The 57,671-nt window shown below is 60.2% G+C and carries 37 protein-coding genes and 1 tRNA gene; 25 read left to right on the top strand and 13 right to left on the bottom strand.

Going from position 1 to position 57,671, the window contains the following annotated elements; all coding sequences use genetic code 11:
• Window positions 1-310: 310 nt before the first annotated feature.
• Together AC5FXY_RS16220 and AC5FXY_RS16215 are read right to left on the bottom strand one after the other, a co-directional pair.
• Window positions 311-2,368: a M13 family metallopeptidase gene (locus AC5FXY_RS16220; protein ID WP_493557748.1), complete on the bottom strand. Its 2,058-nt coding sequence runs from the start codon at window positions 2,366-2,368 to the stop codon at window positions 311-313.
• A gap of 164 nt (window positions 2,369-2,532) precedes the next feature.
• On the bottom strand, window positions 2,533-2,781 hold the full coding sequence (locus tag AC5FXY_RS16215; protein ID WP_493557747.1) for a hypothetical protein: 249 nt from the start codon (window positions 2,779-2,781) through the stop codon (window positions 2,533-2,535).
• A gap of 336 nt (window positions 2,782-3,117) precedes the next feature.
• Between AC5FXY_RS16215 and AC5FXY_RS16210 the strand changes: the two genes are divergently transcribed.
• The 3 genes from AC5FXY_RS16210 (at window position 3,118) to AC5FXY_RS16200 (ending at window position 8,558) form a co-directional block, all read left to right on the top strand.
• Window positions 3,118-4,326, top strand: a complete 1,209-nt coding sequence (locus AC5FXY_RS16210) for a hypothetical protein (protein WP_493557746.1) — start codon at window positions 3,118-3,120, stop codon at window positions 4,324-4,326.
• Window positions 4,327-4,847: 521 nt separating this feature from the next.
• A complete protein-coding gene (locus tag AC5FXY_RS16205; protein ID WP_493557745.1) occupies window positions 4,848-6,509 on the top strand; it encodes a glycoside hydrolase family 28 protein in 1,662 nt (553 codons plus the stop codon).
• A 78-nt stretch (window positions 6,510-6,587) separates the two neighbouring features.
• Window positions 6,588-8,558: a glycoside hydrolase family 88 protein gene (locus AC5FXY_RS16200; protein WP_493557744.1), complete on the top strand. Its 1,971-nt coding sequence runs from the start codon at window positions 6,588-6,590 to the stop codon at window positions 8,556-8,558.
• A 153-nt stretch (window positions 8,559-8,711) separates the two neighbouring features.
• Here the strand turns inward: AC5FXY_RS16200 and AC5FXY_RS16195 are convergent, their stop codons facing one another.
• Both AC5FXY_RS16195 and AC5FXY_RS16190 read right to left on the bottom strand, forming a co-directional pair.
• Window positions 8,712-9,035 carry a hypothetical protein gene (locus AC5FXY_RS16195; protein ID WP_493557743.1) on the bottom strand — a complete coding sequence of 108 codons (324 nt, stop codon included), beginning with the start codon at window positions 9,033-9,035 and terminating at the stop codon, window positions 8,712-8,714.
• A gap of 212 nt (window positions 9,036-9,247) precedes the next feature.
• On the bottom strand, window positions 9,248-11,011 hold the full coding sequence (locus AC5FXY_RS16190; protein ID WP_493557742.1) for a T9SS type A sorting domain-containing protein: 1,764 nt from the start codon (window positions 11,009-11,011) through the stop codon (window positions 9,248-9,250).
• Window positions 11,012-11,404: 393 nt separating this feature from the next.
• On the opposite strand from AC5FXY_RS16190, the gene AC5FXY_RS16185 reads away from it, so the two are divergent.
• The 3 genes from AC5FXY_RS16185 (at window position 11,405) to AC5FXY_RS16175 (ending at window position 17,310) form a co-directional block, all read left to right on the top strand.
• The gene (locus AC5FXY_RS16185; protein ID WP_493557741.1) at window positions 11,405-14,041 is read left to right on the top strand and encodes a pectinesterase family protein; all 2,637 of its coding nucleotides are present in this window, start codon (window positions 11,405-11,407) and stop codon (window positions 14,039-14,041) included.
• Between the two features lie 160 nt (window positions 14,042-14,201).
• Window positions 14,202-15,797, top strand: coding sequence for a glycoside hydrolase family 43 protein (locus AC5FXY_RS16180; RefSeq protein WP_493557740.1), 1,596 nt, complete (start codon window positions 14,202-14,204; stop codon window positions 15,795-15,797).
• Window positions 15,798-16,230: 433 nt separating this feature from the next.
• Entirely contained in the window at window positions 16,231-17,310 is a 1,080-nt protein-coding gene (locus tag AC5FXY_RS16175) for a T9SS type A sorting domain-containing protein (protein WP_493557739.1), read from the top strand.
• Window positions 17,311-17,514: 204 nt separating this feature from the next.
• On the opposite strand, the gene AC5FXY_RS16170 is transcribed toward AC5FXY_RS16175, so the two are convergent.
• Complete coding sequence (locus tag AC5FXY_RS16170) at window positions 17,515-18,555, bottom strand: LacI family DNA-binding transcriptional regulator (protein ID WP_493557738.1); 1,041 nt, start codon at window positions 18,553-18,555, stop codon at window positions 17,515-17,517.
• A gap of 275 nt (window positions 18,556-18,830) precedes the next feature.
• On the opposite strand from AC5FXY_RS16170, the gene kduD reads away from it, so the two are divergent.
• From kduD to AC5FXY_RS16100, 14 genes are all read left to right on the top strand, one after another.
• Window positions 18,831-19,601, top strand: coding sequence for a 2-dehydro-3-deoxy-D-gluconate 5-dehydrogenase KduD (gene kduD / locus AC5FXY_RS16165; protein ID WP_493557737.1), 771 nt, complete (start codon window positions 18,831-18,833; stop codon window positions 19,599-19,601).
• Between the two features lie 94 nt (window positions 19,602-19,695).
• Complete coding sequence (gene kduI / locus AC5FXY_RS16160) at window positions 19,696-20,514, top strand: 5-dehydro-4-deoxy-D-glucuronate isomerase (RefSeq protein ID WP_493557736.1); 819 nt, start codon at window positions 19,696-19,698, stop codon at window positions 20,512-20,514.
• 37 nt (window positions 20,515-20,551) lie between these two features.
• On the top strand, window positions 20,552-23,830 hold the full coding sequence (locus tag AC5FXY_RS16155; RefSeq protein ID WP_493557735.1) for a SusC/RagA family TonB-linked outer membrane protein: 3,279 nt from the start codon (window positions 20,552-20,554) through the stop codon (window positions 23,828-23,830).
• A 27-nt stretch (window positions 23,831-23,857) separates the two neighbouring features.
• A complete protein-coding gene (locus AC5FXY_RS16150; protein WP_493557734.1) occupies window positions 23,858-25,729 on the top strand; it encodes a RagB/SusD family nutrient uptake outer membrane protein in 1,872 nt (623 codons plus the stop codon).
• Window positions 25,729-26,076 (top strand): cupin domain-containing protein, encoded by a 348-nt coding sequence (locus tag AC5FXY_RS16145; protein ID WP_493557733.1) that lies wholly within the window; start codon window positions 25,729-25,731, stop codon window positions 26,074-26,076. The genes AC5FXY_RS16150 and AC5FXY_RS16145 overlap by 1 nt, the downstream gene beginning before the upstream one ends.
• 36 nt (window positions 26,077-26,112) lie before the next feature.
• Window positions 26,113-28,158, top strand: a complete 2,046-nt coding sequence (gene pelA / locus AC5FXY_RS16140) for a pectate lyase (protein ID WP_493557732.1) — start codon at window positions 26,113-26,115, stop codon at window positions 28,156-28,158.
• A gap of 10 nt (window positions 28,159-28,168) precedes the next feature.
• Window positions 28,169-29,695: a tagaturonate reductase gene (locus AC5FXY_RS16135; RefSeq protein ID WP_493557731.1), complete on the top strand. Its 1,527-nt coding sequence runs from the start codon at window positions 28,169-28,171 to the stop codon at window positions 29,693-29,695.
• A gap of 23 nt (window positions 29,696-29,718) precedes the next feature.
• Window positions 29,719-31,371 carry a UxaA family hydrolase gene (locus AC5FXY_RS16130; RefSeq protein ID WP_493557730.1) on the top strand — a complete coding sequence of 551 codons (1,653 nt, stop codon included), beginning with the start codon at window positions 29,719-29,721 and terminating at the stop codon, window positions 31,369-31,371.
• 76 nt (window positions 31,372-31,447) lie between these two features.
• On the top strand, window positions 31,448-32,887 hold the full coding sequence (gene uxaC / locus AC5FXY_RS16125) for a glucuronate isomerase (protein WP_493557729.1): 1,440 nt from the start codon (window positions 31,448-31,450) through the stop codon (window positions 32,885-32,887).
• A gap of 155 nt (window positions 32,888-33,042) precedes the next feature.
• The gene (locus AC5FXY_RS16120; protein ID WP_493557728.1) at window positions 33,043-34,059 is read left to right on the top strand and encodes a PfkB family carbohydrate kinase; all 1,017 of its coding nucleotides are present in this window, start codon (window positions 33,043-33,045) and stop codon (window positions 34,057-34,059) included.
• A 25-nt stretch (window positions 34,060-34,084) separates the two neighbouring features.
• Window positions 34,085-34,762: a beta/alpha barrel domain-containing protein gene (locus AC5FXY_RS16115; protein ID WP_493557727.1), complete on the top strand. Its 678-nt coding sequence runs from the start codon at window positions 34,085-34,087 to the stop codon at window positions 34,760-34,762.
• 6 nt (window positions 34,763-34,768) lie between these two features.
• Window positions 34,769-36,142 carry an MFS transporter gene (locus AC5FXY_RS16110; RefSeq protein ID WP_493557726.1) on the top strand — a complete coding sequence of 458 codons (1,374 nt, stop codon included), beginning with the start codon at window positions 34,769-34,771 and terminating at the stop codon, window positions 36,140-36,142.
• 15 nt (window positions 36,143-36,157) lie between these two features.
• Complete coding sequence (locus AC5FXY_RS16105; protein ID WP_493557725.1) at window positions 36,158-36,655, top strand: nuclear transport factor 2 family protein; 498 nt, start codon at window positions 36,158-36,160, stop codon at window positions 36,653-36,655.
• A 202-nt stretch (window positions 36,656-36,857) separates the two neighbouring features.
• Window positions 36,858-37,790, top strand: a complete 933-nt coding sequence (locus tag AC5FXY_RS16100) for a bestrophin family protein (protein ID WP_493557724.1) — start codon at window positions 36,858-36,860, stop codon at window positions 37,788-37,790.
• A 696-nt stretch (window positions 37,791-38,486) separates the two neighbouring features.
• Here AC5FXY_RS16100 and AC5FXY_RS16095 read toward each other — a convergent pair.
• Window positions 38,487-38,558: transfer RNA gene (locus AC5FXY_RS16095), tRNA-Arg, on the bottom strand.
• 146 nt (window positions 38,559-38,704) lie between these two features.
• On the opposite strand from AC5FXY_RS16095, the gene AC5FXY_RS16090 reads away from it, so the two are divergent.
• The gene (locus AC5FXY_RS16090; RefSeq protein ID WP_493557723.1) at window positions 38,705-39,859 is read left to right on the top strand and encodes a DUF2652 domain-containing protein; all 1,155 of its coding nucleotides are present in this window, start codon (window positions 38,705-38,707) and stop codon (window positions 39,857-39,859) included.
• Window positions 39,860-39,969: 110 nt separating this feature from the next.
• Here the strand turns inward: AC5FXY_RS16090 and AC5FXY_RS16085 are convergent, their stop codons facing one another.
• On the bottom strand, window positions 39,970-41,193 hold the full coding sequence (locus AC5FXY_RS16085) for a Pycsar system effector family protein (RefSeq protein WP_493557722.1): 1,224 nt from the start codon (window positions 41,191-41,193) through the stop codon (window positions 39,970-39,972).
• Window positions 41,194-41,417: 224 nt separating this feature from the next.
• On the opposite strand from AC5FXY_RS16085, the gene AC5FXY_RS16080 reads away from it, so the two are divergent.
• Together AC5FXY_RS16080 and AC5FXY_RS16075 are read left to right on the top strand one after the other, a co-directional pair.
• A complete protein-coding gene (locus AC5FXY_RS16080; protein ID WP_493557721.1) occupies window positions 41,418-45,350 on the top strand; it encodes a metallophosphoesterase in 3,933 nt (1,310 codons plus the stop codon).
• 246 nt (window positions 45,351-45,596) lie between these two features.
• The gene (locus AC5FXY_RS16075; protein ID WP_493557720.1) at window positions 45,597-46,745 is read left to right on the top strand and encodes a DUF6268 family outer membrane beta-barrel protein; all 1,149 of its coding nucleotides are present in this window, start codon (window positions 45,597-45,599) and stop codon (window positions 46,743-46,745) included.
• Between the two features lie 121 nt (window positions 46,746-46,866).
• Here the strand turns inward: AC5FXY_RS16075 and ppk1 are convergent, their stop codons facing one another.
• From ppk1 to AC5FXY_RS16045, 6 genes are all read right to left on the bottom strand, one after another.
• Window positions 46,867-48,969 (bottom strand): polyphosphate kinase 1, encoded by a 2,103-nt coding sequence (ppk1, locus tag AC5FXY_RS16070; protein ID WP_493557719.1) that lies wholly within the window; start codon window positions 48,967-48,969, stop codon window positions 46,867-46,869.
• Window positions 48,970-49,049: 80 nt separating this feature from the next.
• Window positions 49,050-49,547 (bottom strand): SixA phosphatase family protein, encoded by a 498-nt coding sequence (locus AC5FXY_RS16065; protein ID WP_493557718.1) that lies wholly within the window; start codon window positions 49,545-49,547, stop codon window positions 49,050-49,052.
• Window positions 49,548-49,692: 145 nt separating this feature from the next.
• Complete coding sequence (locus tag AC5FXY_RS16060; protein WP_493557717.1) at window positions 49,693-51,396, bottom strand: GEVED domain-containing protein; 1,704 nt, start codon at window positions 51,394-51,396, stop codon at window positions 49,693-49,695.
• A gap of 339 nt (window positions 51,397-51,735) precedes the next feature.
• Entirely contained in the window at window positions 51,736-53,022 is a 1,287-nt protein-coding gene (locus AC5FXY_RS16055; protein ID WP_493557716.1) for a M43 family zinc metalloprotease, read from the bottom strand.
• A 283-nt stretch (window positions 53,023-53,305) separates the two neighbouring features.
• Window positions 53,306-54,667, bottom strand: coding sequence for a GTPase HflX (hflX, locus tag AC5FXY_RS16050; protein WP_493557715.1), 1,362 nt, complete (start codon window positions 54,665-54,667; stop codon window positions 53,306-53,308).
• 163 nt (window positions 54,668-54,830) lie between these two features.
• Window positions 54,831-55,715: a GNAT family N-acetyltransferase gene (locus tag AC5FXY_RS16045; RefSeq protein WP_493557714.1), complete on the bottom strand. Its 885-nt coding sequence runs from the start codon at window positions 55,713-55,715 to the stop codon at window positions 54,831-54,833.
• A 208-nt stretch (window positions 55,716-55,923) separates the two neighbouring features.
• On the opposite strand from AC5FXY_RS16045, the gene AC5FXY_RS16040 reads away from it, so the two are divergent.
• Together AC5FXY_RS16040 and rfbC are read left to right on the top strand one after the other, a co-directional pair.
• On the top strand, window positions 55,924-57,048 hold the full coding sequence (locus AC5FXY_RS16040) for a glycosyltransferase family 4 protein (RefSeq protein WP_493557713.1): 1,125 nt from the start codon (window positions 55,924-55,926) through the stop codon (window positions 57,046-57,048).
• Window positions 57,049-57,124: 76 nt separating this feature from the next.
• Window positions 57,125-57,670, top strand: a complete 546-nt coding sequence (rfbC, locus tag AC5FXY_RS16035) for a dTDP-4-dehydrorhamnose 3,5-epimerase (protein ID WP_493557712.1) — start codon at window positions 57,125-57,127, stop codon at window positions 57,668-57,670.
• Window position 57,671: the final 1 nt, after the last annotated feature.

The raw sequence follows: 57,671 nt of genomic DNA, 5'->3' as shown, positions 1-57,671 counted from the left end.
AGCTACGTTGCTACGAGCGGTCTGTTGCTGATTCCTGCAGCAGCTGGTTCTTGGTCGAATCAAAGACTGAGCAAGGCATAGGGGCTGGAGGTTGTTCAGCAGTTGTCATCCTGACGAAGGAAGGACCTTACCACCGCAGAACGAGTCGTTGTTACGGCTGCTGTTCCAGCGTGGTAAGGTCCTTCGCGTTGCTCAGGATGACAGACGGAGGGGCCAAAGGCAGAAAAACATTTACTGTAACAACAACCTAAGCAACAAAAAGCCCACCGACGGCGGTCGGTGGGCTTTAGGAATCAAGTGATAAGCAGCGCTACCAGATTTTCACCCGGGTGCTGTCGGGGCGCCAGAGCTTCTGTCCTGGTTTCACCTTAAAGGCTTCGTAGAAGGCGGGCACGTCGGCCATGGGGCCATTTACACGGTACTGGGCGGGGGAGTGCACATCAGTCATGATGCGCTGGGCCAGCTGCTCGTCGCGCTGGTGGCTTTGCCAGCCCAGGGCGTAGCCGAGGAAGTAGCGCTGATCAGGCGTGAGGCCGCCGATTTTTTCGCCCTTCTTGTACTGCTCGGTTTTCTTGAACGCGTCGTGGGCAATGACGATGCCGCCCAGATCGGCGATGTTCTCGCCGGCAGTGGCTTTGCCGTTGATGCGCAGCGAGTCGAGCACGGTGTAGCCGTTGAACTGCCGCACAATCTGGTTGACGCGCTTCTGAAACTCGGCCCGGTCCTGCTTGGTCCACCAGTTGCGCAGGTTGCCCTTCTCGTCGAACTGGCTGCCCTCGTCGTCGAAACCGTGGGTGAGTTCGTGGCCGATGGTGCTGGCGCCAGCGTAGCCGTACACGATGGCATCGTCGGCGTCTTCGTCCTTTAGCCCGGGAATGGCGAAGATGGCGGCCGGCAGCACAATCTCGTTGTTGGAGGGGTTGTAATACGCGTTGTAGGTCTGCGGCGTCATGTCCCACTCAGTGCGGTCCACGGGCTTGCCCAGCTTGTTGATGGCGTAGCGGTACTGCCATTGGTTGGCGCGCATCACGTTTTGGGCGTAGGAGCTGCGGTCGATCTGCAGGGAAGAGTAGTCCTTCCACTTAGCGGGGTAGCCCACCTTCTTGTTGATCTTGCTGAGCTTCACCAAAGCCTTCTGCTTGGTAGAGTCGCTCATCCAATCCAACTGCTGGATATGCTCGCGGAACGAGGCCGACACGTTGTCGACCATCTGCTCGTAGCGCTGCTTGGTGGCGGGCTTGAAGTACTCCTTCACGAAGAGCTGACCCAGGATTTCGCCCATGGCCTCTTCCTGCTCATCCAGCACGCGCTTCCAGCGCGGCCGCTGCTCCTTGCTGCCCTGCAGCACGGTGCCGTAAAAGCGAAAGTTCTCGTTGTCGAGGTCGCGGCTGAGGTTGGGGGCGTAGGTGTGCACCAAGTGCCACTGCAGGTAGGCCTTCCAGTCATCCACCGCGGCTGTTTTGAGCAGCTGGCCGGCCGTGCGGTAAAACTCGGGTTGGCCCACAATGACCGTATCGGCCTTCTGCAGCTCCATCTGGTTTAGCCAGGTGCGCCAGTCCACGCCGGGTGTGAGCTTGGCTAGGTCGGCTACGGCCATCTTGTTGTAGTTGGCGTACGGGTCGCGCAGGTCTTCCAGCTTGCGCGACGACTTGGCCAGCGCCGTCTCCAGCCGAACCACCCGGGCGCTGTTGGCCTTGGCCTGCACCGAGTCCTGTCCCATCAGCTGAAACATACGCTGCACATGGCGGCCGTACTGCGCCCGAATGCCGGCCGTACGCTTGTCGTTGTTGAAGTAATAGTCGCGGTTGGGCAGGCCCAGGCCGCCCTGGTACAGGTACAGCGCCATCTTTTCGCTGTTTTTGCTGTCCTGCGTCACGTACATACCTAGCAGCGCATTTACGCCCAGCGGCTGCAGACGGGCCACCACCGCCTGCACATCCTGCGGCGACTTTATGGCTGCGATGCGCGTCAGTTCCGCGTGCAGCGGTTGAATCCCCAGCTGATTGGCCTTGGCCGAGTCCATGCCCGTGGCGTAAAAGTCGCCGATCTTTTGTTGGTTGGTGCCAGCCGCAGCATTGGCCTTGGCAGCTTCCTCGCTCAGGGCGCGCAGCCGGGCGTACACCTCGTTCTGCACCTCACGGCCGATGCCCCAGGAGCTTTCTGAAGCCGGAATAGGGTGGCGCTTAAGCCAGCCACCGTTGGCGTAGGTGAAAAAATCGTCGCCGGGGCTGACGGTGGTATCCAGGCTGGCTTGCAGCACATCGGTGCGGGCAGCATCGGAGGAGCCGCCGGGCTGACAGCCGGTCAGGGCCAAGCCGAAAAGTGGCAAGGCCAGCAGCCACTTGGCAGCAGTAAAACGTTGGTTCATCGGGATGGAGAGAGAAGTGCAGGAGCGAAGCTATGGCATCCCGGCACTGACACCAAAGCTCCTGACGAGGTTGCGCTGTCGGCGGAGCGCTGCTGGGCTTCGATAAGCACAAAAAAACTCCCCAAGCCGAAGCAAAGGGAGTTCAGGTAAGCCCGCTTATGGCTTTAGTTGCGGTGCAGTAGTACGAACTGGCGCAACTGCTCGGCGCAGGTGAAGCGGCCGCGGCCGTATACGCGGGGGCGGCTGCCTGAGCCAACTACAATTTCGGCGAAGCTCTGATCGTCAGCAACAAACACACACATTGGTTCGCCGCGGCCCTTGTGTTCGTACTGCCGGCCCGGGGGCAAATTACCGCCTTTAGACATGCGCTTGGTGGGCACGAAGCCCAACGCGGAGAGTTGAGATGCAATCATAGACGGACCTGGGAAGATAGGGCGCCAACGCTAAGAGCAGCCAGAGAGGTTCCAGGGTAAGTACAAAAAAAGTCCCGTCGCAGCGCGACGGGACTTAGAACAATGGAGCTATGGTGAAGCGGAAGGGTAACCGCTTCGCATAAGCTGGTTCAACAACCATGCCGTTTTGAGGTCAAAATCTTCCTTTTCGGAGTACTTATCAAAGCTGCGGCGCTGAAAAATAGTTGTCCTGCTGGCTTGATTCGTGCTATTCACTGCTTTGTAGATGAGTAACTTGCACCGCCTGTGGTGTGCGCAGGGCTATTCACCTCTCTTTTCACTTGCCTTTACCTGCTTATGCGTGCAACTTCTACGCTGTTAGTTAGTGCCCTGCTGCTCTCCGGCTCCGCTGTCGGCCAGAGCATCGACCCCCAAAAAATCACGTTTGATTACGTGCGCCTGCCGCTGGTGCCACTACCCACGGGTGCCCGCACCTATACGCCGGAAGTAGTGCTGCGCTACGAAGACGCAGTAAAGCAGCAGAAGGCCGACCATGAGGCCGCTGTGGCCGATGCCAAGGCCAAAGCCGAAAAGGACAAACAGGAATATAAGGCGCAGTCGCTCGGGGCCAAGGCTTTCAACCGCATCGTGCTGGATGAGCGGAAGCCGGGCGAGGCCGTGATTCCGCCGGCCGAATACACCGCCCAGATTTACGATGGCAAAACGTTGGCCGCTACTTACGTAAGCCTCAGTGGCCTGCAGCGCGCCCAAAGCTCCGACGCCAGCGACGTGCGCGTGACCATCAGCCTGGAAGGCTTCGTGCAGGGCTCCATCACGCCGGTTGCTATTCAGGCAACGCAGGTGAAAGTGGGCGGCGCAGCCGTCAGCGACGGGGTAAAGCACGCCTACGAGGTGTCGCACAAGTCGCCGATGGCGGTGAAGGTGACCACCAAAGACGGCACCGTGCTACTCGATGAAGTAGTGGAAGTCACCAACGAGTACGAGAAAACCAAAACCCAGCAATTCGGCACCGAAGAGGGCTTGGCCAAGTACTGGAAGACCAACCAGACGGCTTTCATGCGGCAGTTGGACGAAAACCAGCTGAAGGCCAACATTAAGCTGGTGGTGGAATACCTGGACAACAAAATCGGGCAGCGCCCGGTTACCCGCAACACCGCCATCGTGGTGATTTCGGACAAGAAGGTAAACTACGATGAGTACCCGCAGGCCTACGAAAAGGCACTGATGGGCTACAAGATGCTGGCCGACCCCAACCGCGTAACGGAAGCGCAGCAGCAGATCGGCGAAGCACTGTCGCTGTGGACCAAAGCCCTGGCCGAATCAAACCCCAAGGACAAAAAGGCCCGCATCGATGAGAAGGTAACCGCCGCCACGCTGCTCAATGCCGCCGAGGCCAACCTATGGCTCAACAACTTCGACGAAGCCGAGCGCCTGCTGGCCCGCCTGAAGCTGCTGGATGTGTACCGTTACAAGGAAGCCGCCAAGGAGCTAAGCACCGTGGTGCAGGAGCAGCGCGTGCGCTTCAACGCCAACAAGAAAAGCTAACCCGCAACAAACGCAGCTGGCCTGATCAGCGGCAACGAGCACTTCAACTACCGCCCCGGAAGCAGCCGCTTTCGGGGCGGTGGTGTTTATAGAAACAAGCGGCCCCACGCAAGTATGGCCCCGCAGTCATCTCCATGGGGGCTGATACCATTGATTTGAAAATTTCCGCAGCCAGCGGCGCCCTCTCAACAACGCGCATCGAACGTGCCGCATACTGCCTGGTGCGCCCGGCACACGCAGGCTCATGGCAACGTTCCCGATAACGTTTGCATAAAAAAAGGCTCCGGAAAACGGTCAAACGGCCCATTTTAGACGGACCTTAATAAGGCTGAAGCCGCCCGGTAACTGGCTGGTCCGGCCCAGAAGCGCTTGGCTTACCGTCTACTTCCCGGCTAAGTAGCAAGGTTGTTGCTACCCTACCCATTTGATGCGGGAGCGGCTGGGTCTGCGGCGTTCTTGTTGGTTTTCTGCCCTCCGTCTGGCCAGCTGCCGGGCCGGGATTTGTTCTTTTCCCCCTTTCGATGAAAGCATTCCTTTCCCTGTTTCCCCTGACGCTGAGCGGCCTGCTGCTCACTGGTCCAGAAGCATCGGCCCAGGTTCCTAACCTGCCCGCCGTCAAGACCACTTCGTTTCGCGCCGATACCATTTCCATCGCCAAACTGGGGGCCGTAGCCGACGGCCGCACGGTGAATACCAACGCCTTTCAGAAAGCCATCGACGCCTGCAGCCAGGCTGGTGGCGGCGTAGTGCTGGTGCCCCGCGGCCACTGGCGCACCGGTCCCATCGAAATGCGCTCCAATGTGAACCTGCACCTCGCCCAAGGCGCCTTCGTGCAATTCACCGAGAATCGCGCCGACTACCACCTCATCAAAACCAGCTGGGAAGGGGTAGCCGCCGTGCGCAATCAAGCCCAGATTTACGGCCAGAACCTCGAAAACATTGCCATTACCGGCAAGGGCATTTTCGACGGCAACGGCCACACCTGGCGCATGGTGAAGAAGAGCAAGCTCACCGAAACCGAGTGGAAACGCCTAGTAGCCAGCGGCGGCGTGACCAACGATAAAAAAGACACCTGGTACCCGTCGGCTTCGTCGCTGAAAGGCTCCACTATTCCCGAGGCCTTTTACCTGAAGCCCGGCAAAGAGGTAAAGGACTACGAGGACATCAAGGATTTCCTGCGGCCCGACATGCTGGTATTTGCTAGCTCCAAGCGCATTCTGCTGGAGGGCGTGACTTTCCAGAACTCCCCGGCCTGGACCATTCACCCGTTGATGTCGGAAGACATTATTGTGCGCGGTGTAAAGGCCCTGAGCCCCGAGTACGGCCAGAACACCGATGCCCTGGACTTGGAGTCGTGCAAAAACGGTATCGTGGAAGACTGCACGTTTGACGTGGGCGACGACGCCATCTGCATCAAATCGGGTCGCGATGAGCAGGGCCGCGAGCGGAACATGCCCACCGAGAACTTCATCATCCGCAACACCACGGTGTACCACGCCCACGGCGGCTTCGTCATCGGCTCTGAGATGTCGGGCGGGGCGCGCAACATCTACGTGTCGAACCTGAACTTCATCGGCACCGACGTAGGCCTGCGCTTCAAAACCACGCGCGGCCGCGGCGGGGTGGTGGAGAACATCTTCATCGACAACGTGAGCATGAAGGACATTCCCGGTCAGGCCATCATCTTCGACATGTACTACATGGCCAAGGACCCCGTGCCGCTGGCCGGTGAGTCGACGGCGCCGCCCGTAATCGAGGCCAAGCCGCTGAACGAAGGCACGCCGCAGTTCCGCAACATCCAGATCAAGAACGTAACCTGCGACGGCGCCGAAACCGCCATTCTGGTGCGCGGCCTGCCCGAAATGGCCATCAAAAACATCAGCATCGAAAACGCGGTGCTGCAAAGCCAGAAAGGCCTTGTGTGCATCGAAGCCGACGGCATCAAGCTGAAAAACGTGACGCTGCTCACCTCGCAGACCATGCCCGTGATGGAGGTGCAGAACAGCAAGAACATCACCCTGGACGGCATCAAGTACGCCCCCGGCGCCGAACTGCTGATGCGCGTAACCGGCGACCGTTCCAAGGACGTGAAGCTGGTGAACACCGACACCAAGCAAGCCAAAAAGGGCATCGAGTTCGGCGACAAAGTGTCGAAGAAAACGGTGACCGTGTCGCAACGCTAGACCAACGCTCCGCTCCTCAACTGAGGAGCGGAGCTAGTCTGGATTCTAGCCTTTGCTCTCCCTGAAGCCCCGTACTACATGAAAAACCGCTTTCGTCTTCTTCCATTGCTGGGCCTGCTGGCGCTGAGCCCCGCGGCCGAGGCGCAGCAGGCGGCCGCGCCGGCCAAGCCGGCCGTGTCGCAGCGCATGGCCGATTCGTTTATCGGCTGGTTTCCGGATTCCATCGTCATCGGCAACCGCAAAACCACCCGCTGGGACTACGAGCAGGGCCTAATGCTGAAGGCGCTGGAACGCGTGTGGCAGCGCACCGGCGACGCCCGCTACTTCACCTACATTCAGAAGGACCTCGATCTGTTTGTGCAGCCCGATGGTTCCATCCGCACTTACAAGCTGCAGGACTACAACCTCGACAACCTGACCACCGGCCACGCCTTGCTGACGCTGAGCCAGATGTCGTTGGGTAGCTCGGCGGCGCAGCAGAAGTACATAAAGGCGGCGCAGCTCTTGCGCAAGCAGCTGGAAGAGCAGCCGCGCACCAAGGAAGGCGGCTTTTGGCACAAGAAGATCTACCCGAACCAGATGTGGCTCGACGGCCTGTACATGGCCGAGCCCTTCTACGCCGAGTACAGCAAGGTATTCAATCAGCCCGCTGGTTTCGATGACGTAGCGAAGCAGTTTGCGCTGATCGAGAAAAACCTCGTCGACCCGAAAACCGGCCTCATGTACCACGGCTACGACGAAAGCCGCGAGCAGCAGTGGGCCAACAAGAAAACCGGCCAGTCGCCGAACTTCTGGGACCGGGGCATGGGCTGGTACGCCATGGCCTTGGTCGACGTACTCGACTACTTCCCACAGAACCACCCGCAGCGCCAGAACCTGATCAAGTACACGCAGCGCCTCGCGCCGGTGCTGGCCAAGTACCAGGACGCCAAAACGGGCACCTGGTCGCTCGTAGTGGACCAGGGCAGCCGCAAGGGCAACTACGCGGAGGCTTCGGGCAGCAGCATGTTTGTGTACTTCCTACAGAAGGGCGTGCGCATGGGCTACCTCGACAAGAAGTACGCCGACGTGGCCCGCAAAGGCTACGACGGCATTCTGAAAACCTTCGTGGCCGAAGAAAATGGCGGCTTGGCCTTCAATGGCACCGTAAGTGTGGGCGGCCTCGGCGGCAAGCCTTACCGCGACGGCAGCTTCGAGTATTACCTCTCCGAGCCGCTGCGTAAAAACGACTTGAAAGGCGTGGGGCCATTTATCCTGGCCAGCGTGGAGATGGAAGTGGCAGCCGAGCAGGGCCTGGGCAAAGGCAAGACCATCGGCCTCGACAACCACTTCAACCGCGAGGTGCGCAAGAACGCCATCAGCGGGCAGGAAGAAACCTGGCACTACACTTGGGACGACCGCACGCACGGCGGCTTCTACTTCTGGGGGCAGCAGTTCCGCGACCTGGGCGCCCAAACGGTAACCATCCCGACGGCTCCCACCGCGGCCTCGCTCAAGGGCGTGGACGTGTACATCATCGTCGATCCGGACACGCGCAAGGAAACGGCCAAGCCCAACTTCGTGCAGGCTGCCGATGTAAAAGAGCTAACCGAATGGGTGAAGAAGGGCGGCGTGCTGATGCTGATGGCCAACGACACCTCCAACTGCGAAATTCCGCGCTTCAACGAGCTGGCCAAGGCCTTCGGCATGCGCTTCGAATCGGTGAACCTGAACATGGTGAAAGGCGACCAGTTTGAGCAGGGCTTGGTGGAGCTGCCCGCTGGCAACCCGGTGTTCCGCAATGCCCGCACCTCTTATATCAAGGAGCTGGCACCCATCAACATCAGCGGCCCGGCCAAGGCGGTGGTGTCGAAAGGCCAGCACGTCATCATGGCTTCGGCCAAGCTCGGCAAAGGCACCGTCTTCGCTGTGGGCGACCCATGGCTGTACAACGAATACAACGACGGCCGCAAGATTCCGGCAACTTTCCAGAACTTCCAGGCCGGTAAGGACTTGGCCGCGTGGCTGCTGGAGCAGGCCGGCGGAAAATCAGGCAATGTTGTTCCGTAGGTTGAGCAATGAATTGACTACAAAAAAGCCCCGCAACGCTCGTTGCGGGGCTTTTTTGTAGTAGTGTGTTTGGGAGCTTGTAACACCTGGTTCAATCATGCTCCATTTAGCGTCATGCTGAGCTTGTCGAAGCATCTCTACTGCTTCGTTGAATTAATTACGCTGACAAAGCTTAAGGAGCTCTTTCTCAAATATGGTCATATCTGTTGGCGACTTACCTCGGTCAATTCCATTTAACCAACGCTTCTCTGCTTTACGATACAGTTCGAAGCCTTTATCAGTCAGGTCTGAACGCATTAAGCAAGACTCGTCGCTGAGTACCGCACCCTTTTCTAAAACGGTGCGAGTGGTAAGACTATGAGTTTGCAGAAACTCTACAAGTGCACGGTGCTGAGCGTGGTACTGTTCGTTCGTGCCAATTCGACCAATTGTACTGGTAAACCAGCCGATTTTGGTAATGGTAAAGTCTTTGTTCATGCAGCCTACTTAGTTTTTATATGAAATGTGCTGGCAAGCTCAATTACTATTGAAAACACAAGAACGTCATGTCGAAGCCCGCAACGAAGCGGTAAAGATGCTTCGACAAGCTCAGCATGACGGCCTTTAACCAGAGCAAAAAAGCCCCGCAACGAACGTTGCGGGGCTTTTTTGCTTGGGCGGTGTAGCGTGGGCTGAAGCCTGCGGCGCTACTATTGCTTTACGATGCGGGTGCTGAGCTGCTGCTCGCCGTCGGTGTAGACCAGGAGGTAGTTGCCGTGCCCCAGCTTGTCCAACGACACGCGGGTTTCGGTGGTGCCGGGCGTGCTCGGCAGGGTAGCCACGAGGCGGCCTTCGAAACCGTACACGCGGACGTTGGCGCCGCGCTTGGCCACCGGGTGCACCACCGAGGCCAGGTCGCCGGCGGGGTTGGGGTAGGCCAGCAGGCTTGGTTCCACCTTGCCCGTGGCTTTGGAGCCCATTACCACGGCTACGATGCCGTTGAGGTAGTTTTCCAGCATGGTATAGCTATTGGAGGCGCGCACCATGCGGTCGGCGGGGTCGTTGGGGTTCAGGCCGTTCTGCAGCTCCCAGGTGTCGGGCATGCCGTCCTGGTCCGTGTCGGTGGGGGCGGGGCCGCAGGTGAGCACCGGCCAGGCGCTCTGCGAGGTAGTGAAGGGCGTGCCGTGTGGGTAGCCGCCCTGCACATCAATGATGCGGCCGGTGCGGTTGCGCACGTTGTTGATGATGCGCTGATCGAGCGTGTCGCGGGCCGGCAGCACGCAGCCCACGTTTTGCAGCACCGCGTTGTAAGCATCCACGGCGCTTTGGGTGGGCATGGGCATGATGTTGAACGGCGTCAGCACCTTCGATTGCGCCGTATCGGTGCGGAGGCCGCCAGCCATGGCCACGCCCAACCAGTTGCGGTTGGTGACGGCAGGATAGCCATCCACAAAGTTGCCGGTCATGAACACCTTGGGGTAGGGGAGGGAAGGTGTCGACGTAAGCCGGCTCGGGTTCATGATCATGCTGCGTACCGGCACGCCGCCCGAGGAGCCCGTGTTAGTGGACGGGCCGTACTTGTAGTAGTTGTTGACGACGTTGTAATTGCCGCCTTCGCCGCCGTTGGTGCTGTACGCAATCCAGTTGTAGATGACGTTGTTGCGGAAGTCGCCATTCTCTTGGCCGGCCGTGCCGGGCGGCAGGTTGCGGCTGCCGTCGAAGCGCGGATTGCGGCCGCGGGTGTGCGCAAACAAGTTGTGGTGAAACGACGCGTTGCGCCCGCCCCAGATGCCGCCGTAGCCATGGCGCTGGAAGTCGGTGCCGGGGGCTTCGAAATGGTAAGAGTAATCAAGCGGCTCGCTGATGAGGTTCCACTGCAGGGTCGTGCTGTCGCCGCGGTACACCGAGAAGGCCTCATCGGTGCTCCAGCTCATGGAGCAGTGGTCGATGATGAGCTTGCGGCGGCCAACTGCCCCGAGGGCGTCGTCGGAGCCAGCGCCATCTACCATGCCCTGATTCTGGTGTCGGTCGCCCATGCGGAACCGCACGAAGCGCACAATCACGTTATCGGCCCCGATGGTCACCGGATAATCGGCCAGGCATATTCCCTCGCCGGGGGCCGTCTGGCCCGCAATGGTGGTATTAGGCCGCGCAATGCTCAGCGGCGCCGTCAGCCGGATGGTACCGCACACGCGAAACACGATGGTGCGGTGCGCAGCGGCGCTGGTGGGCTGGGTCACTGCGTAGCGCAGCGTGCCGGGCGTGTTGGTATCGGCCAGCGAGGTTACCTCAAACACGGTGGTGGGCACGGCCGCCGTACCGCGGCCGCCGCTGGTGTACTTGCCGGCGCCTTCGGCTCCAGGAAATGCCAGCTGCTGGGCCTGCAGGGGAGCTATTGCCCCAGCCAGGAAGGCGGTGGCGAGCAAGCCACCGCGGGTGCGGTGGCGCAGCAAGGAAGTAACATTCAGGTGCATAGAGAACGGGTAGGGTGGGATGCCGAGGGCCTGCGCGTGGCGCAAAGTCGGTCGCGAACGTGGCGTCTTCGCCACTAACTCATTGATAATGTTAGCCAATAGTGAAGGCAGGCGTCCTACGTCGGGTCGTAATTATTTGCGCAAACGATGTCGGCAACGTTCCCGAAAACCCAATGCAGCCCAGGCCGCAGGTCGAAACGCCGTGCCTAGCCAAGTTGCCTCGACCTGCGGCCCGACCCTAGAGCCGGAGGTAACGGCCCGGCCGGGCGATGCGGTGGGAGCCGTTGGCAACGTTCCCGACATCGTTTGCGCAAATAAAGCCAGCAGGCAGCTCTGATTTGGCTGCTCGAACGCACTACTATTAAGTACGTTCCCATCCTTCTTAATCATTCGATGACCCCAACGTTTACCCCTAGCCACCGCTTCGGCGGGGCCCTTCGGCAGTGGTACGTGTGGTGCCTGCTGCTGCTGACTACAGCACTCGGCCACGCCGCCCAAGCCCAAACGTACGACGCCGTGGTGGCTGGCGACGGCACCGGCAACTTCCGCACCGTACAGGCCGCCGTCAACGCGGCGCCTACGGGCCGTACCACGCCTTACACCATCTTCATCAAAGACGGCAAGTACCGCGAGAAGATTACGGTGCCTTCCAATAAGCCCTTCCTGCAGTTCATTGGTCAGAGCGTGTCCAATACCATCCTGAGCTGGGACGACTACTCCGGCAAGCCCATGCCCGGCGGTGGCACCTACGGTACTGCCAACTCGGCTTCAGTGACCATCAACGCCACCGACTTTTCGGCTCTGAATATCACCTTCGAAAACACCACCGGGGACGCGCCGCAGGCCTTGGCCATTAACGTGAATGCTGACCGCGCCGCCTTCCGCAACTGCCGCTTTCTGGGCGGACAGGACACGGTGCTCACCAATGCTTCCGGCAACCGGCAGTTCTTCAAGGACTGCTACATCGACGGCACCGTGGACTTCATCTTCGGCGGTGCCATTGCCGTGTTCGAAGGCTGCGTGATTTACCCCAAAGCCCGCCAGGACGGCACCGGCCTGGGTTACATTACGGCCGCCAATACCGCGGCTGGCCAGACCTACGGCTACGTGTTTCGCAAGTGCATCATTGCGCCGAACCGCGGCACCACCACCTACTTGCTCGGCCGCCCTTGGCAGAACTCCACCGGCAGCAGCCCCGTGGCTCACAACAAGACCGTGTTTCTGAACACCACCATGGCTACGGGCGTGGTACGCTCCGTAGGCTGGGCTACTTGGGACGCGGGCACCAACACCAGCCTGATTACCTACGCCGAGTTCCGCAGCCGTCGCTTCGATGGAGCGCTCGTCAATACCAGCCAGCGTGTGGCCTGGTCGCAGCAACTGGCCGTGGCCGATACGGCCGCTTACACCCGCGCCGCCGTGTTTGGTACCTGGGACCCCTGCACGCAGTTTCCCGCCATTTGCCCCTCCACGGCCCGCGAAATTGCGGCCACCAACTTCCGCGCCGTCCGCGGTGCCAGCACCAGCACTTTCACTTGGAATGCCAGCTGGGCCATTCAGCAGGTGAAGTACGAGCTGTTCCGCTCGGCTACGCGCAACGGTACCTACACCAAGCTGAGCGAAGTGGTAGCGGCCAACGATACTACCTACAACTTCCAGCTGACTGACGCCGTGCCGGCCGCCGGCAGCGCCTACTATTATTACCTGCGCGCCTCCAAAACCGGCCTTGCCACCCACCTCACCGATACCGTGGAAGTATCGCGCGTGCCTACCGTGACCACCACGGGCAGCCTGGGTAGCTTCACGCAGTACGCCGGTGCTCCTTCGGCCGTGCGCACCTACGTGCTGTCGGGGGTAAACCTGACCGGCAACGTAACCGTGACGCCGCCCGCTGGCTTTGAGATTTCCGCTAACGGCGGCACCGCTTGGCACACGGCCACTTCGCCGCTGATCCTGACGGCTACCAATAACTCGGTGGCCAATACCACCATCAGCGTGCGACTGAACGCGGCGGCCGTGGGCGCTTACAGCGGCAACATCACGCACACCAGCGCTGGCGCTAGCGCCGTCACGGTACCCGTGACTGGCACGCGCACCAATGCCGCCGCACCCGTATCGGCGCCGCTGCAGTGGTGGCCGCTCTCGCGCAACAACCAGGACAGCGTGGCCGTACGGGCTTCGCAGCTGGCCGCCAGCAGCATCACCTCGCCCAAGCTTTTCGTCTCGAATGGCACCACGGTGGCTGCTTACCCAGCTTACTCGGCCCGCTACGGCATGGCCTTCGGAGCCAGCGCCAACGGCGACGGGTCCTGGGGCACCGGAGCGCCGGTAAACGGACCGGGCGGCAACCTCAATCGCCGCTTCTACCAGCAACTCACCGTAACGGCCACCAACGGTGCTGTGCGCCTCGATTCACTGCTGCTCTGGTCGGCCTTTTACAACACCAACAGCAATACGCGTCTGGCGGTGGTGTACTCGCGCAGCGGCTTTGTCTCTGACTCCACCGACGTAGCGGGTGGCATGGGCCCGGGTGGCTCGCTGAACAGCACCGCCAACGGCGCTTTCGCAACGCCTATCGTGCTAAACAACCAGAACTCGGGCACCAACCAGACTTACCGTCTGACCTTGGCTGGTTCCTCCGGCGTACTGCTGGCCGCCGGCCAGACGCTCACCATCCGCCTCTACTACAGCTGCGGCAGCGGCAGCGCCGGCCGTTACGGCCTGCTCAAGGACGTGGTGGTGAAAGGCGAGGCCGGTATCGTCAACAGTGCCCAATCGGCGCGGGTTGCCGCTTTGCTGTCGGCTTACCCGAATCCGGCCGGCGAGGCGCTGACCCTGACGCACCCGCGGGCCGACCGCGCCGGCAGTGTCACGCTCTATGCCTTCGACGGCCGCAAAATCGCCACCTTCGACTGCCAGCCTGGCGCGGTGCAAACGCCGGTGGAACTACGCCAGCTGCCGCAAGGCACCTACTTGCTACGCTACCACAGTGCTACCGAAACCCTGAACACGAAATTCATCAAACGCTAACCGCCCCAGGGCCAACAGCGGCGTCGGAACTCCGGCGCCGCTGTTTTGGCTTTTACGGCCGCTTACCTCGCTGACGACCTTGCTAGTACCCTGCTTTCCTGCGTTGCCCTGCCTCTTGTTTCGGCGCTTGTGCCTCGGCGCTTCGCTAATGTGCGGACTGATGACTGCTCAGTCCGCGACTGCTCAGTCGGCTAATCTATCGAAGGTGTGGGTGCCCGACCTCGGCAACGGCACCTACAAAAACCCGGTGCTCTACGCCGATTATTCCGATCCGGACGTGGTGCGCGTGGGGGCCGATTACTACCTCACCTCATCGAGCTTCAACTCCGCGCCGGGCCTGCAGATATTGCACTCCCGCGACCTGGTCAACTGGACCATCATCAGCACGGTGTTCAAGCAGCAGCCACCCGTGGCGCGCTACCGCGAAGTGCAGCACGGCAACGGCGTGTGGGCCCCCGCCATCCGCTACCACCGCAAGGAATTCTACATCTACTACCCCGATCCGGACCTGGGCATATTCATGACCAAAGCCAAGGACCCCGCCGGGCCGTGGTCGGAGCCGGTGTGCGTGAAGGAGGCCAAAGGCTGGATTGATCCGTGCCCGCTTTGGGACGAAGACGGCCGCGCTTACCTCGTACACGGTTTTGCCGGTTCGCGCGCGGGCATCAAGTCTCTGCTGGCCATCAGCCCCATGAGCCCCGATGGCACCCAGCTCATCGGCGACGACGTGCTGGTGTTTGATGGGCACAACGGCCACCCCACGGTGGAAGGGCCAAAAATCTACAAGCGCAACGGCTACTACTACCTCTTTGCGCCGGCTGGCGGCGTGAGCACCGGCTGGCAGCTGGTGCTGCGCTCCAAAAACGTGTATGGCCCCTACGAGGAGCGCATCGTGATGGAACAGGGCAAGACGTCGATCAACGGTCCGCACCAAGGCGCCTGGGTCGATACCAACACCGGCGAAGACTGGTTTCTGCATTTCCAGGACCAGGGCGCGTACGGCCGGGTGGTGCACTTGCAGCCCATGCAGTGGAAAAATGACTGGCCCATCATCGGCGAAGACCCCGACGGAGACGGCAAGGGCCAACCCGTGCTGACCTACCGCAAACCCCGCGTAAAAGGCCCGACGCAGCCAATAGCCACGCCCGCAACGTCGGATGAGTTCAGCGCCAACCAACTGGGCCTGCAGTGGCAGTGGCAAGCCAATCCGCAGGATTACTGGGCGTACCCCAACGGCCCGCAGGGCTACTTGCGCCTTTACTCCGTGTTACTGCCCGAAGGCTTCAAAAACTACTGGCAGGTGCCCAGCCTGCTCATGCAGAAGCTGCCCGCCGAGATATTCACGGCTACCACCAAGCTCACCTTCAGCCCCCGCGTGGAAGGGGAGAAGCTGGGGCTGATGATGATGGGCTTGGACTACGCTTACATCAGCCTCACCAACCAAGGCGGGCAGCTGCAACTCAGCCAAGCAGTATGCTCGAACGCCGACAAGCTCGTGCCCGAAGTCACTACGGCGCCCGTAACCGTGCCCGCGGCTCAAGCCAAGCAACCCATCTACCTGCGCGTAGCCGTGGCCGCTGGCGCCAAGTGCCAGTTTAGCTACAGCCTCGACGGGCAGACGTTCCAGCCGCTGGGCCAGGAGTTTCAGGCCCGCGAAGGCAAGTGGGTAGGGGCGAAAGTAGGGCTGTTTTGCTCACGGCCGACCAAGTTCAACGACTCCGGCAGCGCCGATGTGGATTGGTTTCGCATCGAGTAAGCTCTTGCTCGAAAGTCGTGGCCAAGGGAAGCCGGCGAAATGGTAATTATTGGCTTACCGCGCACAGTGGTGTGAGCTAAACCGGTGGATTGGAGGCAGCAGCTCTATTGGTAAAGTACCAACCTCGGCCATTTACCAAACGAGCTGACTGCTTTCAAGGTATTTCCTCCCGGTATGAGGAAGCTATTGGGTTAGTAAAACGGCTTCAATGTGCTCTAAACGTTGAGAAAAGCCCTGATAACCTTCGGAGTTTCAGGGGAGCAAACGCAGGAGAGTACAGGCAGGATCTGGGCAAGATTTCCTTATGGCAACGTTCCCGGTAACGTTTGCATAAATTAATATTATTCTAATCTTTCTCTAACACGTCTTATTGAGAACATTAGTATGCCCACTAAGGCTAACATTCCCACTCACCTGTTTCCCGTTCTTCGTTATGAACAAATCTTTACTTATCGGTGCTGCCCATAACCTGCGCCGCACCCTGGCTCTGGCTGCCATGGTAGCACTCGGGGCTGCTGGCACTGCTTCGGCCCAAACGGCCACTCCGGTAAACCTCGTCTGGTCGCTGCGCGTCAACAACCAAGACAGCGCCGCCGTGCGCTCTTCCAACGTGACGGCCACCACGCCTACGCTCCGTCGCCTGGTACCTTCCAACAACCAGCCCATCAACGACAACGGCACTACCCGCGCGGCCGTGCCTACCTATTCGAGCAAATACGGCATGGCCTTCGCACCGGTAGCCGATGGCAGCGGCTGGAATAGCAGCCTCGGCGGCCCCGGTGGCACCGTGAACCGTCGCTTCTACGTGCAGTTCGTGGTTAACCCGACGGCCGGCTCCACCGTGCGCGTCGATTCGCTGATTGCCAACACTTCGTTTCTGCTAACGGCTTCCAATACGACCCTGGCCGTGGCATATTCGCGCTCAGGCTTTGTAAGCGACTCCACCGTGATTACCGGCGGCCGCGGCCCGGCCGGCAACACCGTAGGCGGCGGCTTCCCGGCCCTGCCCAACACGACGCCGCCCACTCCCGCCGATGGCCCTGCGCCCATTCCGCTGTCGCAAGTGAATACCACCACTGGTAACGTAGCCACGTACCGCCTGGCCCTGAACGCCGCCACTGGTGTGACGGTAACGGCTCCGCAAACCCTGACGATCCGCCTGTACTATAGCTGCAGCGCCAGCGCGGCCAACGCTTCCCGCTACGCCCTGCTGCGCGACGTGCGCATCAAAAGCACGCAGGCTGTCGTGAACAGCAACAAGGCTGGCAAAGCTCTGGCCCTGGGTATGTTCCCGAACCCTGCCCAAAATGAATTGGTGGTAAACCACGGCACTAGCCGCTCGGAAGGCCGCATCAATGTATACGCCGCCACCGGCCAGAAAGTAGCTTCGTACGTGGCTCGCCCCAACGCCGTGGAAACAACCGTATCGGTAGCTGGCCTGGCCAGCGGCATGTACCTAGTAGAATACACCGGCAACGACACCCGCGCTGTATCGCGCCTGGTGAAAGAGTAGCCTCCGCTACCAAACGCAAAAAGCGCCGCCGGATTTGCCCCGGCGGCGCTTTTTGCGTTGACAGAATAGGGGAGTTTGTCAGGAAGAGTGCGACTGATCCACCATCTGTCATCCTGACGCAAGAAGGACCCTACCACGCCAACACGCAAATGTGCCGACGTGGTAGGGCCCTTGCTTCGTCAGGATGACGCTTCCCAATAAGCTTTAAGCCTGTTCCGCTGCGGTCTTATTCACCGGGCGCGTCGACTCGCGCACTTCCAGGTGCGAGGGAATCACGATGGTGCTGGGCGGAGCGGCTTTTAGCTTCCGCTCGATAAGTTCAATAAGGCGCTCGGCGGCCATCTGACCAATTTCCTGCGCGGGCTGCACCACCGTGCTCAGTGAAGGGGAGAGCAGGTCGGCCACGTTTAGGTTGGTAAAGCCGATGATGGATACCTCCTCCGGAATAGCCACTTTGCGCTGCTGCAGGGCCGCCAGCGCCCCCAGCGCCAGGCGGTCGGAGGCGGTGAAAATGGCATCGGGCCGGGGCGACTGGCTCAGCAGGCTCTCGATCATGGCGTCGGCCTCGTCGGGGCCGAAGGTGCCGTAGCGCACCAGACTTTCGTCGTACTCCAGACCATACTGCTCCAACGCAGCGCGGTAGCCCGCCAGGCGCTCCTGCGTGATGGACATCCACGGCGGAATGGTGAGGTGGGCGATGCGCCGCCGCCCGGCTTTGATGAGGTGCTCCGTGGCTGCAAACGAGCCGGCGTAGTTGTCAGCCACCACTTTGGTGGTGTGCAGTTCCTCCGATACGCGGTCGAACTGCACCAGCGGTAAGTTGCGCTGCAGCAGTTCCTGCAAGTGGCTTACTTCGGACGTCTCGCTCGAAAGCGAAATCAACAGCCCGTCGACCTTTCGGGCCATGGCCTGCTGCACGTTGGCCACCTCCCGCTCGTAGGACTCGTGCGTCTGAAAAATGATGACGTGGTAGCCGCGGTTGTAGGCAATGGCCTCAATGCCGTTGATGGCCTGCGAAAAAAAGTAGTTGGCAATTTGTGGTACGATAACGCCGATGGCCCGCGAGCTGCTGCCCTTCAGGCTGAGCGCAATCGGATTGGGCCGGTAGTTCAGCTTTTCGGCGTACTCCATCACCAGCCGCTTGGTCTCCGGATTGATTTCGTAACTGCCTCGCAACGCCCGCGAAACCGTGGAAGTGGAGAGGTTGAGTGCCCGGGCTATGTCTTTGATGGTGACGTTTTCCAAGAGGAAAGCTGGTTAAAGTACAATTGAATGCAGCGGCTAGTTAGCAGTTTTTTTTGAGTTTGAAACTGAGAAAGCGCCGTGGGTTGGTGACGGAAAATCGGTGAGAACAAGCAGCTGAGCCAAATGGCAACGTTCCCGATAACGTTTGCATAAATAAACTTCGGGTAATGCTTCCATTTACCAGCTAGGCTATGAAAATTAACAATCATGGCGCTAGCAGCTGATGCCGCTCAGAGCATGAATGTTCCCGAAAAGTTAACAACCCTTCGCAATTAATGAACTTCGCCTCTTCCTTCAGTCTCGCCGGCAAGCTGGCCCTCGTTACCGGATGCACCCGCGGCATCGGACAGGCCATGGCCGTCGGACTAGCCGAAGCCGGCGCCGACATCATCGGCGTGTCGGCCTCGTTGGCGAAGCAGGGCTCTGAGACGGAGCAGCGGGTGCAGGCCCTCGGCCGCCAGTTTCACGCCTACCAGGCCGACTTCAGCCAGCGTGAGCAGGTGGACGCTTTCATCCGGCAGGTGCAGCAGGACTTTCCGCGCATCGACATCCTGATCAACAACGCCGGCACCATCCGGCGCCAGCCCGCCGCCGAGCACTCCGATGAGTTCTGGGACGAGGTGCTGACCATCAACCTCGATGCGCCGTTCCGCCTGGCCCGCGCCATCGGGGCGCAGATGCTGCAGCAAGGTGCTGGCAAAATCATCTTCACGGCTTCGCTGCTCACCTTCCAGGGGGGCATCACGGTGCCGGGCTACGCGGCCAGCAAAGGCGCCATCGGCAGCCTGGTGAAGGCGCTGGCCAACGAGTGGGCGGGCCGCGGCGTGAACGTAAATGCCATCGCGCCGGGTTACATCGCCACCGACAACACCGAAGCCCTGCGCAACGACCCCGACCGCTCTCAGAGCATTCTTGGCCGCATCCCGGCCAACCGCTGGGGCACCCCCGACGACTTCAAAGGCCCTACGGTCTTCCTCGCCTCCGCTGCCGCTGACTACGTGCACGGAACCATCCTAACCGTCGACGGCGGCTGGATGGGGCGCTAGCAGCGAATGGTGAAGTGGTGAATAAACCACTCCTCACGGCTGCTACCCGCCCCGCTGACAACTCACAAGTTCACACCTCACCCTTCCTCCTTTGATGCTCACACGTTACGCCTGCAGTCCCCGCGAAACCGCCGCCATGAACACGGATCAGTTGCGGGAGAATTACCTGATCGAGCAACTTTTTGTGCCCGGGCAGGTGACGCTGGTGTACACGCATTACGACCGCATGATTGTGGGGGGCGCTACGCCCGCTGCCGGCGCGCTCAGCCTGCCGTGCCCCGGTGAGCTGAAAGCAGAGTTTTTCCTGGAGCGCCGCGAGTTGGGCATCCTGAACGTAGGCGGCGCAGGCGAAGTGGTAGTTGACGGTACCACTTACCGCCTCGATAATCAGGATTGCCTATATGTGGGCAAGGGGGCGAAAGACGTGCAGTTCAGCGGTGCCGAGGCCCGCTACTACCTGTTGTCGGCGCCGGCGCACAAAGAATACCCCACCACGCTGCGCACGCAGGCCGAGGCCACGCCGGTGGAAATGGGCGCGCTGGAAACGGCCAATCACCGCACCATCTACAAGTACATCTACGCCGAAGGCATCCAGAGCTGCCAGCTGGTGATGGGCCTAACGCAGCTTAAGCCCGGCTCGGTGTGGAATACCATGCCCTCGCATACGCACACCCGCCGCATGGAAGCCTACCTGTATTTCAACCTGCCCGCCGGCCAGCGGGTGCTGCACCTGATGGGCGAACCGCACGAAACGCGGCCCTTGTGGGTGTCGAATGAGCAAGCCATCCTTTCGCCGCCGTGGTCCATCCACACCGGCTGCGGCAGCTCGGCCTACGCCTTTATCTGGGGCATGGCCGGCGAAAACCGCGAATACACTGACATGGACCCTGTAGCGCTGGACGAGCTGCGCTAGCCTCTCATCAGCCTTTGATTCCCACATCGTTCTTCCCATGAAAAAACATCTATTACTGGCCGGGTCGCTGCTGAGCGTCGCGATTGTGGCCAACGCCCAGGAGAGCCGCCGCGTGACGGGCGTCGTGCGCTCCGCCAAGGGTGAAGAATTGCCCGGTGTAACCGTGGTGGTGAAAGGCACAACCAATGGGGCTACTACCGACCCGGAGGGCAAATTCAGCCTGAACATACCCGGGAACGACGCCGTGCTGCGCTTCAGCTACATCGGCTTTGTGGCGCAGGACGTGCCAGTGGGCAACCGCGCAGACCTGACGGTGACCATGCTGGAAGATGCCAAGGTGCTTAACGACGTGGTAGTTATCGGTTACCAAGAGGTGCAGCGTCGCGACGTGACCGGCTCGGTATCGTCGGTGAGTGCGCAGCAGATCAAAGACATTCCGGTGAACTCCGCCGCCGAAGCCCTGACCGGGCGCCTGGCCGGTGTGCAGCTCACCTCGGCGGAAGGTGCGCCCGGCAACCAGAACGTGCAAGTGCGCGTGCGTGGCGGCGGCTCCATTACCCAGGACAACTCGCCGCTCTACATCGTAGACGGTATTCAGATTGAAAACGCGCTGAACGTCATCGCGCCCCAGGACATTGCCTCGGTGGACGTGCTCAAGGACGCTTCGGCCACGGCTATTTATGGTGCCCGCGGCGCCAATGGCGTTATCATCATCACCACCAAGAAGGGCCTGGAAGGCAAGACGGTGGTGACCTACAACGGCTTCGTGGGCGTGCGCAAAATTGCCCGCACCCTCGACGTGCTCAGCCCGGATGATTACTTGAACTACCAGTTTGAGCGCGCCAGCCTGATCGGCAACGCCGCGGGTGGTTTGAGCACGTTTAAAAACCTGTTTGGCAGCAGCAATTTCAACAGCGACACGCTGCAGCGCGCCCGGCAGGCAGCTCCCATCGATTGGCAGGACCGCGCCTTTGGCCGCAACGCTATGCAGCAAACACATAACGTGTCGTTGGCAGGCGGGGTGAAGGGCACCACCTACGCGCTGAGCCTGACCCGCAACACCGAAGATGGTATTCAGCGGGGCTCGGACTACGTGCGTAACCTGGTGAACTTCCGCTTCGATACGAAGGCCACGGAGAAGTTCAGCTTCGGTCTGAACATGCGTTTCAACGACCAGGGAACCACCGGAGCTGGTACGTCCACGACGGGCTCCAACACCACCTCGCGCCTGCGCAACGCGGTGCAGTACATGCCGCTGATGGTGCCCCGCTCCGACGGCACGGTGCAAGATGAATCGGCGTTTGACCCGGACTTCTTCCAGCAGTCGTCGCTGGTCAACCCCATCGTTACCATCGACAACGAGCAGCGCGAAGACAAGCGCCGCACCTTCAACATCGGGGGTACCGCTGCGCTGCAGCTGATGAAGGGCCTGACTTTCCGTACCACCGCCGGTGCCGACTTTTCGACCTTCGGGTTGAGCACCTTCAACGGCCGCTTCTCGCCCACGCTCCGCTCGCCGGCCGGTGGCTACGCCAACATGCCGTTTGCTACCATTACCACCGCTGCCCAGCAGACGCTCAACAACTCGAACGTGCTGGACTACAGCCGCAAGGTAGGTACGCACTCCTTTGGGGTGCTGCTGGGCCACGAGGTGTTCATGCAAACCAACCGCGAGCAGTTCATCCAGACCAACTTCCTGCCGCTGGACATTACGGCGGACCGGGCCTGGGCCAACATCAACCAGGGCGTGCTGCCCGTGGGCCAGTCGGCGCAACCGGTGCTGCCCCAAACCCGCATTGCGCAGAACTTCCGTCTGCTCTCGGGCTTTGGTCGCCTGACCTACTCTTTTGACGATAAGTACCTCTTTACGGGTACTTTCCGTGCCGATGGTTCTTCCAAGTTTGCGCGCGAAGACCTTCGCCGTTGGGGCTTCTTCCCCGGTGCCTCGGTAGCGTGGCGTATCTCGCGGGAAGGGTTCTTCCAGGATGTGGAGGTCGTCAATGACCTGAAGCTACGCCTGAGCTATGGTAAAGCCGGCAACAACCGGATCCAGGACAACCTAACCTTTGGTTTGTTCACACCCGGTGGAGCGCCTTACTCGCTGAACAACACCATCGTGTTGGGCTCGTCGCAAAACCGACTGGCCAATCCTTTCCTGCGTTGGGAGTCGACGACCACCCGTAACGTTGGTATCGACCTGGCCCTGCTCCAGAACCGGATTCAGTTCACCGCCGACGCGTACTACAATACCACTACCGATCTGTTGCTGGAGAAGCCAGTGCCAGCCTTCATCGGCTACACCTCGCAGCAGCAGAACATCGGTAAAACCTCGAACCGTGGTATTGAACTGCAGCTGACCGGCACGGTCATCCAGACCAGCGACTTCACCTGGACGGCTACGGCCAACACCTCGATCAACCGCGGCAAAATCGAAAGCCTGGGCGGCGACCAGCAGGAAATTCCGGCCATTACCTCGGGCTGGGCGGGCTCCACACCCACGCTTATTCCCGACTACGTGGCTCGCGTGGGTCAGCCGGTAGGCCAGATGTACGGGTACGTAACCGACGGCTTCCTTACCGCCGACGACTTCGAAGGCTACACGCCTTCCACCACGCCCGGCTCGCTGGGCAGCTGGGTGCCGCGCCCGGGCCTGGTCAACAACCTGGGCCTGATCGGGGAATCGGCTTTCCGCCCCGGTCTGGTTAAGTTCAAGGACCTGAACGGCGACGGCCGCATCGACGACAACGACCGTACCGTCATCGGCAACGCCAACCCCAAGTTGGTGGGTGGTTTGAACCAACAGTTCACCTACAAGGGTTTTGACGCCAGCATCTTCTTGAACTTCGTGCTGGGCAACGACGTGTACAACGCCAACAAGATCGAGTTTACCTCGAACACGGCTAACACGGCCTACAGCAACGTGCTCGGCATCATGGGCGACCGGTACCGCATCATCGAAGCCGATGGTACGCCCATCACCTCGCTGGAGCGACTGCGCGAAGTCAACCAGAACGCCAACATCTGGACGCCCACCCGCAACTTCGTGCTGCACTCCTGGGCAGTGGAAGATGGCTCGTTCCTGCGCGTGAACAACCTGACCTTCGGCTACACCCTGCCCAAGGCGCTGACCTCACGGGCGAAAGTAGCCAGCCTGCGCTTCTACGTGACGGCCAACAACCTCTACACGTTCACCAAGTACTCCGGCTACGACCCGGAGGTGAACACGCGTCGCAATTCGCCGCTGACGCCTGGCGTTGACTACGCCGCTTATCCGCGCAGCCGCGCCTTCCTGCTCGGCATGAACCTCTCCCTGTAATTCCCACTCGATTCTCCCGTCCCGCATATGAAATCGTTCAGCTTCTTTCGCGCCGCGCTAACTGCTGCGGCCGTGGTGGGCTCCGCTGGTGCACTTACTTCCTGCAAGGATTTTCTGGATGTAGAGCCAGTCGGCCTGAACACGACGGAATATACCTTTAGCACCGTTGACGGGGCCACGGCCGCCGTTATCGGGGCCTACGACCCGCTCTCGGGCGACAATGGCTACGGTACCCGCGTAAGCATGTACTTCCCTTACGACTCCGACGAGATGATCGGTTCGCAGGGAGCTGCCGACGGTGGTCGTCGCAGCATTGCGCGCTACTCTTCCCTCGCTACCAACTCGGAAATCAACAACCCCTGGAACCAGTTGTACCAGGGCGTAGAGCGCGCCAACATCTGCATTCAGCAGATTCCGCAGTCGGCGATTTACAACAACGGCACACCCGCCGATCAGGCCGCCATGCGTCGCCTGCACGGGGAGGCCCTCACGCTGCGTGCCCAGTACCTGTTTGAACTGGTACGCAACTGGGGCGATGTGCCCGTGCAGTTTACGCCGTCGGTATCGGGCCAGGACTTCAACCTGCCCAACTCCGACCGCCAGGCTACCCTGGCCCGCCTCATCGACGACCTGAACACGGCGGCAACGCTGGTGCCGTGGCGTTCGGAGGTGGCCGCCAACGAGCGCATCACCAAAGGCGCCGTGAAGGCCCTGCGCGCCCGCCTCGCCCTGTACCGGGCCGGCTACAGCGCCAACCCCCGCACCGGGGTGATGGAGCGCGCGGCTGACTACCAGGGCTACTACACGATTGCCCGCCAGGAGTGCGCCGATCTGCTTGCCCGCCGTTCGGAGCACACCCTGAACCCGAGCTTTCTGGAGGTATTCAAGAGCATCAACGAAAAGCGCCGCGAAGCCAGCAACGAAATCATCTTCGAAGTAGGCATGTCGACGGCCACTGCGCCCTCGGGCAGCAAACTGGGCTACTACAACGGTCCGCGCCTGCGCAACGCCAGCGGTACGTTCGGAGCTACGCAGGGCGCCGTGACCATTGCACCGCCGTACTTCTACGCTTTCGACTCGACCGACACCCGCCGCGACGTCACGATTACGACCTACGAAATCGGGGCTACCAGCAACTTCCAGTCGGGCGTGCCGCTCAACAACCTCACCGACGGCAAGTGGCGCCGCGATTGGCACATTCCGCCGGTGACGGGCTCAGTAAACTACCTCGATTACAACTGGCCGCTGATCCGCTTCTCCGATGTGCTGTTGATGTTTGCCGAGGCTGAAAACGAGCTGAACGGCCCGACCCAAGCCGCACAGGATGCGCTGCTGGAAGTGCGTGCCCGCGCTTTCGGCGGCAGCCGCAACGCCGCCCTCACCACGCTCACCCGCGCTGGCTTCAGCCTGGGCAGCAAGGCCAGCTTCTTCAACGCCCTCGTGAACGAGCGTTACCTGGAGTTCGGTGGCGAGGGTATTCGCAAGTACGACCTGCTGCGCTGGAACCTGTTTGCCACCAAGATTGCCGAGGTGAAAACCAACATCGAGAAGATGGCCCGCGGCGAAGCACCATACGAAAATGTGCCGCTGTACCAGTACTACCGCACGCCTTCGGCCAGCCCGCTGCAGTGGACGCGCTCCTTCTACCGCCCCTCACCGACGCCCAACACGGCGCCCGCCGGCACCGTGCGCGTAAACTGGCGTCAGTCCATCAGTGCTGGGTACGTAGCCAACACGCGTCCGGCTGGTACGCCCTTCACCTTGGGTACCACCACCGAAACCAGTGCGGGTGCTGGCCTAGCCGCCGAGTACGTGCCCGGCCGCGGCAAAGAGCTGTTGCCCATTCCGCAGGCCACGCTTTCAGCCGATCCGGCCCTGCAGCAAAACTTCGGTTACTAATGCCAACGCCCGAACACGCTACTGCGCTGTTCTGCGCCAGCCACGGGCTCCGCTGGGAGCCCGTGGCTGAGGGCGTGCAGCGGCAGGTGCTGGCTTACGGGCCCGAACTGATGCTGGTGCGCGTGGCCTTCGAAGCTGGGGCTGTGGGCGCAATGCACGAGCACCCGCACGCGCAAACCAGCTACGTGGAAAGCGGCGAGTTTGAATACACCATTGGCGGTGAAACGCAGGTACTAGGCCCGGGCGACAGCTGCTTTGTGCCGGGCAACACCCAGCACGGCACCACCTGCCGGCAAGCGGGCGTGCTGCTGGATTCCTTTAGCCCCATGCGGGCCGATTTTGTATAACCCTTCCGCCGAGCGGAGAAAAACTAAGTGCGCACGATGATGCAACTGTGGCTGAAGAAATTGCTGTCTGGGGTAGGCCTGACCCTGGTGACTTGCCTGGCTGCGGCCCAGCAAATCACTGTGGCTGCCGATGGCTCCGGCCAGTTTCGCAGCATTCAGGAAGCCGTGAATTCGCTGCCAGCCCACGCAAGCGAGCAGCGCGTCATTCGCATCAAGAAGGGTACCTACCGCGAGCAGGTATTCATCGATGGCAAAGACCACATCACGCTGAAAGGCGACAACCAGAAGAACACCATTCTGACCTTTGCGCTGGCCCGCGACCAATACCGCTGCCAGGGCAACACCGACGACTGGGGCGTGGCCACGCTGAACCTGCGCAACGCGCCGGACATCACGCTGGAGAACCTGAGCATCATCAACAGCTATGGGTTCGAAGCTACCGGTGACGTGACCATTTCGTGCCCCACGGAAGCTTCGGGCGAAAAGAAGGTCAGCAAAACCGGCCACCAAATGGCGCTACGCACCTTCGCGGGGGCCACTCGCCTGGTGGCGCGCAAGTGCACCTTCCGCGCCTTCGGCGGCGACACCGTTAGCCCCTGGGACACGGAGGCGGGCATGTACTACTTCAAGGACTGCATCATGGAAGGCGGGGTAGATTTCTACTGCCCGCGCGGCTGGGCCTATGCCGAAAACGTGCGCTTTATCTGCCACAATACCTCGGCCGCCATCTGGCATGACGGCTCCGGCAACCGCGAGTCCAAGACGGTGCTGAAGAACTGCTCCTTCGAGGGCGACAACGGCTTCAAACTGGGCCGCTACCACCGCGAGTCGCAGTTTTACCTGATCGGCAGCAAGTTTGCCGCGAACATGGCCGATGCCGATATCTACCACGCGCCCTCCGGACCGGGCACGCCCGCCTGGGGCCGCCGCGTGTACTACAGCGGCAGTAAGCGTACGGGCGGCAACTTCCCCTGGATGGCCGATAACCTGCACACCGCCGCCGGCGCGCCCACGGCCAAGCAAATCACCGCCGCCTGGACTTTCGACGGCCGTTGGAATCCCGAAGGCAAGCAGTCCAGCGCCCCGGCCGTACAGGCCGTGACTATCGACAGCACGGCCGAGAAGATGCTGGTGTACCAGCGCAGCATCGGTGGCTGGCCCAAGGCAGTGGGGGAGGTGAAGGTAGACTACAAGCGTCCGCTGACTGCAGCTCTGAAAGCCGCTACCCTCGACGACGCCAACCGCAACGACGCCACCATCGACAACAACGCCACCACCCGGGAAATCGAGTACCTGGTGGGCGCTTTCAAAAAGACCAACAACCCGGCTTACCGCAAGGGCGCCGAGCGTGGCATCCGCTACCTGCTGCAGATGCAGCACAAGAGCGGCGGCTTCCCGCAGTTTTACCCCGACAGCAGCAACTACCGCGGTCAGATAACCTACAACGACGACGCCATGGTGCGGGCCTTGTGGATGCTGAAGGCCGTGGCCGAGCAGAAGGGCGACTTTGCCCTGATCGACCACACGCTGGTGCCGCTGGCCAAGCAGGCCGTGCAGCGCGGCATCAGCTGCATCCTGCGCACGCAGTACGTGCAGAAGGGCAAGCTCACCGCCTGGGGCGCTCAGCACGACCGTCGCACCTTTCAGCCGGTGAAGGCCCGCGCTTTTGAGCTGCCTTCGCTAAGCGGCATGGAAACGGTAGGCATCCTGGAGTTTTTGATGGCCGTGGACAACCCGACGCCCGAAATCAAGAAGTCGATCAAGGCCGCTGTGACGTGGCTGGAGGAAGTGAAGATGCCCGGCTACACGGTGAAACTCATCGACGATGCCAAGCAGCCCACCGGCCGCGACCGGGTAATCGTGCCCGAAGCCGGATCCAACCTCTGGGCCCGCTTTTACGACCTGGAAACCAACAAACCGATTTACGTCGGTCGCGAGGGGGTGAAGAAGCCCAACCTGGCCGATATCGAAAATGAACGCCGCGCGGGCTATGCCTACGCCGGCACCTGGCCCGAAAAAATTCTGGCCAAAGCATACCCCAAGTGGCAGGCCAAGTGGGAGAACGGAAAGAGCGGATTATAAGCAAACGACTATGAGCTACTTGTCTCGCGCCCTCGCGTTGGCAGAAGCCAGCCCTGCGGTGAGCATGCCCAGTGCAGCCCTGCAGAATCTACCCGAAAAAGTGCTGCAGTTCGGCACCGGCGTGCTGCTGCGCGGCCTGCCCGACTACTTCATCCACAAAGCCAACCAGCAAGGCATTTTCAACGGCCGGGTGGTAGTAGTGAAGTCGACGGACGGCGGCGACATCAACGCCTTCACGCGCCAGGACGGCCTGTACACGCTTTGCATCCGTGGCATCGAAGACGGTGCGCAGGTAGAGGAAAACATCGTCAGCTCGGCCATCAGCCGGGTGCTCTCGGCCAAAAGCCAGTGGGCCGAGGTGTTGCGCTTCGCCGCCAGCCCCGATCTGCAGGTGGTGATTTCCAACACCACCGAAGTCGGCATTCAGCTGGTGCAGGAAGACATCCACCAGGGCCCGCCGCAGTCCTTCCCCGGCAAGCTGCTGGCCGTGCTGTACGCCCGCTACAAAGCCTTCGATGGCGATAAGTCCAAGGGCCTCGTTATCGTGCCCACAGAACTGGTTCCCGATAACGGCTCGAAGCTGGAAGCTATTCTGTTGGAGCTGGCTCACCGCAACGGGCTCGAAATCGAGTTCCTAGACTGGCTGGAGTCGGCCAACCGCTGCTGCAACTCGCTGGTGGACCGCATCGTGCCGGGCCGCCCCGACGTGGGCGCTTACAACGCGCTGACCGAGGAGCTGGGCTACGACGACGACCTGCTCACCATGTCGGAGGTGTACCGCCTTTGGGCCATCGAAGGCGACGAGAAGGTGCGCGAGGTGCTCTCGTTTCAGCAGGCCGATAAGGGCGTGATTATTCAGCCCGACATCAACGAGTTCCGCGAAATGAAGCTGCGCCTGCTCAACGGCACGCACACCTTGAGCTGCGGCTTGGCCTTCTTGAGCGGCTTCGACACGGTGCGCGGCGCCATGGACGACGAGGTGTTCGGCTCTTTTATTGGTCACCTGATGCTGGGTAATCTGCTGCCAGGCATTCCGTACGCGGTGGACGAGGCCAAAGCCCGCGACTTCGGCCGGCAGGTGCTGGACCGCTTCCGCAACCCCTTCATCGAGCACCGCTGGCTGGCCATCACGCTGAACTACACGGCCAAGATGCAGATGCGCAACGTGCCCACGCTGCTGCACTACTACCAGCAGCGCCACGCCGTGCCACAGAGCATCGCGCTGGGCTTTGCAGCGTATCTGCTGTTTATGCGCGGCACCCACGAGCAGAACGGTACCTGGTACGGCGAACTGGGCCACGAGCAATACCCCATTCAGGACGATAAGGCCGGCTACTTTGCTGAGCTGTGGCAGAAGCAAAGCCCGGCTGAGCTGACCACCACCGTGCTGCACAATCAAAACCTGTGGGGCCACAACCTCGCCGCATTGCCAGGCTTTGCGGCACAGGTAACCGAATACCTGCAGCAGATGCTGGACCAGGGCGTATATGTCGCCGTGGCCACGTTGCTCAACAATCAGGTGCTGGTAGAAAAATAAGCTGCCCACGGCAGCTCCCAACGATGAAACATCAAGTAGCCCGAATACACCCCGCCGACAACGTACTGGTAGCCCTGCAGGATCTGCCGGCCGGTACGCCCATTACCTGGGAAGGCGCCACCATTACCACCGCCGCAACTATTCCAGCCAAGCACAAGCTGGCCATGCAGGCTTTCGCGCCCGGCGACGCCGTGACCATGTACGGGGTGCTGGTGGGCAAAGTGCGGGAGAGCATTCCGCTCGGCGGCCTGCTCACTACCTCCAACATCAAGCACGCCACCAACAGCTTCGACCAAAACGGCTCGCACCGCGCCTCCTGGCCTGTGCCCGACGTAACGAAGTGGCAGGAGCGCACCTTCATGGGCTACCACCGCTCCGACGGGCGCGTGGGCACCTCCAACTACTGGCTGGTAATTCCGATGGTGTTCTGCGAAAACCGCAACATCCAGGTGTTGGAAGAAGCCTTGGTAAACGACCTCGGCTACGCCCGCCGCAAGTCCTACCAGCCCCAGACGCAGGAGCTGATTCAGTTGATGCAGGCTGGCAAGTCGGTAGAAGAAATTCTGCAAGTTGACTTACAAACGGCCCTCGAAGGCCATCAAAAACCCAAGCTGTTCCCAAATGTGGACGGCGTACGCTTCCTGACGCATGAAGGCGGGTGCGGTGGGATTCGGCAGGATGCGCAGACGCTCTGCGGCCTGCTCGCGGGCTATATTACCCACCCTAATGTAGCCGGCGCCACCGTGCTTAGCCTCGGTTGTCAGAACGCGCAGGTAAGCATGCTGCAGGACGAAATCCGCAAGCGCAGCCCGCACTTCGACAAGCCACTTTACGTACTGGAGCAGCAGAAAATGGGCACCGAGGAAACCCTCGTTAGCACCGCCCTGCGGCAGACGTTTGTGGGTTTGATGCAGGCCAACACGGCCCAACGCCAGCCCGCTCCGCTCAGCAAGCTTTGCATTGGCTTGGAATGCGGCGGTTCCGATGGCTTCTCCGGCATTTCGGCCAACCCGGCCGTGGGCCACGTGTCCGATATGGTAGTAGCTCTTGGCGGCACTGTCATTCTCTCCGAGTTTCCGGAGCTGTGCGGCGTAGAGCAGGAGCTCGTCGACCGCGCCGTGGAGCCGGCCGTAGCGGAGCGCTTCAGCCAGCTGATGAAGGCCTACGGCGACTCAGCCGTGGCCGTGGGCTCGGGCTTCGACATGAACCCGTCGCCCGGCAACATCCGTGACGGCCTGATTACCGACGCCATGAAATCGGCCGGTGCGGCCCGCAAAGGTGGCTCTTCGCCGGTAGTAGACGTGTTGGATTACCCCGAACTGGTGACCAAGCCCGGTCTGAACCTGCTCTGCACTCCCGGCAACGACGTGGAATCTACCACGGCGGAAGTGGGCTCCGGCGCTACGGTGGTGCTCTTCACCACCGGCCTCGGCACGCCCACCGGCAACCCCATTGCCCCGGTGGTTAAGATTAGCTCCAACACCGCGCTGGCCAAGCGCATGCCCGACATCATCGATGTGAACACCGGCACCGTCATCGACGGCGAAGAAACCATCGAGCAGGCCGGCGAGCGGATTCTGGACTACGTCATCCGCGTGGCCAGCGGCGAGGAAGTAGCCGCCGTGCGCCTCGGTCAGGCCGACTTTATTCCCTGGAAACGCGGCGTTTCGCTGTAATCAACAGAACAATAATTCCCCTCTTCAGCTGAGGAGGGGAGTTAGCTCTAATCAGCTAGCTTCTAGCTCACGCGCTATGAAACCCTTTCTCAACGAAGATTTCCTGCTTCAGTCCGAAACGGCCCGCACGCTCTACCACGAGTATGCGAAGCAGATGCCCATTATCGACTACCACAACCACCTGCTGCCCGACCAGATTGCCGAAGACAAGCAGTTTGAGAACCTGACGCAAATCTGGCTCTACGGCGACCATTACAAGTGGCGCGCCATGCGCACCAACGGCGTGGACGAGCGGTACATCACGGGCGACGCTTCGGATTGGGAAAAGTTTGAGAAGTGGGCCGAAACGGTGCCCTACACCCTGCGCAACCCGCTGTACCACTGGACGCACCTGGAGCTGCAGCGCTACTTCGGCGTGACGGAGCTGCTGAACAAAGAGTCGGCGCGCCGTATCTACGACCACTGCTCGGCCCTGCTGCGCACGCCCGAATACTCGGTGCGCGGCCTGCTGCGCAAGATGAACGTGGCCACGCTGTGCACCACCGATGACCCGGCCGACTCCCTGGAGCACCACCAGGCTATAGCGGCCGACCCGTTCGGCGTGCAGGTGCTGCCCACGTTCCGCCCCGACAAATCCATGGCCCCGGAAGACCCTACGGCCTACAACGCTTACCTCGATAAGCTGGCCGCTTCGGCAGCCGTCGACATCGTGACCTACCAAGACCTGCAGCAGGCTCTGCGCGTGCGTCACGACTACTTCGCCGCCTTGGGCTGCCGCCTCTCCGACCACGGACTGGAGCAGATCTACGCGGCTGATTACACCGACGCCGACATCACCCGCATCTTCACCAAGGTGCGTGGCGGCGAGCAACTGGAGCAGTCGGAAATTCTGCAGTTTAAATCGGCCATGTTGGTATTCCTGGCCGAGTTGGACTGGGAGAAAGGCTGGACCCAGCAGTTTCACCTCGGTGCCCTGCGCAACAACAATGCCCGCATGCTGCGTCAGCTCGGCCCCGATACCGGCTGGGACTCCATCGGCGACTTCCCGCAGGCGCAGGCCCTGTCGAAGTTCCTGGACCGCTTGGACAACCAGGATAAGCTGGCCAAAACCATCCTCTACAACCTGAACCCTGCCGACAACGAGCTATACGCTACCATGATCGGTAACTTCCAGGACGGTTCCGTGGCCGGCAAGATGCAGTTTGGCTCGGGCTGGTGGTTCCTGGATCAGAAAGACGGCATGGAGCGGCAGATCAACGCCCTCTCGAACATGGGCCTGCTGAGCCGCTTTGTGGGCATGCTCACCGACTCGCGCAGCTTCCTTTCGTACCCACGCCACGAGTACTTCCGCCGCATCCTCTGCAACCTGCTCGGCAACGATGTGGAAAACGGCGAACTGCCGGCCGACATGGAGCTCCTTGGCCGCATGGTGCAGGACATTTGCTACCGCAATGCCGAAGAGTACTTCGGCTTCCAGCAAGTGACTCAAGAGGCCTCGGTAGCCATCGAAGCGTAACCCCCTAAGAGCTCCGGCAACGTTCCCGCAAACGTTGCCGGAGTTTTTATTGGGCATAGCGGATTGTTCAGCCCCGTTTCCTGCCGATTTTGTCGGTAGACCTTTACCATTCAACCACCGAGGCCGTGCGAAACCACGGCGTCTTCGTCCCCGGAATGAAGCAGATTGTCACGTTTGGCGAAATCATGATGCGGCTCTCGCCGCCCTTGAACTACCGCTTGGAGCAAGCCTCGGCGCTGGAAGTCACCTACGGCGGCGGCGACGCCAACGTGGCCGCTTCCCTGGCCTGCCTGGGCCTGCCCGCCGCCCACGTTACCTGCTTCCCCGACCACCAACTGGGCCGCGCCGCCACGCAGCAGTTTCGCCGCCTCGGCGTGGATATGCGCCACGTGGTGTACACGCCCAACACGCGCCTCGGCCTGTACTTCCTGGAAGTCGGCTCCGCCTTGCGCGCCAGCACCATCGTCTACGACCGGTTCGATTCGGCTTTCGCCAAGCTAAATCCTGCTGATTTCAACTGGGAAGAAATCCTGAAGGATGCCCAGTGGTTTCACTGGACCGGCATCACGGCCGCCATTTCGGCCTCGGCCGCCCAGGCCTGCCGCGACGCCATTCAGGTGGCCCGCCGCCTCGGCATCACCGTCTCGGCCGACGTGAACTACCGCCGCAACCTGTGGCAGTACGGGCAGCGCGCCCAGGACGTAATGCCGGGCCTCGTAGAAGGCTGCGACGTGGTAGTATGCTCCGAAGGCGATGCCGAAGACCTGTTTGGCATCAAAGCTGACGAAAGCGCTGAAAACGGCTTCGCTTCCATGGCCGAAAAGCTGATGCAGCGGTTTCCGCAAATCAAGCAGGTAATGGCTACCAAGCGCAAAACCCAGAGCGCCTCGCACGAGCGCATCAAGGGCATGCTGGTGGAAGCCGGCAAGGGTTACCAGCAAACGCCTTACTACGACATCACGCCCGTGGTCGACCGCATCGGCGGCGGCGACGCGTTCATCGCCGGTTTCATCTACGGCGCGCTGAAGCTTGATTCCTCAGAGCAGGCGCTGGCTTTTGCCACGGCCGCTTCGGCCCTCAAACACACCATTCACGGCGACGTGAACCTCGTTACCGCTGCTGAAGTGGAGCACATCGTGGCGGGCAACGTCACCGGCCGTTTGCTTCGCTAATCTCTCATCCGACATCCCACCCGCCATGCCCTACGCTACCGACAACGCTCCTAAGATTTCTTCCGCCGACGTGCTGGCCCGTGTGCTGGAGGCCCCGGTAATCCCGGTGTTCTTTCACGCCGATGTGACGCACGCGCAACAGATCATCTCGGCCTGCTACGCGGGCGGCATCCGGGTGTTCGAATTTACCAACCGCGGCTCCAACGCCTTCGAGGTGTTCTCCAAACTGCGCGGCTACGTGCGCGAGAATTGCCCCGACATGCTGCTGGGCATCGGCACCATCTACAACGCGCAGGACGCGGAGGCCTTCATCCAGGCCGGCGCCGATTTCGTGGTGCAGCCCGTGACCACCGCCGACGTGGCCGCCATCTGCCGCCACCACGACGTGGCCTGGGTACCCGGCGTGATGACCCTGAACGAGATTTTCCACGCCACCCGCCTCGGCGCGCCGATGGTGAAGATCTTCCCCGGCAACGTGGTCGGCCCCGACTACGTGAAGGCCGTGCACGGCCCCATGCCCAAGGTGAAAATCATGGTGACCGGCGGCGTAGAGCCCACTACCGAAAGCCTCGGCGCTTGGTTTGGGGCCGGTGTGAGCTGCGTGGGCATGGGCTCCCAGCTCTTCAAGAACGCCGACGACCTCGACGCCCTCTCGGCGCGCATCGCCGATCTGATGGAATTTGTCAAAACCGTTAAACGCTAATCCGGCATGCCCACGACCACTCCTCAATCGTTGGTCAGCCCCGCTGGACCAGCTGTTAGCCCCTCCGGGCCCATCGGCAAATACCGGTGGACCATCTGCGCGCTCGTGTTTTTTGCCACCACGGTAAACTACCTCGACCGGGCCGTTATTTCGCTGCTGAAGCCCTACCTCGAAACTGAGTTTCGCTGGAACGACGCCGACTACGCCAACATCGAAATTGCTTTCAAAGTAGCCTACTCGCTGGGCATGGTAGGCGCAGGGCGCGTTATCGATAAGCTCGGTACCAAGATGGGCTACGCCCTCTCCACGCTGCTGTGGAGCCTGGCCGCCATGGGCCACGCGGCGGTGAGCAGCACGCTGGGTTTCAGCGTAGCCCGCGCCTTCCTGGGCGTGACCGAGGCCGGCAACTTCCCGGCCGCCATCAAGACCACGGCTGAGTGGTTTCCGCAGAAAGAGCGCGCCCTAGCTACCGGCATCTTCAACTCCGGTTCCAACGTGGGCGCTATCATTGCGCCGCTTACGGTGCCGCTTATCGCCGAGACGATCGGCTGGAAGTGGGCCTTCATTATTACCGGCGCCTTGGGCTTCGTGTGGCTGATTTTGTGGTTTATGTACTACGAAGTGCCCGCCCGCCAGGCCCGCCTGAACAAAGCTGAATTTGACTACATCCACAGCGACGTGGATGATATGGCTGCCGTTTCTGTCGAGACTCAGCCCAAGGTATCGTGGTTCCGGCTGCTGAGCTTCCGCCAAACCTGGGCCTTCGTGCTTGGCAAGTTCCTGACCGACCCCATCTGGTGGTTCTACCTGTTCTGGTTGCCCGACTTCCTGAACAAGCAATACGGCCTCAAAGGCACCAGCATTGCCTTGCCGGTGGCCATGGTGTACGTGCTGTCGAGCATAGGCAGCGTGGGTGGCGGCTGGATTCCGCTGAACTTCATCCGCCGCGGCTGGCCGGCCTTCCGCGCCCGCAAAACGTCCATGCTGCTCATCGCGCTGTGCGTGTTCCCCATTGTGTTTGCTCAGTACCTCGGGCAGATCAATATGTGGCTGGCCGTGCTGGTTATCGGCATTGCGGCGGCGGCTCACCAAGCCTGGAGCGCCAACATCTTCACCACGGTATCCGACATGTTCCCCAAGCGTACGGTAGCCTCCGTGACGGGCATCGGCGGCATGGCCGGTGGCTTGGGCGGCATCTTGCTGTCGGCCTTGGTACAGAAGCAGATGTTCGTGTACTACGAGAGCATCGGGCAGAAAGAAACGGCCTACTTCATCATGTTCCTGATCTGCGGCGGGGCCTACCTGCTGGCCTGGACGCTGATGCACTTCCTGGTGCCGAAGATGAAGCCTATCAACCTTGACACTCAACCCGCCGCCTAATTCGGCCAATCGACGATGAAACGACTGTTTTCGCTTACGCTTGGTGCCTTGCTGGTATTGATGCTGGCCGCCTTCACCACCGTTCATAGCCAATCAGGTAAGCCCTCCGCCAAGGATGCCGCGGCGGCCAAGGAAGTGGAAGCCCTGGAGCGGCAGCGCTTCGAGGCGCAGGTAAAGAAGGATTATGCCTTCTTGGAGAAAGCCTTTGCTGATGACCTGGTGTACACCCACTCCAACGGCAAGCAGAACGGCAAGACGGATTACATCCAGAGCATACGCGACGGCAAAAGCCAGTACGAAAAGATTGACGTGGAAGCGTTGAACGTGCGCGCTTACAACAACGGCCAAGCCGCCGTGGTGAACGGCACCATTACCATCACGCTGCCCAACAAGCCCGACGGCACGCCCAATCTGGCGTACCTGAAGTACGTGGTGGTGCAAATAAAAGACCCCAAAAAGGGGTGGCAAGTGGTGCTGTGGCAGTCGCAGAAACAGCCGGAAGCCAAATCGTAACGCCTTGTTGGTGTGTGCCTAAACGAACCGCGCCGCTTCTCCTAAAAGAGAAGCGGCGCGGTTCGTTTAACCGGAAGCGAGTAGGGCTTTTGTATTGACCTTAACCGCTTTGGTGAAAAACGTACGTATAAAACCGTGAACTGTAAGCCGCACGGCGATTGTGAGCAGGGGCTACCCGGGCCCTTGAACGGAGCAATCAGCCGTGCGCAAACTTTTGTTGCCCATGCTGCTCGATACCAAGCTACCCTTTAGCTACATCCTTAACCGCATCCGCCCCGACGTAATGCGGGTCCTGTTCATCTCGCTGGCGTTTCAGCTTCTGAAATGGTTTTTTGGCGCTTACCTGCCACCCATTCCGCTGCAGCTGCCTGCCATTTTGGGTAGCTCTATCTCACTGTTGCTCGCCTTCAAAATCAGCCAATCTTACGACCGGTGGTGGGAAGCCCGGCGCATTTGGGGCGCCATCGTCAACGACTCCCGCACGTTGGTGCTGCAGGTTAGTAGCTTCGTGAAGAGCGAGTTTTTGCGGCCTGCCGCAGGCGAGTCACCGCTGAAAGTGTTGGCTTATCGGCAAATAGCCTGGGTGTACAGCTTGGGACAAGCCTTACGCGGCCACGATGCCACGGCTGGCTTGGAGCCATATCTGAGCGAGGCAGAATACACCCAAATGCAAGGCCACAGCAACAAGCCCTTGGTGCTGCTGGCACTGCACACGCAGCAGTTGAAGGCCTTGTTTCAGCAGGACGCTATCAACCCCTTTCAACAAGTGCAAATCGATGCCACCTTGGTGCGCCTCTGCGAATCGATGGGCGCCTCCGAGCGCATCAAAAACACCATCTTCCCTACGAGCTACCGCCTGCTGGTCTACTTTTTTATTTACGTGTTCCTGTTTACACTTTCCCTTGGGCTGGTTGAAACCATTGGGCTGTGGGAAGTACCGGTGCTGCTGACTGTAGCTTCTACTTTCTTCCTGTTGGAGCGCACCGCCCGTTATCTGCAAGACCCCTTCAACAACAAGCCCACCGATACGCCCGTCACGGCCATTGCCCGCACCGTTGAAATCAACCTAAAGCAGCTGCTGCAGGAGCCTGATGTGCCGCAGCCGATGGCACCAGGGCCTTATTATTTGATGTGATTGGTAGACAAAGACTGTTGTATGGTCAATCAATGTTATTGATTGCCGGGTGATTGGGTACAAACGACAGCTCCCTTTTCGTAGTTGAGTTCCGAAACGCGAGGATCAACTAAGCTGTATTTGACTTCTGCGCAATCCCCAAGGCGGAGGCCTCTCTTCTTGAATGTTACTTCATACTTAGTGCCTGCCATGTCATAATAGCGGCATACTACTTCGGTAGGACCTGTTCGCAGCCCCGGAGGCTTACCAACCCAGATTATTTTTCCTCGGGTAACAGCGTATTGCTTCATCTTCTCTCGTTTTGAGAAGTAAGACTGTACGCACGCAAAACACAGAAGTACAAGGGCCACACGAAGGCAAACCCGCCATATCCTGTTAAACCTACTATTCCCCTGCTTACGTAGGCTCTTTGCTGTATTCACCAGAATAAGGAGACTTAATTAACGGTGAAGCGAGGGTTGCAACCGGAGCACTGTAGCAGGCAGAGGGCGAAACTAAAGTTGCGCAACGCTACGAGTTTTTGATAGCTCGAACAGCGCAAGAAAGCTGTATAAGTCGGGTTTGCTAGCGGAAATAAGAAAGTCGAAACTGTATGACGCCTAAAGTTTCAATGAATGGACAATGCGCTGTTCTTGACTTCTATAAGCTGCTTAAATAACACAAAACGCGCTTCCCTAATGAAAGCGCGTTTTTTAGTAGCCGCGACGGGAATCGAACCCATATCAAGCGTTTAGGAAACGCCTATTCTATCCGTTGAACTACGCAGCCAAAAGGTACCGTCTACAAAGATAATCCGAAACCCTAGCGTGACAAGGTGCGACCACGCAGCCGCGGGCATATATCCTGCCGCGGGCTGGGTCCGTATAGGCGTCGTCGGGCGCTGTTGCTGCGGCCCACTTCCGTTAGCGCCTTATATGAGTTTACTAGATGATCTACGGGCGGAACGCCGTTTGGCCGGCGTCCGCCAAGCCGATGCTGCGGCCGATGATACGCAGCCTGCCCTGCTGCTGATTCCCGATATCAGCGGCTTCACGCAGTTTATTGAGGAGGCCGACCACCCGCAGGCCCCGCACTTGGTAGCTGACCTGCTGGAAATCCTGATCGAAGCCAACATCCTGGACTTGGAAGTGGCCGAAATTCAAGGCGACGCCATTCTCTTTTACCGCCTGGGCGAGCCGCCTTCCGTGGCTGAGATGGTGGAGCAGTGCCGCCGCATCTTCCTTGATTTTCAGAACTACCTGCGGCTGGTGGCCCGCGATACTGACTCGGAGCTGGGAATAACACTGCACGAAATCGGCCTTACACTCAAAATCATTGGGCACTACGGCCGGGTGAGCGTGGCCGAAATCCGGGAATTCACCAAGCTGCTAGGGCGCGACGTGATAGTGGCCCACCGCCTGCTCAAAAACAACGTGTCCGGCTCGGAGTACATCTTGCTCACCGAAGGCTACCTCCAAACGCAGCCACCGGAGGCCGTTGCGCGGTGCTTCAGCTGGACACGGTTGCAGCACAGTGCAGCCGTGTACGAGCACCTGGGTGAAATCAGCTACCGCTACGCCTACCTTACGCCCTTGCGCCTGCTGCTGCACACCGAAGGCGACAACGGCCGATTGCCTTCCACGGGCCGCATCAAGATGAAACGCATGGTGCGCGTGCCCGCTGCCTTTGCCCTGCGCGTAGTGAGCAATCTGCGCTTGCGGCCGCATTGGCTGGCCGGTACTACGGCCGTGCACTACGACGTCACCAAGGCCCACCGACCCGGCGCCAACTACAAGCTGGACCTCTACAACGGCCAGATTGACCTGCAGGCCGTGCAGCGCATCGTAGCTCCCGACCACATTGAGTACGTGGAGAAAGTGTCGCACTGGCGGCTGTTTCCCAATGCTTTGCTGTTTTTCTACCTGGAAGAAGTAGACGCCGAGCATTGCCTGCTGAGCGTGGAATTCCGGTACGGCCACGTGGCTAGCTCGTACCGCGTAATCCGCCGCGGCCAGCTGCGCCGCCTGCGCCGCTGGCTGGCCATTTCTCTGCGCCAGCTTGCCGAACTGTGCGAAAAAATGAAGCGTTGATGCACGACGCTCGCGTACTGATGAAGAAAATTAGGCAGTGGGTGCAGTGAAGTCCTAAAGGGCTTCACTGCACCCACTGCCTAATCCCGCTAACTAAGAAAGTCAGCGCATTAGCTCTTGTACAGCATCACAATGGCGAAGGCCAGAGCTGTCAGAATCAGGCCAATCATGAAGATGGTGTAGCTGATGCGGAGCAGGCGGTATTTGCGGGTCAGCACTTCGCCCAAGTAATAGATGTCCGTCACCATGTTGGTGTACAGCAAGTCCTTGTTGCGCATCAGCTCGTGCATGCCTTCCTGGAAGTTATCGAGGCTGAGCTTGGTGAAGTTGCCGAAGAATAGCAGGTTTACGCGGCGGTTGGTGGCAATCTGGGGCGAGCGACGCAGCCACTTAAAGCTGGTCACGTCGGGCTGGGCCGATAGGATGGACGTAACCACTGAGCCCAGGGCCGTGGCCACCAGCAGGGCCATGGGAATGGCCAGTACCGGATTCTTGGTAAAAGCCGGTCCGATCTGCGAGGTCTTGGCTCCGAGGTAGGTGATGATAACCGACAGCAGCACCGTGTTCAGGCTGATCATCATGTTGGCCTTTTGGTCGGCCATCTGCGAGAGGCGAATGTGCTGGTTGTAAGTGGAGCGAAACATCGTCTCCACGCCGCGCTTGCCTTCGGCAAAGCCTTCCGACTTCTCCTGCTTTTTCTTTTCCTTTTTCTCGATTTTTTTGAGCTGGTCGCGCTGCTCCTTGATGTTGACCTTCAGCTGCTCCTGGTAGCGCTGCGTCCCGACCTCGGTGAGGTACTGGTGCTGCATCAGGAAATCAAGCTGGTACTCGGCCCATTCCTTGTTGCTGAACACCCGACCTTGTGTGGCTTCCCACTCGGTACGCAGCAGCTCGGCATCGGCCATACAATCTTCGCGGCCGAGGTTGCTCATGTCGGCGTCCACCATCAGCTGCTGCAGCACGGTGGTGCGCGGCTCGTTGCGGTGGGTGCTGCGGATAATTTCCTTCACCACCTCTATGCGGTCGACTGGGTAGCCCTGGGCTTGTAGCCACTGCTCGGCCAACTCCATGCTACGGTACTCGTGGCCGTCGTAACGGTCGAGGTAGCCCGTATCGTGAAACCACGCGGCCAGGATCAGGGCCTCGTGGTCGGCTGGGGCGAGGCCGGCGGCTTCGCCCAGGGCAGCGGCTTCCTTGGCTACGGTGTTGGTGTGCCTGAAACTATGGTATACCAGCTGGCGGGGCAGCTGCTGATCAAAAAGCTGCTCAATGTAGGCCTTGGCTTTCTTGACAATTTCGGCCTTGGCCGGTTTGAGAGTAGGAGTCGTTTCCATTGACGGAGAAAGGAGGTCAGGCGAGGTGGCGCCCTGTATGGGTGTAGAACGCAAGCGCGGCCGTCGGGTTCCGTCTTAAGCTCAACCGCAACGGTGCCGCCTGCGTAACGACCCTAGCCCAACGCCGCAGCGTCGGGCTGCGTACTGGCACTGTATAATAGTGCCCGCTTTTTTTGAGCCGCTGCGGCGGCTGTTCGTTGCTTGTACCTGCACGCCCTTTGTATATGACCCGACCTCTCCTGACTAGCCTGCTGCTGCTGGTCGGTAGCCTGTTTTGGCAGCCGCTTGCGGCTCAGCATGGCAAAACCCAGACCGCTCACCCCGAGCGCCCCAACTACCGGGGCATTGGTAAAGACTGGGAAAAACAGACCCCGCCCGACAGCTCTCAGTTGCGCTACTCCGTGTTTCTGATTGGCGACGTTGGCGCGCCCATCCTGCCCGACAAGGGCGGCGAGCCTTCCCTGAACTTCATGCGCCGCGAGATTCTGAAAGCCGGCGAGCGAAGCACCGTCGTGTATCTCGGCGACAACATCTACGAGTACGGCCTGCCGCCCGTGGGCGCCTACGACCGCAAAGTGTCGGAAGACCGCCTGATTACGCAAATCGATGTGCTGCGTAACTACCGCGGCGAGAAGTACATGATTCCCGGCAACCACGACTGGAAGCAGGGGCTGCCCGGCTCGGTGGATCAGGTTATCCGGGCGCAGGTGTTCATCGAAGACTACATGAACAAAGACTCGGCGGCCTTTACGCGCACCGGACCCTTCTACGTGCCCGCCAACGCCTGCCCCGGGCCTTATGAAATCCTGGTGCAGGACAACCTGGCCATCATTGCCATCAACTCGCAGTGGTTTTTGCAAACCCGCGAGCGGCCCTACGGCTCCAACAGCGGCTGCGGCGTAGCCAACGAAACGGACTTCTTCGTGCAGCTGGAGGACCTGATGGCCAAGCACCGCAACAAGAACGTCGTCGTGGTGGGGCACCACCCCATCTTCTCCGACGGGATTCACGGCGGCTACTTTACCCTGGCCGACCACATCTTCCCGATCAGCATCGTTTATAAATACGCCTTCCTGCCGCTGCCCATAATTGGCTCGATTTACCCCTTTGCGCGCAAGTACGGCGGCATCTCGCAGGATATACCGCACCCCTTGTACCAGCAGTACAAGAAGGGGCTGATGGACGTGTTTCAGAAATACCCAAACACCATCTACGCCGCCGGCCACGAGCATAACCTGCAGTACTTCAAAGTCGGCGACTTGCACCACATCGTATCGGGCTCGGGCTGCAAAACCCAGCACGTGCGCACCGGCCGCGACGGCGACGCCATCTTCTCCGACAAAGAGAAGGGCTTTGCCCGCGTGAACTACTACCAGAACGGCGAGGTATGGACGGAGTACTGGATTCCCAATGAGACCGGTCAATCGGGCCGCTTGGTATTCCGGCAGGCGCTCTATGCCAAGCAAGCCATTGCTGGTGATGCGCCCACCGCGCCAACCGTCGACCCGTTCAATGTGAACATTCCGGGCCGCCCCAACTTTACGGACTCCACCGTGACGGTGGCCGTGAACACGCGCTACGCCAAGCGCGGCGGCCTTCACCGCACGCTGTTCGGCAACCACTACCGGGCCGAGTGGGCTACGCCAGTGAAGTTTCCGGTGCTGGATTTGGCCAATGAGCGCGGCGGACTGGAGGCCTACCGCATCGGCGGCGGCAAGCAAACGGCTTCGTTGAAAATGCGCAACGAAGAAGGCCGCAACTACACCTTGCGCAGCCTCGACAAGGACCCCGCGGCGGTGCTGCCGGAAGCTCTGCGCGAAAGCGCTGCCCGCGACATTCTGCAGGATCAGATTTCAGCCCAGCACCCGTACGGTGCGCTGGTGCTGCCGCCGCTGGCCAGTGCGGCTGGTATTCTGCACACCAATCCCGAGTTGCGCTACGTCCCCCGCGACCCGCTGCTGGGCCAGTACCTGGCGCGCTTCGAAAACACGCCCGTGCTTTTGGAAGAAGATGCTAAGGATGACCAGAGCAACGTGGCTTCTCTGGGCTACGCCCGCAACCTGGTGGGCACCGACCGCGTGCTGGAACGCCTCCGCCAAGACAATGACAACAAGATCCGGCCGAAGGCCTTTGCCCGCACCCGCTTGTTTGATATGTGGATTGGCGACTGGGACCGGCACGAGGACCAGTGGCGCTGGGCTGAGGTGAAGGACGAGGATGGAGACCGAACCTTTACGGCTGTGCCCGAAGACCGCGACGTGGTATTCTTCAAGGGCGACGGATTCTTTCCGTGGCTGGCGCGCCGCAAGTGGGCCATCCGCAACTTTCAGAATTTCGGCAGTGACTACGCCGATTGGAAAGGCCTGAACCTGACGGCTCTGGCCAACGACCGGGTATTCCTGGGTGAAGTATCGAAAGCAGACTGGGTAAAAACGGCCGAAGACATGAAGGCGCGTCTCACCGATCAGGTGATTGACGAGGCGTTGCGCACCCGCTGGCCCGCCGAGATATACCAGCTGCACGGTCCGGAAATAGCCGCTAAGCTTAAAAGCCGCCGCGACCTGCTGCCTCAGTTGGCTGCCGACTATTACGAGCTGCTGAATGAGAAAGTGGAGATAAAAGGCAGCGAAAAGCAGGAACGCTTCACCATCGAGCGTCTGCCCGACAACAAGACGCGTGTGCTGGTAAAGAAAGTCAACAAGGAAGGCAAAGCCACCAAGACACTCTGGGACCAGACCTATGACGGCCGCACCACCAAGGAAATTCGCGTGTATGGCTTGGCTGGCAACGACAGCTACCGCGTCACCGGCAATGTGCCCCGGGGCATTCGGGTGCGCATCATCGGGGGCGTAGATCGGGACACCATCATCGACGAAAGCCGCGTGGGCGGCGCCCTGCTGCGCCCGCACTCCCTGCAGGTGTACGATGCCGACACGGGCAACGTAATCCGCCCGGGCCGCGAAACGCGCCTGCGCCTGCAGCCCGGCACCGATGTCAGCCAGTACGACTACGCCTCGCGCACCGACCGCAAGGATTACAAGCTGCCGTACTTCGGACCTTCGCTGTTCTTCGGTTTCAACATTGATGACCGGCTGTTTTTCGGTGGCGGCGCTACTTACCGCACCTATGGTTTCCGCCGCGAGCCTTTCGCTACGGAACAGACGCTGGTGGCCAACTACGCGCCCACTTACCGCGCCTACAACGTGCGCTACACCGGTACCTTCACCGATGTAATAGGCAAGTACGACCTGCTGATCAACAGCCAGCTCTACGGCCCGCAGCTGCTCTATAACTACTTCGGCAAAGGCAACGATACCCGCAACGAAGCCCAGCGCGACGACCGCGGCGACACCAATAACCGGCTCATCACCCGCGACTACCGCATCCGCTTTTCGCGCTTCGCTTTCCAGCCCACGCTGGAGCGCAACCTGTTCAGCTTTCTGAAATTCGGCATCGGGCCGCAGTACGATCAGTTTCGCGTATCGCGCGACGAGGTGGGGCAGAAACTGGCCGAGGGGCTGGATGCCGACGGCAACGGGGTGAGCGGAGCCGCCATCGGTATTCGGGCTTCCGATTTCCAGACCAACCGCTACCTCGGTGCCCGCGCTTACCTGAGCCTCGACGCCAGCTCTTCGCCTAAAAATCCGCGCATCGGATTGCGCTGGTTTAACTCGGTGGAGTACAACCGCCAGATTCACGGCGAAAACCTGGACTTCTCACGCCTGACTTCGGAAGTGCGTTTTTACGTGACGCCTAACTTCCCGTTCCAGCTCACCTGGGCGGGGCGCATCGGCGGGGCGCGCAACATCGGCGACTACCGCTTTTACCAAGCCAATACCCTCGGTGGCACCACCAACCTGCGTGGCTACCGCCGCACCCGTTTTGCGGGCCGCGGCACGCTGTACGGCAACGTGGAGGCCCGTTTGCAGCTCTTTACCTTCAACGCTTACCTGGTGCCCGGCAAGTTCGGCATCCTGGGCCTGGCCGATGCTGGCCGGGTATACAGCACCGAGGATCAACGCACGGGCCTGCGTGCCTTCCACAACGGCGTAGGCGGTGGCATTTGGGTCGATGTGCTGAAGCAGGCCGTCATCAATGCCACCTACACCGTGGGCGAAGAGCGGTTGATTAACGTCGGGTTCGACTTCCTGTTTTAACCACACCGAGGCGTGAGTCGCGCCTCGGTTTGCTGGGCTCCGCCAGGGCATTTCGATGGCCGTATTCCTGCTGACAGGGACGGACCAACGGGATGAGCTGGCGGGGCTTCGGCTTTCTGGCACTTCCCTCATTTTCGAGCCGCGCAATTTGCCGTTGCATCTCAGCCATCGAGGTTAATAACACGTTAAAGGCAGGAAGCTTTATGTAGCGCTTCGTTCGCCTTAGACCGTTTTTTGCACTTCAGCATGCCCCATCATATTCTCAAAGGGCTGTGGCGCAGCTTGCGCCCGGGCCGTTGGTTACCATTGTTACTGCTGGCCCCCGCAGCGGCTTACGCGCAGGAAAGGCCGCCGCGCACGCCGGTGTACCCGGCCCCGGCTCCGCTGGCCACTGATAGCACACGCTACGGCTCGGCCGGGCGGAGCCAGGAATTTGCCGTGCCCTCGGTGCTGGGCATGGGCCCAAGCAAAGGCATAGTAGCGCACCACGAGCGCCTCGGCAACTTTCGGGTAAACACCGAGCTCAACGACCGCAACCCGCAAGGGCAAGCCAGCAACACCGTTACCAAGAACGCACGCTCGTTTATCAAGGCCTACGCGCCGCTGCTCAATAATCCGCACCTGAAGCTGATTCTGGGTATCAACTACGACCGCGAGGAATTTCAATTTGAGAACCCAGACGCGTCGCCTTTCTACCGCAACCTCGAAGACAAAGGCCTGAAGGTACTCGGCACGCAGCTGGCCGTCATTCGGCCCGTCGATGAGGTACACTGGTACGTAGCGCGCATCAAGGGCGAGCTAAACGGTGACTACACGTCCCGCGAGTTGACGGTGGGCGACTACCTGAAGATGTCGGCGGAGTTTATCTACGGTTGGAAGCGGAGCCCCAACTTCGCGTGGGGCATTGGCGGGCAGTTGGGCTACACCTTCGGGCGGCAGAGTATTTACCCTGTAATCTTGTACAACCGCACGTTCAACCCGCGCTGGGGCGTGGAGTCGCTGTTTCCGGCCCGCGTGACGCTGCGCTACAATGCCTCGCGCAGCACCCTGTTGTACGCCGGTTACACCGTCGACGGGATGAACTACAACATCAAGCTGCGCGAACCGCTGGAAAACGGCTTGCGCACCGTGATTTTGCGCCAGACCGAACTAAAACCCCGCGTACGCCTCGAACGCGAGATTTATGACTTCCTGTGGTTTGGACTGGAAGGCGGCTACCGCTACAACGCCAATTTCAACGCCCTCGACGAAGAAGCCAATCAAGGTTTCAGCCTGTTCCGCCGCGGCCGGCGCCCGCGCATCATCGATAATACCTTGGGCGGTGCGCCTTACGCCAGCATCGAGATATTCCTGGTGCCGCCGCGTAAGTTTTTGAATAAGTCGTCCAACCAGTAAGGCTCGGCAACGCGGAAAGGGTTTTGCGTTACTGCCGATACATCCCGACATGCAAAATGCCCGCGCCGAGACGCGGGCATTTTGCATTTATGTGCTCTAAAGCAGCCTAGCTGTGGTGCCTTTACTTTGACTTCGTCGAGGCGGGTTTGCGGTTCTTCAGGTATTCGTAGGTGGCTAACTGGGCCTGCACAGGCGGCTCGCCGGCTTCCGCTCCAATCAGTTGGTTTTGCCAGTCGCGCGACTTGGTGTTGTCGCGGCGCTGCAAGTCCAGCAGGTCACGCACTTCGCGGCGGACGTCGAGGTCGTAAAGCGGGAAAGCTACTTCCACGCGGCGGCTGAGGTTGCGCCCCATCCAGTCGGCAGAGGCGATGTACACCTGCTCCTCACCGCCGTTGCCGAACACGTACACGCGGGCATGCTCCAGGTAGCGGTCCACAATGCCACGCTGGGTGATGTTGCTGCTTTGGCCCTCCACGCCGGGTACCAGGCAAGAAATGCCCCGGATAAGCAGCTCTATTTGCACGCCGGCTTCGCTGGCCTCGTATAGCTTTCGAATCATCTCCTCATCTTGCAGCGCATTCAGCTTCAGAATGATGTAAGCTTTCCTGCCGGCTTTGGCCTGTTTGATTTCTGCATCGATAAGCGCGTTCAGGCGCGTGCGCAGCTCAAACGGGGCTACCAGCAAGTGCTCAAACGCCCCGGGTGGGCGTAGGCTGCGGAAGAAATCAAATACGCGCAGCACTTCCGTGGTCAGCCGGGCATCGGCCGTAAACAGGCCGTGGTCGGCGTATACGTGCGCGGTGTCTTCGTTGAAGTTACCGGTGCTCAGGTACGCGTAGTGCCGCGGGTGCTCCGCTTCGGTGCGCGTGATGAGCAGCAGTTTGGAGTGCACTTTCAGATCGGGCACGCCGTAGATGACAGTAGCGCCGGCGCGCTCCAGCTTTTCGGCCCAGCGGATGTTGGATTCTTCATCAAAGCGCGCCTTCAGCTCCACCACCACCGTTACACGCTTGCCGTGTTGGGCCGCTTTGAGCAGGGCTTTGGCCACGGCACTTTTATCGGCCACCCGGTACAGGGTGATGGCCACATCGGTTACGGCCGGATCTTTAGCGGCTTCGCGAATCAGGCGCGTGACGTAGTCAAACGATTGGTACGGGAAGTGAATGAGTTGGTCGCGCTCGGCAATAACGGCCAGCATACTTGCGTCCTTGCTGCGCGGCAGCGTGGGGTGCGGCAGTGCGGGCTGCGGCGAATACTGCAGCTCCTTCAGCCCGAAGCCTGGAAAACCGAAGAAGTCGCGGAAATTGTGGTAGCGGCTGCCGCGCACCAGTTCGCCCGGCCCGATGCCGGTTTTTTGCATGATGGCACGCAGCACCGGCTGCGGCATGGTCGGATCGTAGAGCAGCCGGGCCGGGTAGCCGGTTTCGCGTTTCTTCAGGCTGCTCTTGATTTTGGCCAGCATGTTGCCGGATACTTCCTCTTGAATGTCTAGCTCCGCATCGCGCGAAATCTTGATGCCGTGCACCTCAATGCCATGATATTTAGGGAACAGCTCGTGCGCGCAGCTGCGAATCACATCGTCCAGAAACATCACGTAGCGCTCATCGCCCTCGGTCGGTAGCTCCACAAAGCGGCCGCCGTGGCGCTTGGTGGGCAGTTCCATCACCAACACGCGCTCCTCATCCTCCGTCTTTTTGCCTTTGTGGTGGCCGGTGAGGTAAAAGGTGAGGTACACGGTCTGGTCCTTTAGAAAAAGGTGGTGCAGGTTGTCGTCGAGCACGATGGGGGAGAGCAGATCCTGCACCTGCTCGCGGAAGTAATCCTGGACCCAGCGCCGCTGTTCGTCGGTGAGGTCTTGCTCGGTGATGAGGTGGATGTGGTGGCGTTGCAGCTCGGGCAGCAGCTGCGTGCGGAACGTTTCGCCGAACTGCTCCTGCTGCCGGCTCACTTCGGTTAGTACTTTCTGCAGCTGTTCGGTCGGGTCCTCGCCGAGCTTTGCGCGCGTTTTGCGCTTCAGATTTTGGAGGCGGCGCATGGTGGCCACACGCACCTTGAAGTACTCATCGAGGTTGGAAGAAAAGATGGCCAGAAACTTCAAGCGTTCCAGCAACGGCACTTCCGGGTTTTGGGCCTCTTGCAGCACCCGGGCATTGAAAGTAAGCCAGCTCAGCTCACGGTCATGCAGCGTCGACTCGGGGGCTGGGGAGGGAATGGCTTGGGGCATAGGGGCAGTAGTGTATTGGGAAAGCGGGGCAGGCGGTCCGAGCTCGGAGTTTACCCTTTTGCCGCTTCATCGGTTGGCTTTTAATCGTGGGAGTTCTTCGGATAATCGAAGAAGTACAGCTCGGCGTTGGAGCGGTGCACCTCGGCCCAGCTGTTAGCATGAAAGTGCAGGCAGGCAATGGCCGCCGTGGGCATGTCCTGTACCTGGTTCGGGGACAGTAGGTTTACCGTTTCCGTCATGGTAGGGTTGTGGCCGGTCATCAGTACGGAGTTGGCTTCGTCGGGTAGTTCCCGGATGATGTCAACTAGGCGGTCGGCATTGGCCTCGTAGATGCCATCGATAACCTGAATACGCTCCGGCGGATACTGCAGCTCCTTGGCCACCAGCGCTGCGGTGCTCAGGGCCCGCACAGCCGGGCTGCTCACCAGCAGATCCAACTGAATGTTGCGCCCAGCCAAAGCCTGCCCCATATGGGGTGCGTCTTCGCGGCCGCGGTTGTTCAAAGGACGCTCTTTATCGCTCAGGCCTTCGAAGTTCCAGCTCGACTTGGCGTGGCGCATCAGGTACAAAATTTTCATGGGAATGCTGGAGCTTGGGGTGTGGGTTTCTTTACTCTGCCGCAGCCAAAATAGTTGTTGTTCGGTCTCGGGCAGCCGGCAAAAAAAGCCCGCCCCGCCGGGAGGCGGAGCGGGCTCGTTTTCTAGCTCGGAAAGGCAGCGAAGGTTACTGCTTCACGAAGCGCTGGTGTATCACTGTGCCACCGTCCTGGAGGCGCAAGGTGTACACGCCAGCGGGTAGGTTTTGTACTTCCAGCATACCGGAGCCGTCGTAGCGCACTTGCTTCATGCTGGCACCGCGTACGTCCAGTACTTCTACCTGTACTTCGGCCGCTTTGTGGGCGGCGGGCAGCACCAGGTTCAGCACGTCAGAAGTCGGGTTCGGGAACAGCTTGTAGTCGGCGGCCGTGGCTTGGTCGGGGGCGCTGGTGCGCAGGCCGCCGGTCACGTTAATAGAGTAGTCCTCGGTTTCGCCGTAGCTGTAAGAGTTGCAGCTGGTGGTGGCCGAGTTGTCGCTCATTACCACGCGCAGGCGGGTTTTGCCTGACTTAGCCGTGGTGGGTACGGTAAACACGCTGCTCAGCGTGGTGGCCGCGTTGCTGGAGCGGCTGGCTACCAGTTCGCCCGAATCGGTGAAGTCGCCGTCCTGGTTCCAATCGATGTAGATCTTCCAGTACTCGGTATAAGCCGTGGAAGCAAAGCCAGCCGAGTAGTAGATGGTTTGCGACGAGCCGGCGGCCACCGAGGTGCTTAGTGCCGTGCCGTTATAGTAGCCGGCATCCTTTGACGACGAACGGTTGATCGAGCCCAGTTGCACCAGGTCAACCCACTCGTAGCTCACGTTCGTGCCCTTCGAAGCGCAGTACGTGGGCGTGGTAGTGGTAGGCGTGGTGCCGCCATCAGAGGTCAGCAGCGAGGCGCGGGCACCTCCCGTGGCAAACAGTGCGTTCATGCGCGACGACTGGCCCGTGGAGAACATGTACATGCAGGCGTCGTCGGTGTAGTCCATGTAGTTCATGAACATGTCGCCGTTCGGGCCATTGGAGCAGCTCACCTTCGGGAAGCTGGGGCAGCCGTAGTTCTGGCCGGCTTGGTTCGGGGTGTCCGAAACCTGGTCCGAGCCCGTGCAAGCTCCGCTGTCGTCGCCCCAGATGTGGCGCAGGTTCAGCCAGTGACCCACTTCGTGGGTGCCCGTGCGGCCCTTGTTGAAAGGCGCTACGGCCGAGCCACCGCGACCAAAAGCCGTGGTAAGGATAACGACGCCGTCGGTGGCGGCGGCACCGCCGGGAAACTGCGCGTAACCCAGCACACCGCCGGAGAGGTTGCACACCCACAGGTTCAGGTATTTGCCCGCCGGCCAGGCGTCGCTGCCGCCCGAGCTGGAATACTTCATCTGGTCGTCGGTACCCCAGGAGGTGCGCGTCGTCGACTTACGAATGACGCCGGAGGTGGCATTGCCGTTGGGGTCGCGCTTGGCCAGCACGAACTCAATGCCGGCGTCGGCGGCCAGGCCCGCGAAAGCCGATGGAACGCTTGTGCGGTCGGCGTTGAGTTTGCGGAAGTCCTCGTTCAGTACCGCAATCTGCGACTGAATCTGGGCATCCGAAATGTTCTGGGCCGTGGTGTTGTACAGCACGTGCACCACTACTGGAATGGTAATCACGGCGCTGGTGCGCTGCGCCGTGGTCGGATTGGCTTCGAAGTCCCGCGTTTGGGCCTCGATAGCCGCCATGCGCTGCGCCATTCCAGGGTCGGCAGCCAGTCGGTGGGTAAGGTTGTCCATGGTCGCGCAGTTGCGCGTCGACTGGGCTTGTACACCAGTCGTCCATAGACTTAAGCAAGCTAAAGCAGCGTAGAACGTTTGCTTCATGTGGAGTGGTTTGGTAGTGGAGAAAGAGGGGAAGGGCTGGGAATCTTTAAATTTGGGCTGACAATTATTGTAAAATTGTTGGTTAAAGCAATTGAATGTTAATAAATTTTTATTATTCTGTATTGTGAGGTTGTGGCAGTTAGGACATGTCAAGCAGAACGGTACTTTTGCGCCTCAATTATTAATATATAAGTTTAATGATATAACCTTGTATTCAAGCTTGCCTGAAAATGGCATTGAAGATCAATGCTTTAATGGGCGGGGTTTTAATCGAGAAAGTCAAAGCCATACAAAAGCCGGCCCTAGATGAAGGCCGGCTTTTGTATTCGGCTCAAATGCTTACTCCTTCACGAAGCTTTGCTGTGAGATATGCTCGCCAGTGGTGATGGTGATGCGGTATAGCCCTTTGTTGAGGCCCTGCACATCGAGTTGGCCGCTGCCGGCATCGTAACGAACGTTCTTCATGACCTGGCCATGGATATCATATACCGTTACGGTAGCGTTGGTCGTGGCGCGGCTGGCACCCTGTTCCGTCAGGTTCAGCACGCTGCTGGCGGGGTTGGGGTACAAGGCATACTGCGGAGCGGTGGCCGTGCGCGGTGCGGTGCCGCCGTTCGAGGTCAGCAGCGAGGCGCGGGAACCACCCGTGCCAAACAGTGCATTCATGCGGGCCGACTGGCCGTTGGTGAACATGTACATGCACCGGTCATAGGTGTAGTCCATGTAGTTCATCCACTGGTCGCCGTTCGGGCCGTTGGAGCAGGTTACTTTGGGGAAGCTGGGGCAGCCGCTGTTAGAAGTTTGCTGGGTTGGCGTATCGGCCACAAAGTCATTGCCGCAGGTGGCATCGCCCCAGATGTGGCGCAGGTTCAGCCAGTGACCCACTTCGTGCGTGGCCGTGCGGCCCTTGTTGTAGTTGCTGGCAGCACCACCGGGTACCGAAGAGTACAGGCATACCACGCCATCGGTAGCAGCAGCGCCACCGGGGAACTGTGCGTAGCCGAGCAGACCTTGGCCGAGGTTGCATAGCCACAGGTTCAGGTACTTATCACGCGGCCAAGCGTCGCTGCCACCTTTGCTGGTGTACTTCACAAAATCGTTGGAGCTGAACGAACGGGTTTTCGTTGAGCGACGGACGATGCCTGTGGTAGCGTTGCCGTTGGGGTCGCGCTGGGCCAGTACAAACTGAATGTTGGTGTTGGCTGCATCACCGGCAAAGGCCGCCGGCACCAGGCTGGCATCGGCATTGGCTTTGGCAAAATCCTCATTCAGTACCCGGATCTGGGCCTCGATTTGCGAAAGCGGCACGTTCTGGGCCGTGGTGTTGTACACCACGTGCACCACTACTGGAATGGTGATTACGGCGTTGGTGCTGCGCTGCAGCATCGGGTTCGATTCGTAAGCGCGGGTGTGGGCTTCAATATCAGCCAAACGCTGGCGGCGGGCCGGATCGGCGGCTAGCTGTGCTTCCAGCACTTCCATAGTCGCGCACTGGCGGCCGGCCAGTTCGGTTACCGGCCCAAACGGAGCGGGAGCAGCCTTGCGGGTCTGCTCTTGGGCTGCCAGCGGCAGCGTCATCCCGAAGCCCATGCCCATGAAGGCAATAGCGTAGAAAATTCTTTTCATAAAATGTGGTTTGGTTGGGAATGTGTGTTGGAAGGAACTAAAATCCAAGGACAAGATTTTTACAGAAATTCAAATTATTAAGTTGTCTGATTTTAAATTCAATAATTTATATGTGTTTATCCATTAAACCATACCAGAATTCAGAAATCTGGCTTTGCGCGGTGTATAGAAGGTTTCGGTACCAAGAGGAGCTTTAGAAAGCTCAAAAAAAATCTTTGCTTGAGGCAAAAAAAGCGGTCGACAATTCAAGATTGCCGACCGCCAACAGGGTAACCATCAGGGGCTATTCAGTCGAGTATGCACTCAGGTCTGCAAAGGGCGGATGTCCTGGGTAGTTCTTTTCGTACAGCCCGCGTAGGTGACGCGCCACCATGGCCCGCAGCTCGTCGATGTTAGTGCGCTCCTGCGCCGAAATAAATATGACCGGATCGTGCAGGCGGGCCATGTAGCTGGCTTGCAGCTGCTCCAGGGTAGGGCGGTGCTGTACGTCGTCGGCGTGGTGCAGGTCTTCGTCGCGGTCGGGCTCCACGTCGTGCAAGTGGGCGGCCGGGTCCACATCGGTGCTGTACTGGTCAATTTTATTAAACACCAGGATGGTCGGCTTTTCGGCTGCGCCGATGTCCTTAAGCGTGTCGTTGACCACCTGAATGTGCTCCTCGAACATGGGGTGCGAAATGTCCACCACGTGCAGCAGCAAATCGGCTTCCCGAATCTCGTCCAGCGTCGATTTAAAGCTTTCGATCAGGCGGGTGGGCAGCTTGCGGATAAACCCAACGGTGTCGGACAACAGGAAAGGCACGTTTTCGAGCACCACCTTGCGCACCGTGGAATCGAGGGTAGCAAATAGCTTGTTTTCGGCAAACACATCGGCGCGACTGAGCAGGTTCATCAGCGTGCTTTTGCCCACGTTGGTATAGCCCACCAAGGCTACGCGCACGATGCCGGTGCGGGCTTTGCGCTGGGTCTGGCTTTGCTTGTCGAAGTCCTTAAGCTGCTCCTTCAGCAGGGTTATTCGGTCGCGCACCACGCGGCGGTCTGTTTCGATTTCTCGTTCACCCGGGCCACGCATGCCCACGCCACCGCGCTGGCGCTCCAAGTGGGTCCAGAGACCAGTGAGGCGGGGCAATAGGTACTGGTACTGAGCCAGTTCTACCTGGGTGCGGGCTGTAGCCGTTTTGGCGCGCGCCGCGAAGATGTCCATGATCAGCAGCGTGCGGTCAAGGATTTTGACCTTCAGCTCCTTTTCCAGGTTGCGCAGCTGCGAGGGGGATAGGTCGTCGTCGAAAATGACCACGTTGGTGCCGTGGTGCTGCACGTAAGCGCGAATTTCCTCCAGCTTGCCCGAGCCCACGAAGGTGCGGATATCGGGCTTTTCGAGCTTCTGGACAAAGCGCTTGGTGGGCACGGTGCCGGCCGTTTCGGTAAGAAACGCCAGCTCATCGAGGTACTCGGTGGTGAGGGCGTCTTCCTGGCGCTTATCGGGCACGGCTACCAGCACGGCAGTCTCGGCCTCATGGCCGGTTTCGTAGGTAGCGTCTTTGTTGCCTTTGGCCAGAATGCGGCCAGCGCGGCCTTTCACCGTATCGGTAGCGCCGGGGTGGCGGGTAGCGCTATGGCGGCGTTTGGAAGTGGGGCGGTTAGCCATATAGTAGCGGGGTCAGAGAGAAAAGAAGCCGACCATTGAGCGGGCTTCCGTGCGTAACATACGATAAAGGTGGCTTGGGAGGTGAATGCGTTGACCCTCGTTTCGCCACACACTGAGCCTAAGCAGCCTATTCTTCAGCTTATGGCTTGGCGCCGTTACCGCGCTATTTCAATGTGAGGCTATACGCGGCTACCTGTTCAATTTGCTCGGGCGTAAGTTGATCCTTGAAGCCGGGCATCTTGCCGAGCCCGTTCGTAACCATGTACACCCGTCCCATCTGGTTGAGGTTACTTTTGGTCAGGTCGTGGGCGCCGTTGAGGCCTAGCTTGCCGTTTTGGCCGTGGCAGATAGCGCAGTTCTGCAAAAACAGCGCCTTGCCTGCATTGGCCACGCCAGCATCCGCGGCTATGGGGGCGGGTGCTTCCGGAGTGGCGGCGGTAGAGCCACCGCTCTGTCCGCAGGCGGACAAGCACAATGTAAGCAGCGCCAGTACCCCACTCCGCAGGGAGCCAGCTGCCGCCGCAGCCGGGGTCGGGCGCAGCCGCGCCCACTGCCACACTTCGCCCTCCGTGGGGTCAAGCGCCGTCCCGATGAACTGCATCCCGGCCTTTTCCAGCACCCGGCAAGAGGCATTTCGCTCGGGATGCGTGAGAGCCTCTACGCGTTGCACTTCGGGGTGCTGAAAGGCAAAATCCACCAGCGTCTGGGCTACTTCCGTTGCCAGGCCCTGTCCGCGGTAGTCAGGCATCAGGCTGTAGCCGACTTCTACCGCGCCGTCCGCGGTAGGCCGGCCCTTAAAGCCCGCCAGCCCGATAAGCTGCTGCGCTTCGCGGTGGATAACCAGATAAGTCCACCAGCCCAACAGCTCGGGTTGCCGGCGCAGGTGTTGGTAGCCAGGCGCCAGCGCGGCCGTAGCCTCCCGGGAGCCCGGCCAGTCCTCGGCGGCGGCTACACCCAGCACAGCGGCCAGCACGTGGTGGCCGGCCAGCGCGGCCTCAAAATGGGCAGTGGTGCACGGAATGAGCTGCAGGCGCGGGGTACTAAGCATGAGTAAGCAGATGATTGGGCGAAAGTACGGAAAGGGGGCAAAGACAGTGGAGTGCAGCTTTTGCCGACGGTATCTACACCCTCTCCAGTATTATGAACGGCATTGGCTACACGAAAGGGTCCCGGTAACTGCAGTACGCCCCTGTTCTGGCTACCAAAGCCCAACTGCCTACCTTTGCGCCCCGGCGCCCAACCGCGCCGGTTTTTTTATGCGCGTTGCCATTGTTATCAATACCAGCTGGAACATCTGGAATTTTCGCCGCAACCTGGTGCGGGCCCTCCAGGCGGCCGGGCACGAGGTGCTGGCCATAGCCCCGCCCGATGCCTATTCTCAACGGCTCGAGACCGAACTGGGCTGCCGCTACGTGCCCATTCCGATGGAAAATAAGGGTACCAACCCCGTCAAGGATGCCCTGCTGACCAAGCGCTTCTATGACATCTACCGCCGCGAGCGGCCCGATGTGGTGCTGCAGTACACCATCAAACCCAATATCTACGGCACGCTGGCGGCGAAGCTGGCCGGCATTCCGAGCGTCAATAACGTCTCGGGGCTTGGCACGGTGTTCATTGTGAAGAACTTCGTAAGTAAGGTGGCCCTGGGCTTATACCGCTTCGCCTTCCAGTTTCCCAAGCGCATCTTCTTCCAGAACGACGACGACCGGCAGCTCTTTCTGCAGCACGGCCTGGTGAAACAGGAAGTAACCGACGTGCTGCCCGGCTCAGGTATCGATGTGGACCAGTACCGACCCGATGCCGCCGCGCCCGTGCGCCACGAGCCATTTACTTTCCTCATGATTGCCCGCGTGCTGTATGAGAAGGGGGTGGAGGAGTACTTCGAGGCAGCCCGACAGGTGCGCCAGGCCGTGCCCGGTACCCGCGTGCAGCTGCTCGGCGGCATCGATGAGTCGGGTGGAGTGGGCGTCAAGCGTGTGGTGTTTGAGCAGTGGATGCAAGCCGGAAACGTGGAATATCTCGGCACCTCCGACGACGTGCCAAGCCACATCCGGCAGGCCGACTGCGTGGTGCTGCCTTCGTACCGCGAAGGCACGCCCAAGACGCTGCTGGAAGCTGCCGCCATGGGCAAGCCCATCGTGACTACCGATGTGCCCGGGTGCCGCGAAACCGTGCAGGATGGCCACAACGGCTACCTCTGCCAAGTACGCTCCGCCGATGATCTGGCCGCCAAGATGCTGCAGGTGCTGCGCCTGCCCGATGCTGAGCTGCGCCGGATGGGGCAGGCTTCGCGCCAGTTGGCCGAAACCAAGTTCGACGAGCGGCTGGTGCTGCAGAAGTACCTGCAGGTAATCGACGAAATCGGCCGGCGGCGACCGTAGCGCCAAACGGTATAGCTATTTTGCGCGTAGGCTCTCGGCCACTCCTCTATTGACAATTTCTCTCTCCGCCCCCTAAATGGAAGTTATTCAGCACCCGCTCAGCGGCGTAATCGAGCTAATTCCGCGCGTATTTGGTGATGCCCGCGGCACCTTCTTCGAATCGTTCAGCGCCCGCGTGCTAGCTGAGAAAGCCGGTATTACGGAGGATTGGGTGCAAGACAACCAATCCAACTCGGCCAAAGACGTGGTGCGCGGCCTGCACTTTCAGCGCCCGCCCTACGCCCAGGCCAAGCTGGTGCGCGTGGCCCAAGGCCGCGCCGTGGATGTGGTAGTGGACATCCGCCGCGACTCGCCCACTTACGGTCAGCACCTCACGGTGGTGCTCGACGCCGAGCGCAGCAACATGCTCTACATCCCGGTAGGCTTTGCCCACGGTTTCGTCGCGCAGGAAGATGGCACCATCTTCCTCTACAAGTGCTCCAACTATTACCACCCGGGCTCCGAAGGCGGCCTGCTCTGGAACGACCCGGCCCTGGGCATCCAGTGGGGTGTGGCAGCGCCCACCGTTTCGCCCAAAGACGAAGTGCTGCCTCGATTAGCCGAGCTGGACAGCCCTTTTTAGC

Source organism: Hymenobacter sp. FMD4, assembly GCF_058932745.1.
The sequence above is the reverse complement of the archived record's forward strand: the minus strand, read 5'-3'. Positions and strand labels throughout refer to the sequence as shown.

Excerpts from the sequence above, each read along its gene's own strand:
- AC5FXY_RS16215 (WP_493557747.1), bottom strand. The coding sequence starts at position 2,781 with ATGATTGCATCTCAACTCTCCGCGTTGGGCTTCGTGCCCACCAAGCGC.
- hflX (WP_493557715.1), bottom strand. The coding sequence starts at position 54,667 with ATGGCTAACCGCCCCACTTCCAAACGCCGCCATAGCGCTACCCGCCAC.
- AC5FXY_RS16040 (WP_493557713.1), top strand. The coding sequence starts at position 55,924 with ATGCGCGTTGCCATTGTTATCAATACCAGCTGGAACATCTGGAATTTT.
- pelA (WP_493557732.1), top strand. The coding sequence starts at position 26,113 with ATGATGCAACTGTGGCTGAAGAAATTGCTGTCTGGGGTAGGCCTGACC.
- AC5FXY_RS16105 (WP_493557725.1), top strand. The coding sequence starts at position 36,158 with ATGAAACGACTGTTTTCGCTTACGCTTGGTGCCTTGCTGGTATTGATG.
- AC5FXY_RS16150 (WP_493557734.1), top strand. The coding sequence starts at position 23,858 with ATGAAATCGTTCAGCTTCTTTCGCGCCGCGCTAACTGCTGCGGCCGTG.
- AC5FXY_RS16190 (WP_493557742.1), bottom strand. The coding sequence starts at position 11,011 with ATGCACCTGAATGTTACTTCCTTGCTGCGCCACCGCACCCGCGGTGGC.
- AC5FXY_RS16075 (WP_493557720.1), top strand. The coding sequence starts at position 45,597 with ATGCCCCATCATATTCTCAAAGGGCTGTGGCGCAGCTTGCGCCCGGGC.
- AC5FXY_RS16060 (WP_493557717.1), bottom strand. The coding sequence starts at position 51,396 with ATGAAGCAAACGTTCTACGCTGCTTTAGCTTGCTTAAGTCTATGGACG.
- AC5FXY_RS16055 (WP_493557716.1), bottom strand. The coding sequence starts at position 53,022 with ATGAAAAGAATTTTCTACGCTATTGCCTTCATGGGCATGGGCTTCGGG.
- AC5FXY_RS16200 (WP_493557744.1), top strand. The coding sequence starts at position 6,588 with ATGAAAAACCGCTTTCGTCTTCTTCCATTGCTGGGCCTGCTGGCGCTG.
- AC5FXY_RS16065 (WP_493557718.1), bottom strand. The coding sequence starts at position 49,547 with ATGAAAATTTTGTACCTGATGCGCCACGCCAAGTCGAGCTGGAACTTC.
- AC5FXY_RS16180 (WP_493557740.1), top strand. The coding sequence starts at position 14,202 with ATGACTGCTCAGTCCGCGACTGCTCAGTCGGCTAATCTATCGAAGGTG.
- AC5FXY_RS16145 (WP_493557733.1), top strand. The coding sequence starts at position 25,729 with ATGCCAACGCCCGAACACGCTACTGCGCTGTTCTGCGCCAGCCACGGG.
- ppk1 (WP_493557719.1), bottom strand. The coding sequence starts at position 48,969 with ATGCCCCAAGCCATTCCCTCCCCAGCCCCCGAGTCGACGCTGCATGAC.
- AC5FXY_RS16135 (WP_493557731.1), top strand. The coding sequence starts at position 28,169 with ATGAGCTACTTGTCTCGCGCCCTCGCGTTGGCAGAAGCCAGCCCTGCG.
- AC5FXY_RS16195 (WP_493557743.1), bottom strand. The coding sequence starts at position 9,035 with ATGAACAAAGACTTTACCATTACCAAAATCGGCTGGTTTACCAGTACA.
- AC5FXY_RS16185 (WP_493557741.1), top strand. The coding sequence starts at position 11,405 with ATGACCCCAACGTTTACCCCTAGCCACCGCTTCGGCGGGGCCCTTCGG.
- AC5FXY_RS16220 (WP_493557748.1), bottom strand. The coding sequence starts at position 2,368 with ATGAACCAACGTTTTACTGCTGCCAAGTGGCTGCTGGCCTTGCCACTT.
- AC5FXY_RS16045 (WP_493557714.1), bottom strand. The coding sequence starts at position 55,715 with ATGCTTAGTACCCCGCGCCTGCAGCTCATTCCGTGCACCACTGCCCAT.
- AC5FXY_RS16085 (WP_493557722.1), bottom strand. The coding sequence starts at position 41,193 with ATGGAAACGACTCCTACTCTCAAACCGGCCAAGGCCGAAATTGTCAAG.
- AC5FXY_RS16175 (WP_493557739.1), top strand. The coding sequence starts at position 16,231 with ATGAACAAATCTTTACTTATCGGTGCTGCCCATAACCTGCGCCGCACC.
- kduI (WP_493557736.1), top strand. The coding sequence starts at position 19,696 with ATGCTCACACGTTACGCCTGCAGTCCCCGCGAAACCGCCGCCATGAAC.
- AC5FXY_RS16115 (WP_493557727.1), top strand. The coding sequence starts at position 34,085 with ATGCCCTACGCTACCGACAACGCTCCTAAGATTTCTTCCGCCGACGTG.
- rfbC (WP_493557712.1), top strand. The coding sequence starts at position 57,125 with ATGGAAGTTATTCAGCACCCGCTCAGCGGCGTAATCGAGCTAATTCCG.
- AC5FXY_RS16090 (WP_493557723.1), top strand. The coding sequence starts at position 38,705 with ATGAGTTTACTAGATGATCTACGGGCGGAACGCCGTTTGGCCGGCGTC.
- AC5FXY_RS16205 (WP_493557745.1), top strand. The coding sequence starts at position 4,848 with ATGAAAGCATTCCTTTCCCTGTTTCCCCTGACGCTGAGCGGCCTGCTG.
- AC5FXY_RS16130 (WP_493557730.1), top strand. The coding sequence starts at position 29,719 with ATGAAACATCAAGTAGCCCGAATACACCCCGCCGACAACGTACTGGTA.
- kduD (WP_493557737.1), top strand. The coding sequence starts at position 18,831 with ATGAACTTCGCCTCTTCCTTCAGTCTCGCCGGCAAGCTGGCCCTCGTT.
- AC5FXY_RS16210 (WP_493557746.1), top strand. The coding sequence starts at position 3,118 with ATGCGTGCAACTTCTACGCTGTTAGTTAGTGCCCTGCTGCTCTCCGGC.
- AC5FXY_RS16155 (WP_493557735.1), top strand. The coding sequence starts at position 20,552 with ATGAAAAAACATCTATTACTGGCCGGGTCGCTGCTGAGCGTCGCGATT.
- uxaC (WP_493557729.1), top strand. The coding sequence starts at position 31,448 with ATGAAACCCTTTCTCAACGAAGATTTCCTGCTTCAGTCCGAAACGGCC.
- AC5FXY_RS16080 (WP_493557721.1), top strand. The coding sequence starts at position 41,418 with ATGACCCGACCTCTCCTGACTAGCCTGCTGCTGCTGGTCGGTAGCCTG.
- AC5FXY_RS16120 (WP_493557728.1), top strand. The coding sequence starts at position 33,043 with ATGAAGCAGATTGTCACGTTTGGCGAAATCATGATGCGGCTCTCGCCG.
- AC5FXY_RS16110 (WP_493557726.1), top strand. The coding sequence starts at position 34,769 with ATGCCCACGACCACTCCTCAATCGTTGGTCAGCCCCGCTGGACCAGCT.